Raw genomic sequence first — 47806 nt, 5'->3', positions numbered from 1 at the left:
CGGTCCCATACCGAACCCGGAAGCTAAGGCCCATTGCGCCGATGGTACTGCACTCGTGAGGGTGTGGGAGAGTAGGTCACCGCCGGACTTAACTTGAGAAGTGGAAGGCTCCAACAGTGTTGGGGCCTTCTGCTGTTTAACCGGTGGATCCACGGGACGGGTGGTCTGGCCGGGACGGCCTGGCTGGGTGGCTGGTGCGGTTGGCTTGGCCGGCTTGGTGGCCGGTGGGGTGGGGGAGCGGTGGCTCCCCCTTTTTGTTGTTTAACCTGGGTTTTCGGTGGCGGCGCGGTGCCTTCTGGGCGGTCGGGGTGCTGTCCTGCGGCCGGCACCGTGGGGATGGCGTGGGCAAGGGGAGCGCTGCCGGGGCCGCGGCGCGGTGCGGTTGGCTGCGGAGCGGGGAAGAGCCCGGACCACAACAAAACCCCTGATTTCGAATCGCTAGTCCTTTCACGGCCTTCGTGCTTGCCGCCATTGGGATGAATGGCTCGCAGCGGCAGTGGTGGTAGCAGACTTCACCCATCCTTGCTTCACTGCGTAGTTGTGCTGGCTTTGCCGTTCCTGGGTACATGGCAAACCATCTGCGCTGCCGCTGGCGCGCACCCACGCCGCTCTCAAGCTCCAATCCAGAGCCGGACCGGCATGGGATTGCCAGGCGCTGTATCGTGGCCGGAGACTGGCGTCTGAGGCCTTCTGGAAGCTTAGATCGCCAGAAAGCATCTATGGCGAAGGCCACGTTGCCGAAAGAGTTCCTCGATTGGCGCGGAGGGCGGAGATCCTGCTATAGTTATGGAGTTGTCGCAATCGCGAATGACACCGTAGTTTTCCCACGGCCAAGCTGTGCGGGTTAGAGTTACGGCGATCATAGCGTGGGGGAAACGCCCGGTCCCATACCGAACCCGGAAGCTAAGACCCACTGCGCCGATGGTACTGCACTCGGGAGGGTGTGGGAGAGTAGGTCATCGCCGGGCACAATGTGCCGAAGGCCCCGAGATATCTCGGGGCCTTCGATGTTTAACAAGTCGATAAGGGTAGTGAGGCTGGGTCAGCAGCCGCCGGAGATGCCGACGATGACCAAGGGCTCGGATCCTCATGGATCCGAGCCCTTGGTCATGCGTCAGAGTCTTTGCGGACTAGCCAAGTCGCAGACCGGTTTCCGTATCGAACAGGTGCACATGCTGCAGCTTCGGTGCGATGTTCAGCCGCTGGCCACGGGCCGGTGGGGTGCGGCCATCGACGCGGACAACGATGGTCTGCGGGCGGCCTGCCAGCTCGGCGGTTGCGTAGACATAGGCATCGGCGCCAAGCTCTTCGACGACGTCGATGGTGATCTCCACACCCTCGCCTTCGCCAACGAACTCGATGTCTTCAGGTCGGATGCCCAGCGTAGTGCCGCCTGCAGCGCCTGGCGCGCTCAGGACGGTATTGCCGAACTCTACTTGGCCATTGCTCGCTTCCAGCTGCACGAGGTTCATGGCTGGCGAACCGATGAAGCCTGCAACGAAGACGTTGCGCGGACGGTCGTACAGTTCGCGGGGAGTCCCGACCTGCTGCAATTCACCGTCCTTGAGCACCGCGACGCGGTCGCCCATGGTCAGCGCCTCGACCTGGTCGTGGGTCACGTACACGGTGGTGACACCCAGGCGGCGGGTGAGCGACGCGATCTGGGTACGGGTCTGGACCCGCAGCTTGGCATCGAGGTTCGACAGCGGTTCATCCATCAGGAAGACCTGGGGGGAGCGCACGATGGCACGGCCCATGGCCACACGCTGGCGCTGGCCACCGGAGAGGGCCTTCGGCTTGCGGTCTAGATACTGCTCCAGATCGAGAAGCTGCGCGGCTTCCTTCACACGGCGGGCTCGTTCGACCTTGTCGACGCCGGCGATTTTCAGGGCGAAGCCCATGTTCTCGGCGACGGTCATGTGCGGGTAGAGCGCGTAGTTCTGGAAGACCATGGCGATGTCGCGGTCCTTCGGCGGAACGTTGGTCACGTCCTTGTCGCCGATGAGGATGCGGCCGGAGTTGACTTCCTCCAGGCCGGCAAGCATGCGCAGGGTGGTTGACTTGCCGCAACCCGAGGGGCCGACCAGAACCAGGAATTCGCCGTCGGCGATCTCCAGGTCGATTCCGTCGACGGATGGCACAAGAGCGCCCGGGTAAATACGGGTGGCCTTATCAAAGGTCACAGTTGCCATAACGACAATCCTTTCACGGGCAGGTACGTGCCCGACGATCCTAAGTGAAAGTGAATTGGGACACCGTTAGTTTCGCATGGAAATCAAACTTTTCAAAAGGTCCGGGATATCGAACGGGGAATCAATACGCTGCGTCGCCGCCGTGTCCCCGCTGCCGACCTTGATTCCGAGGTCGTTTTCGGTCAGCACCTTGAAGCCGTTTTCATCGGTGACGTCGTCTCCGATGAAGAGCACCGACTGGACATCCAGGGTGCGGCGCAGCCAAGCCAGCGCCTCGCCCTTGTGGGCGTTGAGCACCGAGGCTTCAAGCACCGCCTTGCCCGACATCAGCTTGACGCCCTCCAGCTCCTGCAGCGATTCCAGCGCTTCGGCCATGGCCGCCTGCGCGGCCTGAGGGCTGGCCTGGCGGACATGCAGCACGGTGGCCGAGGGCTTGAATTCCAGGTTCACGTTCTCGTGCCTGTCCGCGATCGCCTGAAGCCGGCCGGTCAGGGTGCCCAGCAGCTGCGTCTGGTCGAGGCTGAGCGGCGCGTCGGACCAGCCGTTCGAGAACTGCTCGGGGACCAGCCGTTCGGCCCCGTGGGACCCGATGCGGATGGCCGGCAGCGGCTCCGGGTACACCTCGGCCAGGGACTGCAGATTGCGTCCGGAGATCACCGCGGTGTAAACGCCGGCCATTCGTCCCAGCTGCTCCACCAGCACAGCGGATTCGGGCAGCGGCCTGGCATCCTGCGGCCGGTCGACCAGCGGTGAGAGCGTTCCATCGAAATCGAGCGCGACCAGCACCCGGGGATGGCGGGCGAAATCCTGCAGCGCAGCGGAGAGCTGCGGCGAAAGAGGTGACACGTGCTTAAGCCATCCTTCGGGGGCGGTAGTTTCGGCGGTTTGCGGCAAGTTAGGTGCGGGCAACATTCTCCTTGGCCGGAACGGATTTCGAGTTGATGTCTGCCAGCTCCGACAGGAAACGATCAGACCAGCCGGCCACGTCGAATTCCTCCAGATGGTGGTTCATGCGCTTCATGCGCTTGGCCTGTTCGGCCTCGTCCATGTTGACTGCCTCCATGATCTTGACCTTCATGCCGTCAATGTCATGGGGGTTGACCAGCACCGACTGGGTCAGCTGGTCGGCGGCGCCGGTGAACTCGGAGAGCACCAGCACGCCCCGCCCGTCCTGGTGCGCTGCCACGTATTCCTTGGCGACCAGGTTCATACCGTCGCGCAAGGCAGTGACCAGCAGGACGTCTGCCGCAAGGTACAGGGAAATCATTTCGCGCAGGGGATAGGAATGGTGCAGGTAGCGCAGCGTAGTGTGGCTGAGCGTATCGTGCTGGCCGGTGATCTGGCCGACCATCAGTTCTACCTGATCGCGCAGTTCCATGTACGAACCGACGTTTTCGCGGCTGGGGCTTGCCACTTGGATCAGGCATACCTCGCCGGCGTGGAGCTGTTCGTCCGCCAGCAGCTCGCCGTAGGCCTTGAGCCGGTGGCGGATACCCTTGGTGTAGTCCAGCCTGTCCACGCCGAGCATGATGGTTTTCGGGTTTCCCAATTCATGCCGGATCTGCGCGGCTCGCGCAATGATCTGCGGATCCCGGGACAGCCGCTGGATCTGTTCATAGTCGATGGAGATCGGGTGGGCGTCGGCGCGGCAGATATTCTGCAGGTCGTTGTCCAAGGAAGGGGTCGCCTCACGTCCCTTGGTTTGGTAGTCCGTGAATCGGCGCAGGCTTCGCAGGAAGTTGGTCGCGTCGGTTTCGCGCTGGAAACCGACCAGGTCGGCACCGGCCAAACCCTGCAAAATCTGCTTGCGCCACGGCAGCTGCGCGAACAAGCTCGCGGCGGGGAAGGGAATATGCAGGAAGAAACCGATCTTGAGGTCAGGACGGGCCAAGCGCAGCAGACGCGGCACTAGTTGCAACTGGTAGTCGTGCACCCACACCGTGGCGTTGGGCGCCGCGATCCGCAGCACCGCGTCGGCAAAGCGCTGGTTGATTTTTTGGTATCTGTCCCACCAGGTGCGGTGGTACGACGGCGGAACGATGACGTCGTGGTAGAGCGGCCACAGAGTCGAGTTCGAGAAACCTTCGTAGTAGAGCTCGAGGTCGTCTTCGCTTAGCGGCACCGGCACCAGATGGATACCGTCCTTGTCGAAGCTGTCCAGCTCTTCATCAATTCCGCCGTGCCAGCCAACCCATGCTCCTTCCGAAGCGGACATGACGGGTTCCAGTGCGGTGACCAGTCCTCCGGGTGCGCGCTGGAATCCCTGGGTGCCGTCCGGGTTTGTGACCCGGTCAACCGGCAAGCGATTGGCAACAACGACGAAGTCGGATGTACTAGCCATGTGGCCATCTTGTATCGAGCTACTCACGACAAACTCCTGGCTTAACCTTCAACCTGCAAACCGGCCGTTTAGCGATCCCCGGATTGGTGCGAATCCCTGCCCTGCAAGTTCATTGACTTATGCCTTGAGCCTAGTGAAATATCAGGGTCAACGGAATTATGTTCAGGATTTACTCCGATAGTGACGTAAACAACCACATTGAACTGGTCAAGCACAGTCGTGTATCGAGGCCTGCCTGATGCAACAATTCCACCGGACGCGCTATGTGGCTTAAGACCGGGCTTTGGCGGCAATTTGAGGAGTATATGCGCCTCCTGTGAAGGTGCGGGATTATCAATGAACTAGGTAGACCGGGTCCCGGCATTGGCTAAACTTGATTGCAGATGACAGTATTCCGCTGAGCAAGGAACCATTAAATTTATGTCTACGAATAATCCGCGGCCGTCGAAGGCTGAGCGTACGGCAAGCGCCCGCGAGAAGGCTTCGCAGATGCGCGCCGCACAGGAAGCAGCCGCCAAGCGCAAGTCGCTGTTCGTCAAGCTTGGCGTGCTGGGTGCCGTGATCCTTGTGATCGCCCTGGTAGTTACCCTGATCGTGCAGAACAACAATGCCAAGGTTGCCGATTCCGGCGCCGTTCCTGCGGGCGGCAACGCCGCTGGCGGCATTCTGGTCACTTCCCCGACCACCCTGGGTGAGCGCACCGTGGAGAATGTCGACGTGAAGTCCCTCGAAGTCCCTGCCCAGCAACCGGCAACCCCGGAACCCCGCGACCTGACCGTGGGGAAAAAGGGCGAACCGGTCAATATCACCATGTACGCCGACGTGAATTGCGTCCACTGCGCGGACTTCGAGGCCACCTATGGCCCGCAGATCAACGAGTGGCTGGCGGCCGGCGACATCACCGTGGACTACCGCAACGTCGGATACCTCGACGGCGGCTCGCCGACCAACTTCTCCTCGCGCGGTGCCAACGCGCTGGCCTGCGTTGCCAACGACAACCCGGCAGCGTACATGCCATTCGTGACCGCGATCTGGGGCCACTACCAGCAGGGTGAAATGAAGAACGCCCAGCTGGCCGAGATGGCGATCGCCGCCGGTGCCAGCGACAAGGTCACCAGCTGCATCGAAGACGGCACCTTCCGTCCGTTCGTCCAGTACACGACCGACGTGGCCAAGTACGACGGCGTAAGCGGCACCCCGACCTTGGTGGTCCAGGGCAAGGTCCTGGATCTGGCCAAGGACGATTTCCCGACCGTGGTGAACGCAGCCATCGAGGCGAACAAGAAGTAAATCCGCTCGGGTCGGCGGAGAACGGATGCGGATCGGGTAGAATTCCATATTGATCTCGCGCCAAGACCGGAGGGGAGAAAGCCAGCGACGGCTTTCTCCCCTCCGGCATTTAAAACGGCGACGGGCTCAATTCGCACAGTGGCTGGGTTCTCCGATATTCTTATGCGGTACGCCCCCTTAGCTCAGCTGGCCAGAGCGTCTGTCTTGTAAACTGAAGGTCACCGGTTCGAATCCGGTAGGGGGCTCGAACAAATCCTCGGAGTTCTGCATGAGTGCAGGTCTTCCGGGGATTTTTTGCTGACTGCGGCTTTTCCCGGCTCGCCGGTGCCGGTCCGAACTCGGCAAACGTGCCTAACCACTCGCTGGAAGTTGGATGAAATCGGGCGTGGACCACGTCGTCCTCGGTAAAATTGGACCAAAGGTATTTTCCCGTGCGCGGATCCGCGCGACCGGGGACCACAATTACAAGGAGACCAATCATGGCCGGTGGCCTAGTAGCCCTGCTGGATGATGTAGCCGCGCTGGTCAAGGTCACGGCCGCGTCGCTGGACGACATCGCGCTCGGAGCGGCCAAGGCCAGCACCAAAGCCATGGGCGTGGTGATTGACGACGCTGCGGTCACCCCGCAGTACGTCGACGGAATTTCTCCCAAGCGCGAGCTGCCGATCATCTGGAAGATCGCGGTCGGTTCCATCCGCAACAAGCTGCTGTTCATCCTGCCGGCCATCTTGCTGCTGTCCACTTTCCTTCCCTGGGCGCTCACCCCGATCCTCATGATCGGCGGCGCCTACCTGGTGTTCGAAGGCGCGGAGAAGATCCTCGAGGCCATGGGGCTGATCGGCCATCACGGCGCCGCCGAGGACGGCAAGGTCCGCGACGAAAAGGTGATCATCGGCTCGGCGACGCGCACCGACTTCGTGCTCTCGGCCGAGATCATGGTGATCTCGCTCAACGAGGTGGCCCACGAACCGTTCCTGACCCGGGCGCTGATCCTGGTCGCGGTGGCTTTCCTGATGACCGTCCTGGTGTACGGGGCCGTGGGCCTGATCGTGAAGATGGACGACATTGGCCTGGTGCTGGCCCAGAAGCAGCGCCAGTTCTCGCAGAAGCTCGGCCGCGGCCTGGTCAAGGGCATGCCGATTGTGATGTCGGTGCTGAGCAAGGTCGGCGTGGTCGCGATGCTCTGGGTCGGCGGGCACCTGTTGCTGACCGGCATGGACGAGCTGGGCTGGCACGCGCCGTACGGCTTCGTGCACCACGTCGAGATGCTGGTCCACGACGCCTCCGGTGCCGCCGGGGGCGTGCTGGGGTGGTTGGTCAACACCGCTTTCTCCTGCTTGGCCGGACTGATCATCGGCTCGTTGCTGACAGTCGTCATCCTCGGGATCAAGAAGCTGCTGGGCAAGAACAAGCCGGCCGCGGCGCACTAGCTATTGCCGCCGCGCAGCGTGCGTAGAATTATTGGATCGCCTCCGAAGGCCAAGCTCCTCGGCCCGGCCATTCTGTCCGGATGCCATGGAAAGATCGATGTGTGTTGAGTAGAGAACAGACCAAGCAGGACCCCGCAGGGCGCCACGCCCGCGGTGCGTACTTCACTCCGGAACCCGTCGCACGCTTCATGGCCCAGTGGGCGCTGGGCGAGCACGGGCACCGGGTGCTTGAGCCTTCCTGCGGCGAGGCGCAGTTCCTCGCCGCCGCGCATGACATCGTGGACGACGGCCGCGGCTCGGTGGAGCTGTTCGGCATCGAGCTGCACGAGCCCTCGGTGCAGGCAGCCCGTGCGGTGCTGGACCGGCAGGGTGCCGCCGCGCAGATCACCCACGCGAATTTCTTCCATGTCGCCGGGAGCCATGACATGGACGCGGTGATCGGCAACCCGCCCTATGTGCGCTACCAGCTGCACCGCGGCGAGGATCGGAAGCTCTCACGTGCCGCGGCCCGCGAAGCCGGCGTCGAACTCAACGAGCTTGCCAGCATCTGGGCGGCCTTCGTGGTGCATGCCACCAGCTTCCTGGCTCCGGGCGCGCGCATGGCCCTGGTGCTGCCGGCCGAGCTGATGTTCGTGAACTATGCGGCCCCGGTGCGCCGGATGCTGCTCGAACGCTTCGAGCGGGTGCACCTGGCGGTCTTCGAAGAACGGCTGTTCGCCGACGCGCAGGAGGAAGTGGTGCTGCTGCTGGCCGAAGGCTACGGCCAGGGCTCCAGCACCGCGCTGCGCCTGCACCAGTTCCGCAACGCCGCGGACCTCGACCGGTTGGGCGAGGGCATCGAGCACACCCCGGCCAGCACCTTAGAGCGCTGGACCGGATCGCTGGTCGGCCTCGAAGCGCAGGGCGTGCTGGAGCAGTCCCTGGCCACGGGCCGTTTCGCGCCGCTGCAGAGCTGGGGCGAGACCTCGCTGGGCGCGGTGACCGGCAACAACAAGTGGTTCACGCTCTCCCCGGCCCAGGTGAGCGAGCTGGGCTTGGCCCCCGATGACCTGGTGCGCATCTCGCCTCCGGGTTCCCGGCACCTGCGCGGCCTGGAACTGGACAACGAGCAGTGGGAGCGCCTCGGTGCCCATGGCAGCGCCACCTACCTGTTCCGGCCCGCCGCGCAGCCTTCTGCGGCCGGGCACCGGATGGTTGACGCCGGGCAGGTACTGGCGGTGGACAGCGCCTACAAGTGCCGGGTGCGCAGCCCCTGGTGGCGGGTGCCGCTTTTGTCGGTGCCGGACCTGTTCATGACCTACATGAACGCCGACACCCCGCGGCTGACCGCCAACGAAGCCGCGGTGCACCACATCAACTCGATCCACGGCGTCTACCTGGGCGCCGACGTGCGCGGGCTCGGGCGCGAGCTGCTGCCGCTGGCCTCGCTGAATACGCTGAGCATGCTCGGCGCTGAAATGGTGGGACGCTCCTACGGCGGCGGAATCCTGAAGCTCGAGCCGCGCGAAGCGGACCGGCTTCCGGTGCCTTCAGCCCCGGCAGTGGCGGCCCATGCCCCGGCGTTGCGCGAGATCAAGAACCAGGTGCGCGAGCATTTGGCCCACGGCCGCAAGGCCGAAGCCACCGCGCTGGTCGACGGGATTGTCCTTGAACAGCTGCTGGGCCTGGATCCCGCGGCCATCGCCGCGGTGCACCAGGCCCGCGCCGACATGTTGGATCGCCGGAAGGCACGAAGTAAGACGGTGAAAAACTAGACGTGGCAAACCCTGCGATTGAAAAGACCCTCGCCTTTGCGGAGTTCGACACCACGCTGATGTCCGCCGCCAAGGATTCGCCCTGGATCCGCAGCGGCGCGGTGACCGAGGAATTCAATCCCTCCTACGAGGTGCTCGAACGCCTGCTGAGCATCCCGGTGCGCTCCAAGGCCGCCACCCGCTCCGGGCGCTTCGCCCAGGGCGTGGACACCTGGTTGGCCCACGAACTGCGCCGCGCGGGATTCGACGCCGACCTGGTCTGGCCGCGCACCGAGGCGCCCCGTGTGCTCTCCAAGGACATCCTGGAGCTGCTGCGCCGGCTGCCCGAGCGCCTCTCCGAGGAGGTGCACGAGGCCATCATGGCGGGCAAGGCGGGAAGCACGGACGCCCGGATCCTGGGCCGCGCCTACATGAAGCAGACCGACGTGGTGATGACCCACTGGTCCACCGGGCCGGAGCTGCTGCTGAGCACCAAGGCGATGACCTCCTCATTCGGCAAGAACCTGTCAAACCGCTACGAGGAGGCCTACGGGGACGCCGCGAACCTGCGCGCCCGCTATCCGCTGGCCGCCGTCGGATTCTTCTTCGTCCAGCGCGCCACGATCCTGGAATCCGAGCCGGCGGCCTACCGCCGCACGGTGGACATGATCCGCAAGCTGCGCGATTTCGGAGACGGCTTCGGCTACACCGCCACCGGGCTGCTGCTCGTGGACTGGGACGATGAAGCAGAGAACCCACAGGTCAAGTGCGTGCACTCGCCGGTGCCCGCGGATATCGCCGCGCCGCAGTTCCTCAACGCGATGGTGGACGAGGTTCTGAAGGTCACCCCGATCGACCTGCATGAGGCAGCCCGCGCTCGCCGGGCCGGAGAAGTCGCCCCGCTGCCCGGCCACGAAGCTGTGGACGAGCAGCAGGAAGCGCTCTTCTAGAACGCCGGATCGACGCTGGTGGTTCCCAGCCAGTCGTTGTCCGGGGCCTCCATGCCGAGCCTCGGGAAATGCTGGTCGGCCTCTTCGGCCTCCGGGCCGATGTGCAACGTAGGCACCAGCGAGGGAAGCTGTCCCAGCTCCGCGCCCAGCTCCGAGGCCAGCGACGGCGCCGGCTGGGCCTGCACCGCCTGTTCCAGCGCCGGCTGCAGCGATACCGGTGCGAGGGAATCCTCGGCCGGCAGGGCAACCAGGACGACGTCCTGCACAGCGGGTTCAGGCTGCGGCAGCCCGGCGGCCCAGTCGCGCGCGGCGTCGGTAGCCCGGTAGATGAACTTGGTCTGCCCGTCCTGCTCGAAGGTACGCTCGCGCTCCCACAGCTCGGAACGTTCGTAGTACGCCCACGAGGCGGGGTTCGCAGAATCGATGATGGTGATCGGCGTGCCTCCGGCGTGCAGCGCGAATTCGAGGCGCATCGACGCGACATGCTGGCGGATGCCCATGCGGCGGGAGTCCGGGCGCACCGCCATGGAGCCGAGCTCGAGCGCGTCCATGGCGCTGGTCGGGGCGATGATCGAATCGTGCACCACCCCGGCAGCGACCAAGAGCTCGCCGTCGCGGACGGTTACGACCGCGCGGGCGCGGTCCATTTTCTGGTGCCAGCGGGCATCGGTCACGGCGTACAGGCCAGCCAATTCAGCACGTTCGGCCTCATTTGGAGACAGGCATGACAAGGCAAAAGTCAGGTTTTCAAACACTGGGGTACGGTCCTAAAAAGCTAAGAACGAACGAAAAAGTGGCTTTGCTTCCCGGGGAAAAATCCGTTCGGCGGTTTCGTTGGCCTTGAGGGGACCGTTGCCGGCGGCTTCCGGCAGCTTCCTTGTAGGGCCCAGTTTGAGCTCGATGAGCTAGAAAAATTATGGGGTCTGAAAGTGCACTTTGACAAGTTGAAACGAGGGCTGCGAAGTGAACTCTAAATAAACGAATTGCCACCGTTTTTCAGTGCTTGTCATCGACCATTTTGGAGGTTTTTGATTCCCTCGGCGCGTGGTGTTCCTGGCGGTCGAAGCGGCCCGGGGATGGCGCCGATTCGGCACGATTTGGAACGTAGGTCGGAATACGGCTAGGATTATCTAGGTGCTGAACCGGAAACGGACAGCGCAGATGGATCTTTAGCTCAGTTGGTTAGAGCGTTCGCCTCACACGCGAAAGGTCGCTGGTTCGAGTCCAGTAAGATCCACCGGTAAAAAAGCCACCGCAGAAATGCGGTGGCTTTTTCGTATCCGGGCTGGCCGCTAGTTCTGCGAGCCTTCGGTGAGCAGCTCGTAGATCCTCGGCTTGACCTCGGTTCCCAGCATTTCAATGCTCTTCATGAGGTGCTCGTGGGGCAGCGAACCGGCGGAGTACTTGATATCGATGCGGGACAGTCCGAGCGTGCGGACCGCCTTGGCCATCTTTCGTGCCACCGTCTCGGGGCTGCCTGCCATCATGGCGCCCTGCGGACCCATAGCCGCTTGCAGCTGGATGCGGCTGGCAGGACCCCAGCCGCGTTCGGCGCCCAAACGGTTCATGGTGCGCTGGTAGTGCGGCCAGAGCAGCTCCAGCGCTTCTTCGTCGGTATCGGCTACGAGTCCGTGGAAGTGGGCCCCGACCGGCTGTTCCGGTTCGCTGAACTCCTTCAACGCCCGGTGGTACAGGTTGACCAGTGGTTCGAAGGCCGCGGGCTGCCCGCCGATGATGGCCAGGAAGAGCGGCAGGCCGTGGCGTGCGGCGCGGATGACTGACTGCGGGCTGCCGCCCACTCCGACCCATGTCGTCAACGGCTTGCCTTCGAGCAGCGGGTAGACCTGCTGGCCGCGCAGGGCCGCTCGGTGGCTGCCGGACCACGACACCGGATCGCCGTGGCGCAACTTGGCCATCAACGCGAGCTTCTCCTCGAAGAGCTCCTCGTAGTCTTCGAGGTCGAGACCGAACAGCGGGAAGGACTCGATGAACGAGCCGCGCCCTGCGATGATTTCAGCGCGGCCGTTGGACAGCGCATCCAGGGTGGCGAAGCGTTCGTACACGCGGACCGGATCGTCGCTGGACAGCACGGTGACTGCGGTGCCGAGCTTGATGTTCTGCGTGGTCGCCGCCAGCGCCGCGAGCACCGTCTCGGGTGAGGAGATCGAGAAGTCATCGCGATGGTGTTCCCCGATCCCGAAGAAGTCGAGTCCGACTTCTTCGGCCTTCTGGCCCTCGGCCAGCACGTTGCGGATCACCTGGGCGTGGGACAGCGGGGTTCCATTGGCGTCCTCGGTGATATCGCCGAAGGTCTCGGCTCCAACCTGCGGAAGTTTCACGGTGGTGTTCATGGGTTCGGCCTCTCGCTATATTGCATGCATATACATCTAATTTCCCACTGGGCGTAACTTCCCCCGCCCCGGAACTATTCCCCCGGGGGCGTGCCACGCCCGAATGTGTTCGGCGATACGCCGTGATTTGGAGGATTCCCCAGCAACTTCCAGAAGTCGGGTTGTATCGTGATTTACATGCAACATCGAACGTTTCGGGAAGGTGATCCGTGGCGCAGTTGAACAACGACCAGTTCTCCGGAAATCCACGTGGTGCGGGGGACGACCCGGATCCGGCCGTCGGCGCATTGCCGCGGATCAGCACCAGCGAAATCAAGATGGGGCAGCTTGCCGAACCCGAGCATCATGAGGAGCCCACGGCCTCGGAACTGCCGCTGAACACTGCGGTCAGCGCCAGCGTCGCTGCGGCCCCCGCCTCGGACCCCGAATCGCGCACCGGCCGCGTTCACACCACGGACGAAGGCATCACCCTGGTGCCCACGCGGGCGAACCCGGTGGCCCGCAGCCTGCTGGCCAAGATGTGGATTTCCACCTCGCCGCCCACCCAGGCGCTGGACATCGTGGATCGCCTGCAGGGCACCCCCTACGCGAACCCCACGGTCAACAAGGACCAGGACGCGTCGGCCCGCCGCACGCTGGAGTTCGCGCTGGACCTGGGCGAGACACTGATCCGCTACGGCGCCGGAGCGCTGGAAGTGGAAACCAGCATCATCGCGGTGACCGCGGCGCTGGGCCTGAGCTACCTGGACGTGGACATCACCAACCAGTCGCTGCACCTGAACTACAGCCCGCCGGACGCCGAAAGCTACTCGATCCTGCGTGTGGTGCGTTCCTCCACGGCGAACTACGCGGGCCTGGTGCTGGTGCACCAGCTGGTCTCCGACATCATCGCCGGCGGCGTCTCGCGCAGCGAGTCCGCCAAGCGGCTCAAGGCGATCATGCGCAAGCCCAAGCCGTTCCCGCGCTGGATCGTTGCCAGCGGCAACGCGGTGTTCGCGGCGGCCTTCGTGCTGTTCATCGGCGGGTCGTGGCTCGGCGCGCTGGTGGCCATGGGTTCGTCCTCGATCGTCTCGCAGATCGGGCGCTACGGCGCCCGGTGGCGCGTGCCGGCTTTCTTCACCATTGCGGCCTCCACGTTTGTGGTCACGGGCATCGCGCTGGTGAGCTACGAGCTGCGTGCGCCCATCGACCCGGCGCTGGTGGTGTCCGGCGGCATCCTGCTGCTGCTTCCCTCCGGGCGGTTCGTCTCCGCCCTGCAGGATGCGATCAACGGGTTCCCGGTGACCTCCGTGGGCCGCCTGTTCTCCGCGGGACTGACCTATACGGCCATCGTCTCCGGCATCTCCACCGCGCTGGTGATCTCCTCGGTGCTGGGCTGGGACAGCGTGGACGTGCACCAGATCGACAAGATCGCCTACCCGGCCTGGCTGCTGGTGATCCTGGTGGCGGTGGCGATCATCGCCGGCGCCGTCACGGAACAGAGCTCGGTGAAGCTGCTGCTGCCCACCGCCGGGATCGCCGTGGGCGGCTACCTGATCCAGCTGTTGTGCGAGTACATCGGGCTGGGCGTCCGGGCCACTCCGGCGGTGGTGGCCACGGTCATCGGCTTCGCGGCGCGCTTCGCGGCGGACAAGCTGCATTCCCCGCAGCTGGTCATCGCGGCTCCAGCGGTCATGTTCCTGCTGCCGGGCCTGATGATCTTCCGCGCCATGTACTCCATCGTGTTCGACTCCAGCGACATGTCCAGCGGCCTGGTGGAGATGTTCAACGCCTTCGCGATCATGCTCTCCATCGCCGGCGGCGTGGTCTTCGGCGACACCCTGTGCCGGCCGCTGACCTCCAGCGCGCGGCGCGAACGGCGGCTGATCCGCCGCCGCTGAGTGCGGCTACAGCGCAGGCAACGACCAGTCGATCGGCGGCTGTCCGGATTCGGACAGCCGCCGATTGATTTCGGAGAAGGGCCGCGAGCCGAAGAACCCGCGCGAGGCGGACAGCGGCGAGGGGTGGGCGCTGGCCAGCTGCGGCATCCGGTCCATCAGCCCCGCCAGCTTCTGCGCATGCCTGCCCCAGAGCAGCGCCACCGGAGGGTTCTCGCGCTGGTTCAGCGCGCTGATGGCCGCTTCGACGACCGCGGACCAGCCCAGGCGCTGGTGCGCCCCGGCATGACCCGCCTGGACCGACAGCGACTGGTTCAGCAGCAGAACTCCCTGCTCATGCCAGGCGCTGAGATCCGGGTGGGCTGCCGGGGCAATGCCCAGATCGTCGTTCAGCTCCTTGTAGATATTGGACAGCGACCGGGGCAGCGGACGCACCGAAGCCTGGGCAGCGAAGGCCAAGCCGTTGGCATGGCCCGGGGTCGGATACGGATCCTGTCCGATGAGCACGACGCGCACCTGCGAGCGCGGAATGCGAAGTGCGCGCAACATCACGTGCGGTTCCGGGAGGATCTGCTCTCCGGCGGCGCTGCGTCGTGCCAGTTCAGCGGCGATCCGCCGGAGCTTGCCATCGAGTGGCAGCAGCACCGGGACCCAGTCCTGGGCGATGAATCCGCGCTCCGCCATGGATCTGGCGCCGTGGTGGAAGGGGAAATCCTCCGGCTCGTAGCGGGGGACCGGTACCGGCTCCGGGTCGCCGAACAGGGAGGGCTGCAGGTTGTCCATGGCATCCATTCTGCCGGTATTATGGCGTGGCTGTGCCCGCGGGCGCGGCGCAGCACAGGCGAGTTGGTTAGAATATCGGTGGTATGTCCGCCACTGGCGGAGCAGAACGCAGGGCCGAGACCGGACTTTGCCGGGTGAAGGAAAGAGGTGTGGACGCATGGCTGAGGGTGAAGTGCTGGTGGATTTCGTAATGAATCCCGACTCGGAACTCGATGAGCGTTCCCAGCAGATCCTGAACATGGAAAAGTTGTGGTGGAAGTATGCCGGCGCCAAGGAACAGGCCATTACCAAACAGTTCTCCATGTCGCCGACGAATTACTACCAGCTGCTGAACCAGCTGATTGAGACGGACGCGGCGTTGGCTTACGACCCAATGCTGGTCAAACGCCTGCGTAGGCTTAGGTCTACCAGACGTCGTGTGAGCGGTACCGTCGGCTCCGGACGCTAGTTTCCGGAACCGGCCGCGACCAGTCAGACCTCGAGCAAGGACAAGAATGACCAACTACCCACGTGACGAATTCGATCGCGTTCCGGAGTTCAACACCCGTGTGGGTTCGCACCACGCCAACGGGTGGGCGCAGTCTGCCGCCTCCACGACGTCCGGTGGAAAACTTCGTTGGGTAGTTATTGCAGCCGTGCTTGTCGTCCTGGTGGGCGCATTCGCCTACTTCTTCGGCCCCGGCGGCCTGAAGCCGATTGTCGGCTCCGCCCCGAACCCCACCGAAACCACCTCGGCAGCCCCGAGCGAGGACGCCACCTCCAGCCCGAGCGAAACCGAAAGCGCCACCCCCTCCGCCTCCAGCACCATCGATGATGACGACGTGCTCTTCGGGCAGCTGATCGGCGTCTACAACGGCGCCAGCATCGCAGGCATCGCCTCGGCCGGCGAAGACGCCCTGTCCGAGGCCGGATTCACCAATATCACCGCCAGCAACTGGACCCGCCCGGCCGAGACCTCCACCGTGTACTACACCTCGGAGGCCTATCGCACCACGGCCGAAAAGGCCGCTGAGGTGCTGAATATCGACGAGGTTCTGCAGACCCAGAACATTCCGAACCGGGTGACCGTGGTGATGGGCTCGGACGACACCCTCGAAGTACGCTAACCCCGCAGTATCCAATTGCTTCGCTGTGAGCCGATCAGCTTGCACTCGCAGGGCGAGAGTGCCAATATTTGTATTAGCACTCATGCGTTGCGACTGCTAACGCCGATCGGCTTTTCGCGTTTTAACCGCAGCCGGTCCGGCCTCAGACGTCGCTTCGCAGGGAGCGTGAAGAATACCTCAGATAGCGAGAGCTGACGCGGCTGCAGGCCCGATGCCCAGCCGTTGCACTCGTCCGTCGCGGGCGCTGTCTGTCGGTTGCATTTTCGCAAAATCGTCCCGAAAGGACCGAAAGCCACTATGGCCAAGATGATTGCATTTGACGAGGAAGCACGCCGCGGACTTGAGCGCGGCCTGAACACCCTTGCAGACGCCGTAAAGGTGACCCTGGGCCCACGCGGCCGCAACGTTGTTCTGGAAAAGAAGTGGGGTGCCCCGACGATCACCAACGATGGCGTGTCCATCGCCAAGGAGATCGAGCTCGAGGATCCATACGAGAAGATCGGCGCAGAGCTGGTCAAGGAAGTTGCCAAGAAGACTGACGACGTCGCAGGCGACGGCACCACCACCGCAACCGTTCTCGCCCAGGCACTGGTCAAGGAAGGCCTGCGCAACGTTGCCGCCGGCGCCGACCCGATCGCGCTGCGCCGCGGCATCGACAAGGCCGTAGAGGCCGTCACCGCCGAGCTGTTCGCCGCCGCCAAGAAGATCGAGTCCAAGGAGCAGATCGCTGCTACCGCCTCGATCTCCGCAGGCGACCCTGAGATCGGCGGCCTGATCGCCGAGGCTCTCGACAAGGTCGGCGAGCAGGGCGTCATCACCGTTGAGGAGTCCAACACCTTCGGCCTCGAGCTGGAGCTGGCCGAGGGCATGCGCTTCGACAAGGGCTACATCTCCGCATACTTTGTCACCGACGCAGAGCGCCAGGAGACCGTGCTGGAGGACCCATACATCCTCATCGTGAACTCCAAGATCTCCTCGGTCAAGGACATGGTCACCCTGCTGGAGAAGGTCATGCAGTCGAACAAGTCGCTGCTGATCATCGCCGAAGACGTCGAGGGCGAAGCCCTGGCCACCCTGATCCTGAACAAGATCCGCGGCCTGTTCAAGTCCGTTGCCGTCAAGGCTCCGGGCTTCGGCGACCGCCGCAAGGCCATGCTGACCGACATCGCCATCCTGACCGGCGGCCAGGTTGTCTCCGAGGAGATCGGCCTGTCCCTGGACAACGTGGGCCTGGAAGTTCTGGGTACCGCCCGCAAGGTCGTTATCACCAAGGACGAGACCACCATCGTTGAAGGCGGCGGCGAAGCCGACGCCATCGAAGGCCGCAAGGCCCAGATCGCAGCCGAGATCAAGAACACCGACTCGGACTACGACCGCGAGAAGCTGCAGGAGCGCCACGCAAAGCTCTCCGGCGGCGTCGCCGTGCTGAAGGCCGGCGCAGCCACCGAGGTGGAGCTCAAGGAGCGCAAACACCGCATCGAAGATGCCGTGCGCAACGCCAAGGCAGCAGTGGAAGAGGGCATCGTCGCCGGCGGCGGCGTAGCCCTGATCCAGGCCGGCGCAGCAGCCTTCGAGAAGCTGTCGCTGGAAGGCGACGAGGCAACCGGTGCGAACATCGTGCGCGTCGGCATCGAAGCTCCGCTGAAGCAGATCGCCCTGAACGCCGGCATGGAGCCAGGCGTTGTCGCCGACAAGGTCAAGGGCCTGGCTGCCGGCCACGGCCTGAACGCCGCCACCGGCCAGTACGTCGACCTGCTGGAAGCCGGCGTGAACGATCCTGTGAAGGTGACCCGTTCGGCCCTGCAGAACGCCGCATCGATCGCAGGCCTGTTCCTGACCACCGAAGCCGTTGTCGCGGACAAGCCAGCTCCTGCCGGCACCGCACCAGCCGGTGACGACATGGGTGGCATGGGCGGCATGGGCGGCTTCTAAGCTTCCCCGCCCGGCTCGGCACCACGCCGAGACTACCTGGTGCCTGTGGCCTGTTTCCCCTGGGGAAACGGGCCACAGGCCGTTAAAAGCCGGAAGCTATTCGCCGAGCCAGCCGCGCAGCACTGAGATCTCCGCGCCGACGTTGCTGCGGGCCGCGTTTTCCCAGCGGTCGATGCCTCGCACGGTGCTGTAGATGTTGTCCTTCTCCAGCAGCGAGCCCAGCACCTTGATCCGTCCGGCAGCCAGGGCCGGGCGCGGGAAATGCGCGTACTCCTGGTAGATCGCCTGGGCATAGCGCTGGTAGGCCGGCTGCGGGCGGGCCAGCACCTCAAGATCCGCATCGCACAGGATCCGGCCCAGGCGGTCGTGGTCGCCGGGGGAGTGCCCTGCGGTGAGCAGGATCAGTTCGCTGACCCTGGACACCGCCCCGGGGCTCAGCAGCCCGTAGAGGCGCTCGCGGGCAAGGATCGCGGACTTGGCCTCGTCGTCCGAGGCTCCGTGGTACACCGCGTCGTGGAACCAGGCGGCCAGCTGCAGCAGCATGCGCTCCTCGCCGTCGGCCTGGTCCTTCGCCAGCCAATCCAAGGCCTCCAGCACGGACAGCAGGTGGACCCTGTCGTGGTATCTGCGATGCGACTGCGACCAGCGTTCCAGCAGCTCGCGGCCCAGCTGGGGTTCGGTGGGCAGAGTTCGGGCCCAACGGCGGGACAGCACCGGTCCCAGCTTTTCCGGGCGGTACTTGGCCGGGATGCGCAGCCCGGAGGCGATCAGCGCCCGAGCCAGGTCGCCGGCCGAAACCTCGTGCGCGCCGTCCCGCACCAGCTCGGCATAGCGGGACTGCGGCACGTCGTAGTGGTCCCTGTCGAACGCGCGCTCGGGCAGCTGGTGCGCACGGGCAAAGGCATGCAGTTCATCGAGCGTCGCATCGGAAACCAGATGCGAAAAGAGCGTTCCATGGGCAGGCCATGACGGTGGGTCGATCAGGATGCTCATAGGCTCTAGCCTACGTGTTGGTAGCGGTTTTGAAGTCCCGTTCGGGGGCCCTGGGCACGGGTGGGCAAAGTCCCGTTGTAAGAGACGTGGAATTACTTGGCGGCGGTGCATTCTTCGGATAGGTTGTACTTTAATCATTCAGCACTTTCACAGGCCATAAATCTGTCATCACTGAAGCGGAACGCCTCGGCGTCCCGCAACTGCCTGTGACTTCTTTGGGGAATCGAGACACCATGTCGCCTAAGATCAATACCACCCTGCTTTCGGCAGCGGTTATTTCTGGACTTCTCGTCTCTGCCGCTCCGGCACAGGCTACCGAAACCACGGACGATGCCCTCCAGAGCATCACCGTTGCACAGCAGGAAACCCAGACCGAGCCGGCAGCGCCGGCGGCCATTGAGGCCCCCGTGCAGCAGCCTGCCGTCGAAACCCCTGTCGTGCCTGCGCCGCCAGTCGCCGAAGTGCCCACCGACAACGTGGAAGACATTGCAGTGGAAGCCCCGGCAGAGCAGACCGTCGTCCAGGAGTCGCAGGCCCCAGTCGAGGACAGCGTCGAGGAAACGGCTCCGGCTGCACCGGTGGAGGAGAATGCTTCAGTTGAGGATTCGGCTCCCGCGCAGGACCTAGCTGCCGGCACCGAGACCGGCGCGACCCAGCCAGCGGACGAGACCAGCTCCGCAACCGATGAGACGGTCGACTCCGACTACATCGAAGGAGTCGAATCGGACAAGGACTCTTTGGCATCGTTCCTCGAATCCGAGGCTGTCCAGCAGCTGTCGGACGAGTTCGGCGATCTCGACTCTGACATCTCCGAGGAGGAGCAGGCCTTCTGGGAAAAGGTTGATGCATTGCTGCCTGAGGGCAGCGAAGGCTGGGATGATGCCCAATGGGATGCCTTCTACGAAACCGAAGAAGGACAGCAGCTGCTGCAGCTGATCGAGGAAGAATTCGGTACCGAAGATCCGGAGATCTCCGACGAGGACCTGCAGTTCCTCGAAGAGATGATGGACCGTCTCCCCGCAGGCGCTGAAGAGTGGACCGATGAGCAGTGGGGCGAATTCTTCGCGACCGAAGATGGCCAGGAGTACCTAGCGCTCGTGCTGACCTATCTTTTGGATAGCGTCAGCAGCGAAGCGGAGCTTGAAGAGCTCCTGGAATCGATCTGGGCGGAGTTCCCCGGCGATCAGCAGTGGCTCGAAGATTTCTTGGCTTTCTACTTCGGTGAAGAAGCGCCGGAGGGCGAGAAGCCCGAGGCGAAGCCCGAAGCCAAGCCTGAAGCAAAGCCATCCGAGAAGCCGGTAGAAATCAAGCCGGCAGGATCCATCGACAAGAAGCCGGAGAACACCGGCTCCGAATCGGCCAAGGGCGACGCGAAGCCGCAGGCCTCGGAGAACGAACTAGCTGATACCGGTTTCAACGGTGCGCTGCTGGCGGCTGCGGGCGCGGGTCTGCTGCTGATGCTGGCCGGAGCCGCCATGGTTCTGCGCCGCCGCAAGGCCTGAGCCTCGTAGCCAACGCATGGATGCTGGCCGCTGGATCATCTTCCCTGAAGCTGATCCAGCGGCCAGTTCTTTGTGGTTTTGGCGCTGTTTTCGCTGGGGATGCGCCGTTTAGTAGCGGAACAGCGAGGTATTGACCTGCTCGACTTCCTCGTACTGCGCCGAGGCATGATGCAACGCCGTGGCGATGTTGCCCAAGGCTTCTTCGATGCGCAGGTGGGTGCTTCGCCATTCGGCCACGATGGCCTGGAACGATGCGGCCGCCGAGCCATGCCATGTGCCCTGCAACTGGTCCAGATTCATCTGCATCGTGGCGACTTCTGAACGCAGGCGGTCGATGGTGCCCATAACCGCTTGGGACTTGGCCTGCATTTCGCCGGTGTTGGTGGAGAACGTGCTCATGATTCCTGCTCGCCTTTCATCGGATCGTGATGACCTAACGATAGGAGCTATGGCACCGAAGCAGAGTAAGCCGCAGGCCGGTTGTGGACAATGAGGCTACGACTCGTCGTGCTCCGGATGGAAGTCGAAGTCGTCGTCGCGCGGCTCGGGCATCGGAACGTAGGGCAGCGAGATGGCCATGGTGGCGCCGCCGCCTTCGGTTTCGCTCAGCGACACGGATCCGCCGTGCTGTTGGACAATGGCTGCGACAATTGCCAGCCCCAGGCCGGAACCGCCGGTTTCGCGTTGGCGCGAGGCATCCGAGCGGTAGAAGCGCTCGAAGATTCGCTTGGCGTCCTCTTCGGGAATGCCGTGGCCGTGGTCGCGGACCTCGAGTACTGCGTCGAGGGCACCGGCCACCAGCGAACGCACACCCACCGCGATCTCGATCGGGGACCCTTCGGGGGTGTAGCGCAGGGCATTGGTCAGCAGGTTGGCGATGACCTGGCGGATGCGGGCGTCGTCTCCGACAGTGCTGGCGGGGCTGGGCTGGTTGCTGGACAGGCCCACCAAGGTGACCTTGCGGTCGGGCGCCCGCACCCGGGTGTCCTCCACGATGTCCTGTCCGAGCACCAGCAGGTCGACAGCCTGCTTCTCCATCGGGCGCTGCTCGTCCAGGCGCGCCAGCATCAGCAGGTCCTCAACGAGCTGCGCCATGCGCTTGGATTCGCTCTCAATGCGCCCCATCGCCGAATCGAGGGCTTCGGGGCTCGCCAGTCCGCCGTGGCGGTAGAACTCCGAGTAGCCCTGGATGGTGACCAGCGGGGTGCGCAGCTCGTGGGAGGCATCCTGAATGAAGCGCCGCATCTTCTGTTCGGAAGCTTCGCGGTCCTTGAAAGCCTTCTCGATCTGCGCCAGCATCGAATTCAGCGAGCGTGAGAGCCTGCCGACTTCCGTCTCCGCAGGATAGTCCGTCACGCGCTGGGTGAGGTCGCCGGCGGCGATCATGGACGCGGTGCGCTCGACCTTCGTCAGCGGTTTCAGCGACCGGGTGGTGAGGGCATAGGCGATCATGGACATGACCAGCGCGGCGAGCAAGCCGGTGGAGAGCACCAGCACCGCCGCCTGCTGCGCGGTGTTGTTGACGGTGCTCAGCGGGATCGCCAGGAACAGGTTCAGGCTGCTGCTCTTCAGCGGAATCACCATGGTCCGCCACCCGGCGGAGTTCGCCTGGATGCCCGGGATGGTCACCGGCTTGTTCGGCGTTTCCAGCAGCTTATCGATATTGGCCGGATTCAACAGCGGCGAATCCAAGGCCGTGCTCGGCGAAACCCGCGAGCGCGGCATGATGTAGACGATTTTCCCGTCTTTATCACGGATGTCGGCGTAGGAGCTGTTCAGCCCGAGCAGCGTCGGGTCGAAGTCCTTGAAGCCGTCGGGGTCCCCGGGGTTGTCCACCGAATACAGGTAGGCCTTGTTCAGACCAAGCCCCATCGTCGGTCCGGCGGCGACCAGCTGGTCATCGATCTGGTTGGTCATCGAGATCCGCAGCGTGTGGGCCGAGCCCACGGCCGTGGCTACGATGGCCAGGATCATCAGCCCGAACATCACTGTCACCAGTTTGGTGCGCAGCGTGGTGCGCCGCCAGAGGGAACGAATCGACTTCATAGGATGACTTTACAAGTCCCTTGCTCGTGGACGGACGCGGCTAGCGGCGGTCCGGGGTGCGCATCAGGTAGCCGACGCCGCGTTTGGTCTGGATCAGCGCAGGCCATTCGGGGCGGTCGACCTTGCGGCGCAGGTACGAGATATAGGACTCGACGATCGACGCGTCGCCGTTGAAGTCGTACTCCCACACGTGGTCCAGGATCTGCGACTTGGACAGCACGCGGTTCGGGTTCATCATCAGGTAGCGCAGGAGCTTGAACTCGGTGGGGGAGAGGTCGATGATCTCGCCGGCGCGGCGGACCTCGTGCGCGTCGTCGTCCAGCTCGAGGTCGGCGACCACGATGGTGGCGTTCTCTTCCTCGCCCGAAGACGTGCGGCGCAGGACTGCGCGGATGCGTGCGACGACCTCGTCCAGGCTGAACGGCTTGGTGACATAGTCGTCGCCGCCCACGGTCAGGCCGGTGACCTTGTCCGAGGTGTCGTCACGTGCGGTGAGGAACAGGACCGGGAAATGGCGCCCCGCGGCGCGCAGCTTGCGGGTGATGGTGAATCCATCCATGTCCGGAAGCATCACGTCGAGCACTGCCAAGTCAGGTTCCTCGGCCTCAACCGCTGCCAGGGCGTCCCGGCCGTTGGCTGCGGAGACAACTTCGAAACCTGCGAAGCGCAGGGAAGTGGACAGCAACTCGCGGATATTCGGCTCGTCATCGACAACGAGAAGTTTTGCCTCTGGGGTTTTTGCACTCATGAAACCCAGTGTGCCTAAGAAGTCTGGGAGATTCCTGTATGAATGCTGGGGTAGAAAATTAGTTGTTGCGACGCCGGATGACGTTGCCGATAACGACTGCAACGCCCAGCAGGAAGGCGACCGGAAGGCCCCAGACGCCCAGAATCATCAGGAAGGGCGGGATGCTGATTTCCTGGAAATAGAGCACCAGCGTCGCAGCCAATGCCAGGGTGGAAACTACGGCAACGCCGATGGCTAGACGCGAAACAACGGACAGGGTGACGGATAAGGTGCTCACCGTTCCTACTTTACCGTTGCCGTCCCGGAGGAGGGAGTCCCGAGTCAAAGAGCGCCCAAGGTGATTTTGTGTCCGGATGAATGACATAATCAAAGGTAAACGACTTGGTTCGACTCCGTGCGTCGAGCACCCGGGAAAAGAATTCGAAAAGCCCGGTGAAAGCTCCGCGGAAGCGAACACCTGAATATGCATGGTGCTGAGCAGGCCTCGGCCATGCAGCTACGCACGAGAAACGAACGAGGTATTACAGCATGCCTACCGGCAAGGTTAAGTGGTACGAGAAGTCCAAGGGCTTTGGATTCATTACCGCAGAAGACGGCAAAGAGATCTACGTCAACGCAGCGGCCCTGCCCGACGGCATGCATGAGCTGCGACCGGGAACGCGCCTTGAGTTCGGTGTGGCCGAGGGCCGTCGCGGACCGCAGGCCTTGAGCCTCCGGGTGCTCGAAGCGGCCCCGTCGGTGGCTCGCGCCAAGCGCAAGAAGCCCGAAGCCGAGGCCGTCGTCATCGAGGACCTAATCAAATTGCTGGACAGCGTTTCGAATACCTTGCGCAATGGGCGCTATCCTGAACATGCATACGGCAAAAAGGTAGCTACCGTGCTGCGCGCGGTAGCCGACGATCTGGACGCATAAACAATGGCCCGTAAACCCAAGCTGGACACCCTCCTCGCTGAAGCGGTCGATACCGCGCGGCTATCCCTGGCTGAAATCGCCGGGGAATCCGAAATCGGCGAACACCTCGGCGTCACGGCCGAGGGTGAGCGACTTGTCACCCATAGATTTATCTCCCATAAAAAGGGATACCAAGGTTGGACATGGTTCGCGACACTTGCGCGGGTGCCACGGGCCAAGGCCAAAGATCTGACAGTGTGCGAGGTCGGGATCATTGCCGGCGAGGATTCACTGCTGGCTCCTGCCTGGGTGCCGTGGGCGGATCGTCTGGCCAAGGAGGAGATCGAAGCCGCAGAGGCCGAGCACAGCGCCGTTGAAGGCGAGCAGCCTACAGAGGCTGAGACCTCGGCGGCCGCGCAGGATGAGCAGGGTTCGGAGCAGCCGCAGGCAATTCCTGAGGGAGAAGCTGACGCCGTTCCTGCACAGGACGAGCTCGCGACCGACGAGGTTGCGGACGAGGAAGAGCTGCAGTCGGTCAAGTCACCGGCTCGACGCCAGGTCCGCCGTCGGCGCACTGCCCAGCGAACCGCCGCACGTCGCCGCGCCGCGCAACGCAACCGCGCACGCAAGGACGGCTAGCGCCGAAACAGGCATACAGCGAAGGGCTCGGACCATGTGGTCCGAGCCCTTCGCTGTTGTGGTGTCGTGCGTCGTGGGGACTAGAGCTGTTCGATCACGTAGTCGATGCAGTTCAGCAGTGCCTGGACGTCGCTCGGATCGATCGCGACGAAGGTTGCGATACGCAGCTGGTTGCGGCCGAGCTTGCGGTAAGGCTCCACATCGACCACGCCGTTGGCGCGAAGCGCCTTGGCGATGGCGGTGGCGTCGATCTTGTCGTCGAAGTCGACGGTGGAAATGACGTTGGAGCGGTGTTCCGGATTCGCCACGTACATCGCAGCGATGTCGGAGGCCTCGGCCCAGGCCTGGACCTTGGCCGCGGATTCGGCGGTGCGCTCAGCGGCCCAGGCGAGTCCGCCGTTGGCGTTGATCCATTTGATCTGGGAATCCAGCATGACCAGCGTGGTCAGTGCAGGGGTGTTGTAGGTCTGGTTCTTCAACGAGTTGTCCAGAGCGGTCTTCAGGTTCAGGAAGTCCGGGATCCACCGGTCGGTGGCGGCGATTTCCTCGATGCGCGCAATGGCCGCCGGGGAAACGAACGCGATCCACAGGCCGCCGTCGGCTGCGAAGTTCTTCTGCGGCGCGAAGTAGTAGACGTCGGTTTCGGCCAAGTCCACGGCCAATCCGCCGGCGCCGCTGGTGGCGTCGATGACCATCAGTGCGTCATCGTTGGCGCCAGCTACGCGCTTGACCGGGGCTGCAGCGCCGGTGGAGGTCTCGTTGTGAGGCCATGCATAGACATCGACGTCGGCTTCGGCGGCGGGAACAGGAACGCTGCCCGGCTCGCTGGTGATGATGGTCGAGGCAGCCAGGAACGGGGCCTTGTCCGTGGCTTTGGCGAATTTGGAGCCGAACTCGCCGAACGACAGGTGCTGCGCCTTGTTGCGCACCAGGGAGAAAGCGGCCGAATCCCAGAACGCGGTAGCGCCGCCGACACCCAGCAGAACTTCATAGCCCTCTGGCGCGTTGAACATTTCCTTCAGTCCGTTCTGGACCGATGCCACAAGGTTCTTGACCGGAGCCTGACGGTGCGAGGTGCCCAGGAGGGAATCCGCTGCCTCAACAATCGCCTGGACTTGCTCTGCGCGAACCTTGGACGGACCGGCGCCGAAACGACCGTCGGCTGGCAAAAGATTCTGTGGAATGGTGATGTCCGTGCTCATCGTGCTCCTCGATATAGCTATAGATTGAAGGGCTGAAAACCCGCTGTTCCGCGGCGCGGAATAAGGCGGGTGGGTTCAGGCGTTTCAGTACTATCTTCGCAAACCGTGAGCGTTTCAGAGAAAAACCGGACGGAGGGTTACGACATCCTCGGTGGCCGGCCCCGTAACGAATATGTCCAGCGCACCCAGTAGAGTGTGTAGTGACGTCTCATTATTTTTACGAACTTATTGTTGTGACTTCCAGGAGCGGCTGCCGTGTCTGACCTTATCGATACAACCGAGATGTACCTGCGTACCATTCTTGAACTGCAAGAAGAGGAAATCGTGGCCTTGCGCGCCCGAATCGCAGAGCGTCTGGGCCACTCAGGCCCGACTGTGTCGCAGACCGTAGCCCGGATGGAACGAGACGGCCTCGTCGTGGTTTCCACCGACCGCCATCTTGCCTTGACCCAGAAAGGTCACGAACTGGCAACGAGCGTCATGCGCAAGCACCGCCTTGCTGAACGACTGCTGGCAGACATGATCGGGCTCGACTGGGAGTACGTCCACGAAGAAGCCTGCCGCTGGGAGCACGTCATGAGCGAGCGCGTCGAGCGCCGGCTCTACGACTTGCTGGGGAAGCCGACGGTCTCCCCGTACGGCAACCCAATTCCGGGTTTAGAGGTCCTTGGCGGGCCAAAAGTGAGCGAAATCTCATCGGAAGTTCAGAACCTTGACCAGGCTCTTTTGGATGGAGTGGAAGGACCGCTGGCAATCGAGCGCCTCGCGGAACCTATCCAGACTGACCCGATCCTGCTGGGACAGCTGAATGAAGGCGGAATCCGCCCTGGGGCGATTGTCACCCTTGAGCGTGCTGAAGACTACATCGTCGTGCGCGTGCAGGGTGTAGAGGGCGCTTTGGAGCTTCCGGTAGAGGTCAGCAGCCATGTATTCGTCAAGTCCCACAAAAGATAACGAAATTGTAACTTTCCCTTTTGACGGGTAACGTTAGTACACGGTGCACGGGGTTAGACCCGCACCAGCCCATACATTGCGCGAACGCCTAGTATTGCCCTGCGCGCGGATGGGAAGTCAGTTTATGGGGCAATAGCGGGGGACCCACTTTCCGACGTTTACGTCTAGGGGTGAAGTCCTGCCAAAAGCAGGCCGGCTCATTCTCAGGAGCCGAATCCGACAGCTAACTTCGTAGGCGCTACATGAGAGGAATGTTTTGGTAGAAACCAAGACGACCGGCCGCCGCGCCGCCGTTGTTGAGCTGGATGTGATTGGCGAAATCGCAGCTGCCGCTACCGAGCGTGCGGGTGGACGTCGCGCATCGCGGGTGAGCGAATCGGCTGTTGCCATCGAGCCTGCAGCACCGGTGCATGCCAACTACGTAGGTCGCCGTTTCGAGGAACGCGCACGCTACGGCATCGCCCCTACCCGCCAGATGCTGGTGCTGGAAGATGCAGACAGCAATGTCATTGCTCTGCCGGGCGCAGTCGCTGCCCAGCCTGAATCCGCAGAGATCTCGAGCAATGTCGAGTTCATCTCGCAGCTGGACGCTGATACCAAAAAACCATCGCGACTTGGCTTTAGCCACAAAGTCGCTGCAGTTGCCGCAGTTTCGGGCCTGGCCCTTGCCGCTATCGCGCCACAGTTCTCGGGTTGGTCCAGCGACGACGTGGCCGTTGCCGCCGAACGCACCGCAACTTCCGCAGTCGTGGACGTCACCGCGCCAGGATCGGCTGGACTGGAAGTTGAACGCGCAGCGCTGACTTCCGAACTGAACCCTAATGTTGCGGGAGAAGAGAAGCTCTCCGAGGTTATGGCAGCCTCTGGCGGCAACGTCACTGCCATCAAGTCGACGTCCGGGTTGCTTGACCGCCCGGTGAAGTCGAACCGCATTACCTCGCCTTTTGGGCACCGCAATAACCCGACCGGCGCTGGCACCATGATCCATGGTGGTACAGATTACGGTGTGGCCTGCGGCACTGAGGTTTACGCCTCCGCTTCGGGTACCGTAACCGTCGCAGGCTGGGCCGGGCACTCCGGCAACCGGGTAATGGTGGACCATGGCGATGGACTGGAAACCGGTTACAGCCATAACACGAAGGTTCTGGTCAACGTGGGCGACAAGGTCAAGCGGGGAGATCTGATCGCGCTGAGCGGCACCACCGGCAACTCGACCGGTTGCCACGTGCACTTCGACGTCATAATCGACGGGCAGTTCAAAGACCCAGCCGGCTGGTTGTAACGTTCTTCGTCACCATTCCGTGACCTAAACGTGACATTTGGAAAATCATCCTATAGGCTTATATGCGTGCCAGGGGGATCTCCCTGAGCAACATTGCGTGAGAACCGAGCACTGCCAACACGCAATGTGCAGTTATAAACAACTCGTACGGCAGTGGCGGGGGAACCAATATCGGGTCGTTAGTTTGAACTAACAACCCTAGGGGTGAAGTGGAAGAGAAGGAAACTTCGAATCCACCGAGGTAACTCCACTTCGAACCCGACAGCTTACCTCGTAGGTATCAAGGAGAGGCTTTAAAAAGTGACCAAGCGTCAAACTCATGGACGTCGCCGCGCCGATGTGCCACGTACCAATTCTCTGGAAGCGATCTCGCAGGCTGTTGCATCGAACGCTGGCTCTGTAGGTCGTCAGGCAGCAGTCGTAGCTGCAGCTTCCGGTCTGATCATCACCTTGGGCGTGCCTGGCCAGGCAACTGCTCCACGCGACGTTTCCGCGGCTCCGGTTGACACCATCAACCCAGAGCGCGTGGCAGTCAAGGCTGTCAGCGTTGCCGCAGACAAGAAGTCTTCGGTTGATATCGAGCGCGCCAGCTTCACCGCCGACGAGAAGCCGGAGCCGGTTGTTATCGCAGTGGCCAACGAGGTCACCTCGACTTCGTCGAACGCCACGGCGCCGACCACCCGTTCCAACCAGTCGTCCTCCAGCAGCTCCTCGGACGACTTCGCTCCGGTGACCCGCCAGAACGTCAACAGCCAGTCGAACTCCACCCAGTCGACCAGCACCAAGAAGAAGGCCAAGAGCAGCTCTTCGGTCAACACTTCGAACCTCTCAGGTATCGCGGCTACCGCTGCCAAGTACGTCGGCGTTCCATACGTATGGGGCGGCAACGGCCCATCGGGTTGGGACTGCTCGGGCTTCGTGAAGTACGTTTACGCACAGCACGGCATCAACATCGCCCGCGGCACCTCGGCAATCCTGGGTTCCGGCCAGTTCAAGCGCACCAGCAACCCTAAGCCGGGCGACTTGGTATTCCAGAACGGTGGCGGCCACGTAGGCATCTACCTGGGCGGCGGTCAGATGATCGGGGCACAGAACCCAACCGTGGACACCATGATCCACTCGGTGAGCCGTAACCCGCTGTACGGTTACTACACCCTGGCTCGCTAAGCCTAAAAACTTTCCATAAGCCGCCGAACGTGAAAGACGTTCGGCGGCTTATGCCTTTAACCAGGATGAACATCTGGGTCTTCGCAGATGAACTTCGCAGAATATCTTTCTTGAACCCTCACATAGCAGAGGGCTGATCCTTTAGGCTTGCGATAGAGCCTCTCCGTAGGGAACGCGAGCCCCACCAATGCCAGATGGCGGCTATCGGTTCGAGAAGGAAGTACTGCAAGATGCGAACACTGGTTTTGAATGCCGGCTACGAGCCCCTGGCCGTGGTGACCTTCCGTCGAGCCCTTTTGCTGGTGATGGCGGAGAAAGCCACTATCGTCCTGCAAGATGACTCGTCGCCCGTGCGCAGCGCTCACGGCGAGTTACCGCGGCCAACGGTAATCGTCTTAAAGCGCTATGTACGACGCCCCTACAGGGACATGAATCATGTCACCCGTAGGGGCGTTCTCCGTAGGGACAGGTTTACCTGCGCCTACTGCGGCAAGTCCGCCAATACCATCGACCATGTCATTCCCCGTAGCAGGGGCGGTCAGAATACCTGGGAGAACCTGGTAGCGGCCTGTCTGGCCTGCAACAGCCGTAAGGCCGACAAGATGCTCGCACAGCTCGGCTGGCAGCTCCGCGTCACCCCGCACCGCCCGCGCTATGGCGGGCATCTGGTCTCGGGGCTCAACCAGATCGACGATTCGTGGGATGTCTACCTCCAGGCGGGCTGACACCGCGCAACTGCAGGCGGGAGACCTCGACTAGGCCTTGGCGCGTTCAATTGCCGACGGGAGCACGTGCTCGCGCAGCAGCGGCGCGAGATCGTCACGCAGCAGCGCCTGCTTTGGATCGATCCAGAGCAGCTCTTCAAGCTCGGCCAACGGTTCGAGCTCGCCGCTGAAACGCCCCGAAAAAAGATGCGCGTGAATCGAGGTCGAAGCCTCGTTGGCGGCAGGGCCATGCCACTCGCCGCGGTACTCGAGCTCGTCCGGTGCGAACTCGACACCGAGCTCCTCTTTAATTTCTCTAATGACAGTTTGTAAAGGTGACTCGCCTTTCTCGGGTTTGCCGCCAGGCTGCATGAATTTGCTCGTCCCGCGTTTGCGGACCAGCAATATTTCTCCTTGGTTGTTGATTAAACAAGCGGCTGATATAGTCAATTTTTTCTTCATGAATTCACAATATCGCGTGTGCGAAGCCGTCGCAGGTGGTAACGTGCATAAGTGGATCTCCAACGTTTTTAGTTGTTGTTCGCCGTGGTCTTATTACTCGCAATTTTTTGACCGAGTGGGTGGTGACAGGTGAAAGCCGAGGAACGGAAAGATCGATCCATCAAATTTATAGATCTATGGAGCATTAATGCGACGGGGTACCAACCTAGGGCGCTTGGGAGACTTCAACCAAGCCGTAATTCTTGAATCCATCCGCAGGGCACCGGATGGAATCAGCCGCGTCGAACTGGCAAGTTCGACGGGTCTGTCACCGCAGACCATTTCAAATGTTGTGCGTCGTCTTCTTGACGACGGCATCGTGCGTGAAGACCGCACCATCGTTTCCGGCCCGGGCAAGCCACGCACCGTGCTCGAGCTGGAAGGAAACCGTCTGGTTTCGATCGGTATCCATCTGGACCCCAGCATTCTGACCTTCGTGGCCATGAACCTGCGCGGCGAAGTCCTGCGCGAGCGCAGCATCGAAGTCCCGAACCTCGAAGTGGCTTCCGAAACCGTGCAGCTGATGGCGACCACCGTCAAGGAACTGATCGCAGAGATCCGTGTTCCGAAGAAGCATATTGTCGGAGTGGGCATTGCCGTGCCGGGTCCGGTGAACGTCGAGGAAGGCGTGGTTCTGAACCCGCCGCTGCTTGACGGCTGGGCCGACGTCGAACTCGTCAACCCGCTGCGCAAGCTCCTGCGCCTGCAGGTCATCATCGAAAAGGACACGATTGCCTCCGCAGTTGGGGAACTGTGGCAGTCGAAGGAAGAAAAGACCGACGACTTCGTCTTCGTGTACTGCGGCCACGGCTTCGGCGCCGGCATCGTCATCGATGGCGAAGTCCACCACGGTTCGAGCAACAACGCCGGCGAGATCGGGCATTACTCCACGGGCCACAAGTCCGTGTTCTGCGAAGCGTGCGGTGCAGATGACTGCCTGGCTTCCGGCACCTCCTACGAATTCATCGCGTCAAAGGCCAAAGAACGCGGCCTGGAACTACCGGCCTACGAAATCCTCGGCCCAGAACAGCGCGCAGAAGGCATGAACCGCCTCACCGAGCTGGCGCTGGAAGGCAATGCCGTGGCCAAGGAACTGGTCACCGAGACCATGGTCATGGCTGGCGAAGTCGCAGGCCAGCTGGCCAACGCGCTGGATGTCCGCGAGGTTGTCTTCGGCGGTCCGCAGTGGGACAAGGTCAGCGAGCTCGTCGGCGCAGACGTCGACGCAGCGGTCAAGCGCCGCTTCGGCTTGCGTACGGTGCACGACATCGACACCCGCACCTCCGCGCTGGGCGCCAACGTCGGCGCCGTCGGCGGCGCCTGCGTCGTCATGGACGCCTCGCTGTCGCCAAAGGCCACCGCTTTGCTGCTGCGCTAAGCGTTCATCGCAGCTAGGCCGCCAAAGGGCGCGTTCCCCGTGGAACGCGCCCTTTGGCGCGTCCGGGAGCTGACGCCCGGACGCGGCAGACGAGAAAGGCGCTTCCGCACGATGAATATCGCGGGGAAGCGCCTTTCTCGTATTGGTGCCCCTGGCCGGAATCGAACCGACGGCCTACCCTTTAGGAGAGGGTCGCTCTATCCTACTGAGCTACAGAGGCTGGGCGTGAAAACACCAACAAGACTATCCTACTAGGTACTTGCTGTCGTGAACCACGCTGCCACGCTAGGAGCTCTGGTCGCGGACCTCGGCCATCTTGCGCTTCAACGACCGGTTGGCCCGGGAAAGGCCGAGCCCGATGATCAACCCAGCGGTGATGATCAGCAACGCCCAACGAATCGTGGTGAGGATCGATGCGAACATGACCGCTCCGGCAGTCACCTCGTTGGCGGTGAACAGGGCATCGATAGCGAAGTTCTCCACGATATCCGCCACGGCGAACCCCAAGGGGGCGCACCACGCCAGCAACCGGGTCCGGCGGTTCGGAATCCAGCGGATGAACAGCAGCATGCTCATGGCGGCGGTGAACAGCGGGAAGAGTATGCCGGCGGTCTTGTGAACGTAGTTCAGCTGCCCCCGGGCGTCCTCGTCCATGGCGCTGCGCAGCGCTTCAATATCCTCCACCGTGTAGCCGAAGACCCGCTGGTCCGGCATGGACAGGTTGTTGCTGAGATCGGTCATCTGGCTCAACGCCATCCCATGGAGATAGATAAACAGAAAAAGACTGATGGCCAATCCAGCGGAGATCAGCAGCATGGGATTGGATTTGTTCTCGTGGGAAGTGCTTTGAACGTTGTATTTGTTCAGCTTCCGGTCCAGAGCCTCACCCTGCTGTTCGACGAACTGGGAGGGTTTGCGGTATTCCTTGGACTTCCTGACCTTCTTTGCCATACCTTCCATTATGCCCGGTAGGCTGTGTCCCGGTTCGCTCGGCCGGCATCACGATACTGTCCAACGCGGCACGTAGACTGGCTACACCATGGATTTCCTTTTTGATGACTTCGCTCCTGAACCCTCACCTCGGGCTTTGCCGACCGCGGACGAACTGCTGGTAGGCATGAACCCGCAGCAGGAAGAGGCCGTGCGCTATGCAGGGGGCCCGCTGCTGATCATCGCCGGCGCCGGCTCGGGCAAGACGCGTGTGCTGACCCATCGAATTGCGTACCTGCTGGCAACGGGGCGTTCGCGCCCGCATGAAATCCTGGCCATCACCTTTACCAACAAGGCCGCCTCCGAAATGCGCGAACGCGCCGCCGAGCTCATCGGCGAGGACCAGGCGAAGAAGATGTGGATCTCCACGTTCCACTCGTCGTGCGTGCGCATCCTGCGCCGCGAAGCTGCCACCATCGGCTTGAAGTCGAACTTCTCGATCTACGACTCGGCGGATTCGCTGCGACTGATCACCCTGGTTTCCAAGGGGTTGGAGATCGACCCGAAGCGCTTCACGCCCAAGGCGATCGCGCACAAGATCTCCTCGTTGAAGAACGAGCTGATCGACGACGAGGACTACGCGGCCACCATCAACACGAACGACCCCTTCTCCCGGGCCGTCTCCGAGGTCTACCGCGGCTACACCCAGCGCCTGCGGGCGGCGAACGCGTTGGACTTCGACGACTTGATCGGCCAGGTCGTCTACATGTTCCGCGCGTTCCCGGCCGTGGCGGACAACTACCGCCGCCGCTTCCGCCATGTTCTGATCGACGAATACCAGGATACGAACCACGCCCAGTATTCGCTGGTTCGCGAACTCACCGGGCCCGACGGGAAGACCCCTCCGGGCGAACTGACAGTGGTGGGCGATTCGGACCAGTCCATCTACGCCTTCCGCGGCGCCGACATCCGGAACATCATCGAGTTCGAGAAGGACTACCCGAACGCGGCGACGATCAAGCTGGAGCAGAACTACCGTTCCACGCAGAACATCCTGACCGCTGCCAACGAGGTCATCAAGCTCAACCCGGACCGCAACGACAAGCGCCTGTGGACCGCCAGCGGCGACGGCGAGCAAATCGTCGGCTACGTGGGGGAGTCCGAGTCGGACGAAGCCCGCTGGATCGCCGAGGAGATCCTGCGGCTGAACGACGACGAAGACGTACGCCCCGGCGACATCGCCATCTTCTATCGCACCAATGCCCAGTCGCGCGCGCTTGAAGAGCAGCTGATGCGCGTCGATCTGAAATACCGGGTGGTCGGCGGAACCCGCTTCTACGACCGCAAGGAGATCAAGGATGCGTTGGCGTACCTGCGCGCCCTGGTGAACCCGGAAGACGACATCAACGTCCGGCGCATCCTCAACGAGCCGAAACGCGGCATCGGCGACCGCGCCGAAGGCGCCGTCGCCGCGCTGGCGGAGCGCGAGCGCATCTCCTTCATGGAAGCGCTGCGCCGCTCGGACGAGGCTCCGGGCCTGGGCACCCGGGGCATCAAGATGACCGCGGCTTTCGTGGCGCTCATGGACGACCTGAAGATCGTGGCCGAAGGCTCGGGCCCGGCCGAAGCGCTGGAAGCAGTGCTTGAGCAGACCGGATACCTCGAAACCCTGCGTTCCTCCAGCGACCCGCAAGACGAGTCCCGGGTTGAGAACCTCGCGGAACTGGTCGCCGTCGTGCGCGACTACGTCAACGACGAACCGGAGGGCGGCCTGGCCGGATTCCTGGAACGGGTCGCGCTGGTGGCCGACGCAGACCAGATTCCGGAAGCCCCTAGCGATGACGAGGGCGCAGCCATGGCGGCACGCGAGGGCATGGTGACCTTGATGACCCTGCATACGGCCAAGGGCCTAGAATTCCCGGTCGTGTTCCTGACCGGCATGGAGCACGGCGTCTTCCCGCATCAGCGCTCCATGACCGATGAAAAGGAGCTGGCCGAAGAGCGCCGCCTGGCCTACGTGGGGCTGACCCGCGCCCGCGAGCGCCTCTACCTGACGCGTGCCGAGCAGCGAAGCCTCTGGGGACAGGCGCAGTACAACCCTGCCAGCCAGTTCCTGGAAGAGGTTCCCTCCCAGCTGATCGACTGGAAGCGCGAGGGATCGTCCTTCGGCCCCGGCCTGTCCTTCGGTTCCAGCTCGGTGAATTTCGCCACGAGCCGCTACGAGCGCGGAAGCCATTGGGGAGCAGGTTCGTCGGTGGCGAACAATACTGTCCGCGGGCACAACGCCGCTCCGGTGTCGAAGCAGCGTGTGGTGCAGAACAAGGAGATCGTGATCCCTAAGGTCGGGCAGTCGGTCAAGCATACGGCCTTTGGCTTGGGCACAGTCGTCGCCCTGGAAGGCGCTGGCGACAAAACCGTGGCCAAGGTCCAATTTCCGGATTCCGAGAAACGACTCCTGCTTCGGTACGCGCCCCTCGAAATTGTAGAGTAGTCAACCCAATTGCGATATTGGCTTGGTCACAGCGATAGCCAATCGGAGAAATGCGCGGAATCTCTACAACGTGTAAAAGTGGGAAGATCGCGAAAGTAAGGATAGTCTGAGAAATGCGCACGGGCTAAGACGCCGTTTCGGCGTCTGTTTGGTTGCGGTGCGCTCTCTTTGGGTACGGCGCGGACACTGGTCCGTGACTGTGCCGCGAGTCAGCATGAACTTCGAACGAAGGACACAAACCCGTGGACCTGTATGAGTACCAGGCGCGCGATCTATTCGAGGCACACGGCGTACCCGTGCTTGCCGGTATCGTCGCTTACACCCCTGAAGAAGCCAAGGCAGCAGCTGAGAAGATCGGCGGCGTCGTAGTCGTTAAGGCTCAGGTCAAGGTTGGCGGCCGCGGCAAGGCTGGCGGCGTTAAGGTTGCCAAGACCGCAGACGAGGCTTTCGAGCACGCATCGAACATTCTCGGTATGGACATCAAGGGCCACACCGTGAACAAGGTCATGATCGCACAGGGTGCGGACATCGCCGAGGAATTCTACTTCTCCGTGCTGCTGGACCGCGCAAACCGCAACTACCTGGCCATGTGCTCCGTCGAGGGCGGCATGGAGATCGAGCAGCTGGCAGAGGAGCGCCCGGAGGCGCTGGCTCGCGTTGCAGTGGATCCGCTGGTCGGCATCGACGCCGAAAAGGCCGCCGAGATCGTCGCAGCTGCCGGTTTCGCCGAGGAACTGCGCGCCAAGGTCGAAGAGACCCTGCAGAAGCTGTGGACCGTCTTCAAGGAAGAGGATGCAACCCTCGTTGAGGTCAACCCACTGGTGAAGACCGGTGCAGGCGACATCGTCGCACTGGACGGCAAGGTCTCCCTGGATGACAACGCTTCCGAGGTCCGCCACCCGGCTCACGAAGAGCTCGAGGACAAGGGCGCAGCCGATCCGCTGGAGGCCAAGGCCAAGGCTGCAGGCCTGAACTACGTCAAGCTGGACGGCGAAGTGGGCATCATCGGCAACGGTGCAGGCCTGGTCATGTCGACCCTGGACGTCGTCGCCTACGCTGGCGAGAACCACGGTGACGTGAAGCCGGCGAACTTCCTGGACATCGGCGGCGGCGCCTCGGCTGAGGTCATGGCCAACGGCTTGGACGTCATCCTGAACGACCCGCAGGTCAAGTCCGTGTTCGTCAACGTCTTCGGCGGCATCACCGCTTGCGACGCAGTGGCCAACGGCATCGTCGGCGCGCTGAACACCCTGGGTGACGCAGCGAACAAGCCGCTGGTTGTCCGCCTGGACGGCAACAACGTTGAAGAAGGCCGCGCCATCCTGGCCGAAGCCAACCACCCACTGGTGACCCTGGCAGCAACCATGGACGAGGGCGCCGACAAGGCCGCCGAGCTCGCCAACGCAGCGAAGTAAGAGGGATAAGCGAACAATGAGCATTTACCTGAACAAGGACTCCAAGGTCATCGTCCAGGGCATCACCGGCGGCGAAGGCACCAAGCACACCGCCCTGATGCTCAAGGCCGGCACCAACATCGTCGGCGGCGTGAACGCACGCAAGGCCGGCACCACCGTGACCCACGGCGAGCAGGAGATCAAGGTCTACGGCACCGTGGCAGAGGCCAAGGCCGAGACCGGCGCTGACGTGTCGATCGTCTTCGTTCCGCCGAAGTTCACCAAGGATGCAGTGGTCGAGGCCATCGAGGCCGAGGTCGGCCTCGTTGTGGTCATCACCGAAGGCGTGCCGGTGCAGGACTCGGCTGAGTTCTGGGCCCTGGCCCAGTCCAAGGTCGACGCCGACGGCAACCAGATCACCCGCATCATCGGCCCTAACTGCCCAGGCATCATCACCCCGGGCGAGGCGCTGGTCGGCATCACCCCGAACAACATCACCGGCAAGGGCCCGATCGGCTTGGTCTCCAAGTCCGGCACCCTGACCTACCAGATGATGTACGAACTGCGCGACCTGGGCTTCTCCACCGCCATCGGCATCGGCGGCGACCCGGTCATCGGCACCACCCACATCGACGCCCTGGCTGCGTTCGAGGCGGATCCGGAAACCAAGGCCATCGTGATGATCGGCGAAATCGGCGGCGACGCCGAGGAGCGGGCAGCCGAATACATCAAGGCCAACGTCACCAAGCCGGTTGTCGGCTACGTGGCAGGCTTCACCGCCCCTGAGGGCAAGACCATGGGCCACGCAGGCGCCATCGTTTCCGGCTCGGCTGGCACTGCCCAGGCCAAGAAGGAAGCACTGGAAGCTGCCGGCGTGAAGGTGGGCAAGACTCCTTCGGAGACCGCACGCCTGCTGCGCGAAGTTTTCGCAGCCCTCTAAGCGAGGCTTCGAAGCCCGGATAACCCGGGTGAGAGCGTAATGGCCGCCTGTGCCACGGGATTACCGTGGCGCAGGCGGCCATTTTCCGTCTCCACGGCGTTGTGGCGACGGATCAAAGATTTGGGAAACAGCCCCAAGCCGGGTCTGGGATGCCGGCCCGGGGGTAATGCGGTGCGCGGGGAGCTTAGCCCCGCAGGCCGGTCGCGGCCTCGGTGTCCACCCTCAGGAATGAGGATCCAATGACCGCAAAGGCGCCCGGAATCAACAGCATCCGGTGCTTCGGGTTGTAGAAAATCTCATCCAGCGGAGAAGCTAGGACCTTCCGGATTTTTTCCAGAAGCCGGTCGTTCTCCAGGAGCAGGCGCTCCTGCTCGGTTTCAATCACCACACGATCTGCTTCCGTCGTCACCGAAGCGTTCATCCAGTCGTCGCTCGGTGTACTCAGAGTCTCCGATTTGATCAGGGACACGGTTATAACCGCCTTCATCTTGCGCTGCCCCGTGAAGAAGACCTCCATGGGGGTGCCCTACTTGTGCGTCCGGTGTGGCGTAACGCACATGAGGTGGCATATTGAATATATCGCGTCTTGCTGGTAAGCGCCTGCTAAACCACGAAGAGTTAATCAACCTGTTACTCGAGCAGGCCCCGGATGTCCTGCGCGGTCAGTGCCTTGGAGAAGCCATCGGCCTCGTCCATGACGGTGTTGATCAGCTTCCGCTTGGCATCCTGCAGGGCCACGACCTTCTCCTCGATGGTCCCCTTGGAGATCATGCGGTAGACCATCACCTGGCGCGTCTGGCCGATGCGGTGGGTACGGTCGATCGCCTGGGCCTCCACGGCGGGGTTCCACCACGGGTCAAGCAGGAAGCAGTAGTCGGCCTCGGTCAGGTTCAGCCCGAAACCGCCGGCCTTCAGCGAAATCAGGAACAGCGGGGCTTCGCCCTCCTTGAACTGCTCGATCACCTCGGCGCGGTTGCGGGTGCTGCCGTCCAGGTAGACGAACTTGATCCCGCGTGCGGTCAGCTTCCCGGCCAGCACCTTCAGGTAGGAGGTGAACTGGCTGAACACCAGGGCGCGGTGGCCCTCGTTCAGCACGTCGTCGAGCTGGTCGAATAGCGCCTCGAGCTTGGATCCGGGCACCTCGGCCAGCTCCGGGTCCACCAGCGAGGGCTCCAGCGCGAGCATGCGCAGGTGCGTGAGCGACTGGAAGATGGTGAAGCGGTTCTTGTCCAGGTCCTCGACCAGGTGCAGGATCTTCTGGCGTTCGCGGTTCAGGTGGGTGTCGTAGATGTGCTGGTGCTCGTCGGACAGGCGCACCAGCACCTGCTGCTCCTGCTTGGCCGGCAGGTCCAGCACCACGGATTCCTTGGTGCGGCGCAGCATGAACGGCTTCACGCGGCGCTGCAGCAGGGCCAGGGTGTCCTTGTCGCCCAGCACCTCGATGGGGCGGGCGAACTGCCGGTTGAAGCGGCTGACGTTCATGAACAGCGACGGGGAGGTCAGCGACAGCAGCGCGCCGAGCTCGGAGAGGTTGTTCTCCATCGGGGTGCCGGTCACCGCCAGCTTGAAGCTGGTCTGCAGGTTCACCGCGGTGCGGTGGGCCTTGGTCGAGCGGTTCTTCACGAACTGGGCCTCGTCCAGGATCAGCCCGGCGAAGCGCTGGGACTCGTAGATCTCGTCGTTCAGGCGCAGCAGCGTGTAGGTCGTGAGCACCACGTCGTAGCCTTCGGCCAGGTCGCGCAGCTGACGGGCGTCGCCCAGCGTGGAATCGATGCTGATAACGCGCAGGCTCGGCGCGAAGCGGCGGACCTCCATCTCCCAGTTAGAGACCACGGAGCTCGGGGCGACCACCAAAAACGGTGCGCGCACCCGCTGGGCCGGCGGCAGCTCGGCGCAGGCCTCGGGGTCCTCCCACAGCTGGTGGGCGTGCAGGACCAGGGCAATGGTCTGCAGGGTCTTGCCCAGGCCCATGTCATCGGCCAGGATGCCGCCGAAGCCGCCCTGGTAGAGGCGAGCCAGCCAGCGGAAGCCGTCGACCTGGTAGGGGCGCAGGGTGGCCTGTAGGGTGTCCGGCACGGAGGCTTGGCCGCCTTCGGCGACGCGCAGCAGCGAACGCATGCGCCCGATGAACAGGTCGGCTCCGTCGATTCCCTCGGCCAGCTCGTCCAGTTCCTCGAACAATGAGATCTGGAAGACCGAGAGCTTCAGGTCGGCGTCCTTCGGCTTGTCGTTCAGCGCCTGGGCCTCGTCCACCAGCGCCTTGAGCTTGGCGAAGATCGGCTGGTCCAGGGAGAACCACGAGTTGTCCGGCAGCTTCAGCTTCATGGCGCCATTGGTCATCGCCTTCACGATGTCCGCGAAGGGCACCTCATGGGAGCCGACGGAGATCAGCAGGCCCAGATCCAGCCAGTCGTTGCGTTCGTGGTCCACGGCGTTGATCTTCAGCTTGGGCAGCTCGCGCAGCTGGCGGTAGACCGGGCGCGGCCCGGTTTCCTCCAGCTTGACGGTCTTCAGCGCGCCCAGGGCGGGAACCAGGTCGGAGACGAAGGCGATCATCTGCTCGCCGGAGTAGAACTTGGGGGACAAGTCGGGGTTGCCGACACCCATGACCTGCTCGAAGACCTCGTTGACCGCTGCGCGCAGGAAACTCTCCGCCTCCGCGTCGTGGGGCTTGTGCTCGTCGTCCAGCCCCGGGTAGCTGATGGAGAAGTCCAGGGTGGCCGATTCCTTGGAGCCTTCCTCGGTCTGCTCCACCTTGTAGTCGACCTTGGCGCGGACGAACGGGGGCTTCAGCTCAGGGAAAACCAGGGCCTCGGAGATGCTGCGCACGCCGAAGGTGCGGGCCATGCGCGGATACTCCGTATCGAAGAACAGCTGGTGGTCGGCCGCCGGAATCTGGAGCCGCTGGTGCGAGTCGTACCAGTTCAGCTGCTTGTCGGAGAGGCGGTCCAGGCTCGGGGCGATCAGGATCTGCTCAGGGTCCTCAAGCTGGACGTAGAAGCCGTGGTCGCCGATGGTGCCGGCGGGGCTGTAGTCCTCCAGCGTCAGGTCGTGGCCGGCGGCATGCAGGATGCCGTGCACCTGCAGGTTGTCCTCGTCATCGAGGTCCGCGACCATTTCGGTCCAGGATTGCCCGCCGACCAGGACCGACAGGTCGTTGCGGGTGCCGATCAGCTCGATGCCCAGTTCATGGGCTTCATCGAGCAGCGGCCAGAGCAGGTTCGAGGAGTACTCGTCCAGGAACAGCCAGTCCTCGTCGGTCTTGAAGTTGGTCTGGGTGTTGCTGCGGGCCATCGCCGCGAACCTGCAGAACCAGTGGTGCTGCGCGCGCAGCAGGTTCCAGCCGAAGGTCTTGAAGCCAATGGTGGTCCAGCGCAGCTGGCCGCGCACCCAACGGCCCTCGGAGTTGCGCACCATGGGGCGCACGCCCAGGCGGAAGCGGCGGTTGCGGTGGGTGGCGTGCGGCAGCTTGCCGGTCGGCATCCATTGCTGCTGCTGGGTGGTGTTCTTGGCGTCGAAAAGCAGGAACTGCAGCGCCATCGGCACCACCGGGTCGTTGGGGGAGCCGACCAGCCCGTCGCTGGGGCGCGGCTCGCGTTCGGCGTACCAGGTGTCTGCCTGCTTGGACCAGGTGGTGACGACCTTCTCCTCCATCTTGGTGGCCACCTTGGCCAGCCCGGAGAGCTTGTTGGAGGTCAGCACCAGGGCCGCGATGTGCGGGCAGATGCCGGGGGTGTCGCAGCTGCATTCGCCGGAGTCGATTTCCCAGCCGGCGGCGCCGCGGCGCAGCTGGACCATGGGCGAAAAGTCCTCGCCGCCGGCAAACACGGTGCCTTCGATCTGCCCCGATGACTCATCGAATTCAACATCGACCACGGCATTGGCTTCGTCGGCGAGTTTCTTGCCGTGGAAGAAGGGAACATTGCCCAAGAACGCCAGCAGGTGCCTTGCGTCGATGGTCGGTGGAACAGCATTAGTCATCCGCTAATCGTTTCACGTTCTGGCCCGTCGTGAAAGTTGAGAGCCCCCTACTGTGAATAATCCCTAACTGTCACGTAGCGTGGAGCCATGTCCCAAGTCTGGCCGTATCTTCCGGCGCGCGCCGTCAACATCACCTCACTGGCGGAATTCGACCGCTTGGCGGCCGAAGCGCTGGGTTTCCAGCGCTCCCGCGGCCGCAGCTGGCGGGTGCACCGGGTGGATCTGCGCGGGCGCGATACGGTGCTCGCCGCGCTGGACCTGGCCGAGGCGCTGTTCATCGACTGCCAGTTCAGTGAAGCCGGCCGCGCCCTGGTCCAGGGCACCGGCGGGTTGTGCATGGACTCGGGGGAGCAGCTGCCCTTCCGCACCAGCGACCGCGGGCTGTACACCCCCGAGGAACTGTACGAGGGAATCAGCACGCAGACCTATGAGCATGTGCCGGACGCGCGGATCTACACCTACTCGCAGCAGCACGGTCCGCGCCAGCTGCTGAGCGACGACCAGGCGATGGCAGCGACGCTGCACGACCACCACGTGGGGCAGGCGCTGATCTCCGAGGTCTACGACGGCGCCTTCAAGGACACCCCGATCATCGGAGTCATGGGCGGGCACGCCCTGAGCCGAGGCACCGAGCAGTACGCGCAGGCGCTGGACCTCGGGGCGCGGCTGACCCGCGCCGGATACGCCGTGGCCACCGGCGGGGGACCGGGAGCCATGGAAGCGGCGAACGCCGGTGCCTGGCTGGCCGACCGCGGGCGGGAGGAGATCTCCACGGCCCTGCAGATGCTGGCGGCGGAACCGGACGCGATCCACCGGCGCACCGGCTGGGCGCGCACCGCGCTCGCCGTGAAGGCCCGCTTTCCCTCGGAACGCACCTCGCTGGGGGTTCCGACCTGGTTCTTCGGGCACGAACCGCCGAACCTGTTCGCCACGCACATCGCCAAGTTCTTCGCCAACGCGACCCGCGAGGCGCTGCTGCTGGAGCAATCCAACGGCGGGATCGTGGTGCTGCCCGGTTCCGCCGGCACGGTGCAGGAAATCTTCCAGGACGCCTGCGAGAACTACTACGCCACCGGGGCCAGGGTGGTGCCGCTGGTGTTGGTCGGCCGCGAGCATTGGACCCGCACACTGCCGGCTTGGCAGCTGCTCAAGGCGCTGGCCGCCGAGCAGATCATGGAGGACAAGATCGCCCTGGTCGATTCGGTGGCCGAAGCGGTGGAATTCATCGGCGGCATGCAGTCGCTGCGCCGGCGCACCAGATTCTGAGAACGGCAACGGCCGCCGCCTGGTGAAGCAGGCGGCGGCCGTGGGAATGGCTCATCGAGCCGGCGGGGCTCAGGCCACGTTGGTGCCGAACAGCAAGCCGAGGCAGTAGGTGACTGCGGCGGCGCCCCAGCCGATGGCCAGCTGGCGCAGGCCGCGCTTCATCGGCGAGGCCCCGGACAGCAGCCCGACAATGCCGCCGGTGATCATCAGCGCGGCGCCGACCAGCAGCACCGAGGTGATGATCGCAGCCAGGCCTGACATGCCGAAGATGTAGGGAAGGATCGGGATGACCGCTCCGGAAGCGAACAGGCAGAAGGAGGTCGCCGCGGCGCCGGTAGCCGAGCCCAGTTCCTCGTGCTCGTTCGCCAGCTCTTCGGCCCGGGCTTCCGGGTTCAGCGAGAAGGACGGGTTGCAGTCGCAGGTGAACAAGCCCATGCGTTCTGCAGCGCGGTGCTCGGCATCCTCGTCGGTCATGCCGCGGGCCTTGTAGATGAGCACCAGTTCGTTGGCGTCCAAATCCAGGTCAGGGGCGGCGGTGAGCGTCACCTGAGTGGGACGCGAAGCCGTGAGCAGCTCGCGCTGCGAACGCACGGAGACGTATTCGCCGGCGGCCATGGACAGCGCGCCGGCCAGCAGGCCGGCGATGCCGGAGAACAGCACCAGTCCGGAGGAAACACCGGTCGCCCCGATGCCCATGACCAGGGCCAGGTTGGAGACCAGGCCGTCGTTGGCGCCGAAGACCGCGGCGCGGAAGTTGCCCGACAGCTGCGCGCGGCCCGCGGTGGCCAGGGCGCGGACGACTTCCTCGTGGACCTGCTCGTCGGCGGCCATCTGCGGCGACGCGTCGGCATCGGTCGCGTAGGGGGTGCTGCTTTCGGCCCGCTGCGCCAGCGCGAGCACGAACACCGAGCCGAAGCTCAGGGCGAGGAAACGCAGGAAGCTGCGACGCAGCGAGGGACGCACCGGGCGGGCATGCGCCCCGAGCTTGGTGCGCCAGTATTCCTCATGGCGTTCTTCCGCCGCGGCCAGTCCCAGCAGGATCTGCTTTTCCTGTCCGGTCTTCTTCTGGGCCAGCGCGCGGTAGATGGCGCCTTCGGCGACCTCGTCCGCAACGTACTTGCGCCAGCGGCGGATCTGGGCGGGGGTGGGCTCAGTCGTGGGGCTGTGTGACATCACGAGGATGACTCTCCTACGGCTTGGGATTTCTCAACGAAACCCGGGATTCTGTTCAGCCTCTCAGTTTAGCCAGCGAGATGGTGCCGGGGAATTTGGCAAGCCTAAAAGCAAGGCTGCGCCCATCGGGCTGCCCGGCGGACGCCACGAACACCACCAGCTCGCCGGCCGCGGGATCGAAGACCGGGCGCCGGGAGGAACGGGTGATCAGCCGCTCAAGGTGCGCCGGGTCTGAAATGTAGCGGGTGTACCAGCGGTCCTGCACGGTGAACTGCACCTGTCCGGTCTGCAGATCGATGATGGGGAGGACGGAAAATGCCATGACACGACAACTCTCGCTGAGCTCTTGCCCGCGCATCGGTCGATGCCCGGACCGCTTCTTCATCCGAACCACCCATGAACCTGGGGTTGGTGCGCGGCCAGTCGGAGCTTGGCGCCGCGTCTCGTGAAGCAACAGTGTCGATGCTACCGCCGCAATATTAAGTCGTGAAGTTTCATTCCGTAATATGAACTCCGCGCGAAGCCCTAGTCGGAGCCTCGCTTGGACTGCGCGGTCTGCTGCAGCCGGTCGCGCTGCTCCTGCCATTGCCGGGGCGTGTAGTCCGGCAGGTTCGGCGCTTCCGCGCGCAGCCCGACCTGCCCGTCCAGCAGCTCGCGGACGATGTCCAGATGGCCTGCATGGCGCGAGGTCTCTGCGATCATGTGCACCATGAGATGTTCCAGGGTGGTGTGCCGGTGGCGGACCCACCAGGGGACTTCGGCCGGGGAGGCGAGCTCCAGCTGGTCGAACCCGGCCTCGGCGAAGGCGATGGCCCGCTGGTAGAGCTCGATGACCTGCTGCGCGCTGGCATCGGCTGGCGGCATGAAATCCGCCTGCGGGTCGTCGATGTCCAGCAGCTGCTGGACGTAGGAGTCGTTGACCGGCCGATTGAGGCACGCACCGAAGTAGCCGTACTCGGTGATCGCCAGGTGGTGCACGACGCCCAGCACGTGCGTGCCGGTGGGGGTCATGGGCTGGCGGGCCAGCTCCTCGCCGAGCTGCCGGCTTTTGAAGATGACTGCCTGCCGCGCGTCGTTCAGGTATTCGCGCAGCCTGGCCGCGGTGCTGTTCGGGGTGTCGTCCATGGACCGAGTGTAGGTGCAGGCCACGGTTCGGGGAACCCGCTTCAGGAAATGGGAAGCCACCGAAGCCAAGGTGTCATATTCTTCCGCTCCGGTTGGCCGGAAGTTGCGTATTGGTAAACTGGGGACGCAGAGCGGCCGGCAGAAGTACACTCCAGCGGTCGCTGCCTATCCTTCGAGTGAACAGGTCCAGGTGCCCCACGGATGAAAGCTCTGCCCGTCGAACCCTCAGGCTCGTCAATCAACATCGGAGCACGGCTGCGCGGCGTCCGCCAGCAGCAGCACATGACGATCGACCAGGTCGCCGAGCTTTCCGGGTTGACCAAGGGGTTTCTTTCCCGCGTCGAACGCGACTTGACCAGTCCGTCGGTCTCCACGCTGCTCAAGCTCTGCGAGGTGCTGGGGATCGAGGTCGGGACCCTGTTCGAAGTACCGGACACGACTTTGGTGCGACTGGGGGATGCGCCGCGCATCTCGCTGGGAGGCTCGGGCATCACCGAGAAGCTGGTCACCCCGCGCGGCGAAAAGCGCGTCCAGGTCATTCGCGCCGAAGTGGAACCCCGGGGCAAGGGGGAGAACGAACTGTATTCGGTGGATTGCGAGCTCGAAGTGCTGCACGTGGCCTCCGGGGTGTTCACGCTGGTGCTGCCCGAACGGGTGGTCGAGCTCGCTGCGGGGGACACCATGACCTTTCCGGGGCGGGAACCGCACAGCTGGGAAAACCCCGGCGATGAACCTGCCGTGGTGCTCTGGACCCTGATTCTCTGAGTCTGTGCAGTGGCTCCCGGTGTGGTGTGACTCCCCGGACAGAGCCTGCCGCGAAGAGGCGCCGCGTTCACGGCTGGCCACTGCACCGCGTATTCTTGGAATAGTGCCCGCCGACGCAGGCAGGCTAGTGAAGACAGGAAGGAGTGCAATGGCGACTGGTAAATCCACCGGAAGCGCGGAGTCCAAACCGCACGAATTGCGCTCCATCGGCTGGTGGGCTTCGGCCCTGGTCGGCATCCTGGTCGGATCGACCCTTGCGTGGCTGCGGACCCAGCGCAACTTCTTTTTCCTTGGCGCCGCCATTCTCGCGGTCGTCATCATCATGCTGGGTGTGCGCACGATCCGCCGCCGGGCGCGGCATCCGGAAATGATGGAGGCCCGGACGTCCTGGGCCTACAACATTTGGGCTCTGGTCCTGATCGTCCTAGCCGGACCGGTGCAGCTGGTCTATGTTCCCGACGACATTAGCGAGCTCACCATCAAGTCGATCATCCTTTCGGTTGGATTCTGCCTGGGAATCCATGAAGTCGACCGCGCGATGGTCAAGGGTGCCACCTCGGCGAAAAAAGCCTGATCATCGGCCGGAAGGACGCCATCCCGCGCCGCGTTCTTTGGAACTTTTGACTTTCCCTTTGGTTTATTCGTCCAAGGATTTCTCCCCGCCTCTTTCGTAATGTGATCCACATCATTATTTTGAAAGGGGTTGCCATGACGCAAGCAGCGGCGAACCAGCAGGGCGCTGAGCCAGGACTCAAAAAGGTTCTCGGCAAGTGGGACGCACTGGCCATCGGCGTCGGAGCCATGATCGGCTTCGGCTGGGTGGTACTCACCGGTGACTGGATCACCACCGCCGGCCCGATCGGCGCTTCGCTGGCCATGCTGGTCGGCGGCGGCATCATGGCGGTCGTCGGCCTGACCTACGCCGAGCTCGTGGCGGCCATGCCCAAGGCCGGCGGAGAGCACAACTACCTGCTGCGCGCCATGGGTGCCCGCTGGTCCTTCGCCGGGTCCTGGGCCATCGTCGGCGGCTACATCACCATCGTCGCCTTCGAAGCGGTCGCGCTGCCCAAGTCGGTGCAGTACATCTTCCCCAACCTCTCGCAGATCAAGCTCTGGGACATCGCCGGCTCCGAGGTCTACCTGACCTGGGCCCTCGTGGGTGTGCTGGGCGCCGTGGTGATCACCTGGATCAATATCCGCGGCATCAAGACCGCCGGCCTGGTGCAGACCTTCGTGGTGCTCTTCCTGTTCATCATCGGCGCGATGCTGCTCACCGGCTCCTTCGCCAGCGGCGAATCGTCCAATATGGAACCGTTCTTCGACAACGGGCTGGCCGGGTTCTTCGGGGTCATGATCGTAGTTCCGTTCATGTTCGTCGGCTTCGACGTCATCCCGCAGTCCGCCGAGGAATGCGACATCCCGCCGCGCAAGATCGGCAAGTACGTGGTGATCTCCGTGCTGATCGCCACCGCCTGGTACGTGATGGTGGTGCTGGCCACCTCCTCGGGCCTGGGCCCGGCGGCGATCGCCGGTTCCGAGATGGCCACCGCGGACGCCATGGGCGCGCTGTTCAACTCCGAGATCATGGCCAAGATCCTGATTGCCGGCGGCATCGCGGGCATCCTGACCTCGTGGAACTCGCTGCTCATGGGCGCCTCGCGCCTGATGTACGCCATGGCCACCTCCGGCATGCTGCCGCGCTGGTTCGCCGTGCTGCACCCGAAGTACCGCACCCCGCACCACGCGCTG

At 63.4% G+C, this 47806-nt stretch carries 42 protein-coding genes, 3 tRNA genes, 2 rRNA genes and 3 riboswitches (1 of these 50 only partly in view); of the genes, 27 read left to right on the top strand and 20 right to left on the bottom strand.

From position 1 onward, the window contains the following. A 5S ribosomal RNA gene (gene rrf / locus DFO58_RS08510) occupies positions 1-88 on the top strand; the annotation flags it as partial. 763 nt (positions 89-851) lie between these two features. Next, positions 852-968 (top strand): 5S ribosomal RNA (gene rrf, locus DFO58_RS08505). Between the two features lie 162 nt (positions 969-1130). Here the strand turns inward: rrf (DFO58_RS08505) and ugpC are convergent. From ugpC to DFO58_RS08490, 3 genes are all read right to left on the bottom strand, one after another. Then, the gene (ugpC, locus tag DFO58_RS08500; RefSeq protein WP_120990185.1) at positions 1131-2192 is read right to left on the bottom strand and encodes a sn-glycerol-3-phosphate ABC transporter ATP-binding protein UgpC; all 1062 of its coding nucleotides are present in this window, start codon (positions 2190-2192) and stop codon (positions 1131-1133) included. 66 nt (positions 2193-2258) lie between these two features. After that, the gene (gene otsB, locus DFO58_RS08495) at positions 2259-3038 is read right to left on the bottom strand and encodes a trehalose-phosphatase (RefSeq protein ID WP_047118576.1); all 780 of its coding nucleotides are present in this window, start codon (positions 3036-3038) and stop codon (positions 2259-2261) included. Positions 3039-3087: 49 nt separating this feature from the next. Further along, complete coding sequence (locus DFO58_RS08490) at positions 3088-4533, bottom strand: trehalose-6-phosphate synthase (RefSeq protein ID WP_047118268.1); 1446 nt, start codon at positions 4531-4533, stop codon at positions 3088-3090. Positions 4534-4953: 420 nt separating this feature from the next. On the opposite strand from DFO58_RS08490, the gene DFO58_RS08485 reads away from it, so the two are divergent. The 5 genes from DFO58_RS08485 (at position 4954) to DFO58_RS08465 (ending at position 9936) form a co-directional block, all read left to right on the top strand. Continuing rightward, entirely contained in the window at positions 4954-5823 is an 870-nt protein-coding gene (locus tag DFO58_RS08485; protein ID WP_047118269.1) for a thioredoxin domain-containing protein, read from the top strand. Positions 5824-5994: 171 nt separating this feature from the next. Then, a tRNA-Thr gene (locus DFO58_RS08480) sits at positions 5995-6068 on the top strand. Between the two features lie 234 nt (positions 6069-6302). After that, positions 6303-7253, top strand: coding sequence for a DUF808 domain-containing protein (locus tag DFO58_RS08475; RefSeq protein ID WP_047118270.1), 951 nt, complete (start codon positions 6303-6305; stop codon positions 7251-7253). Between the two features lie 104 nt (positions 7254-7357). Next, a complete protein-coding gene (locus DFO58_RS08470) occupies positions 7358-9007 on the top strand; it encodes an N-6 DNA methylase (protein ID WP_286163529.1) in 1650 nt (549 codons plus the stop codon). Positions 9008-9009: 2 nt separating this feature from the next. Then, entirely contained in the window at positions 9010-9936 is a 927-nt protein-coding gene (locus tag DFO58_RS08465; protein ID WP_052772240.1) for a hypothetical protein, read from the top strand. Here the strand turns inward: DFO58_RS08465 and DFO58_RS08460 are convergent. Further along, entirely contained in the window at positions 9933-10691 is a 759-nt protein-coding gene (locus DFO58_RS08460) for a GNAT family N-acetyltransferase (protein ID WP_147407231.1), read from the bottom strand. The genes DFO58_RS08465 and DFO58_RS08460 overlap by 4 nt on opposite strands. Before the next feature lie 408 nt (positions 10692-11099). Here DFO58_RS08460 and DFO58_RS08455 point away from each other — a divergent pair. Next, positions 11100-11173 (top strand) — tRNA-Val (locus DFO58_RS08455). A 55-nt stretch (positions 11174-11228) separates the two neighbouring features. Here DFO58_RS08455 and DFO58_RS08450 read toward each other — a convergent pair. After that, positions 11229-12287: an LLM class flavin-dependent oxidoreductase gene (locus DFO58_RS08450; protein ID WP_120990179.1), complete on the bottom strand. Its 1059-nt coding sequence runs from the start codon at positions 12285-12287 to the stop codon at positions 11229-11231. Positions 12288-12496: 209 nt separating this feature from the next. Here DFO58_RS08450 and DFO58_RS08445 point away from each other — a divergent pair, with 209 nt between their 5' ends. After that, on the top strand, positions 12497-14167 hold the full coding sequence (locus tag DFO58_RS08445; protein ID WP_120990176.1) for a threonine/serine exporter family protein: 1671 nt from the start codon (positions 12497-12499) through the stop codon (positions 14165-14167). A gap of 6 nt (positions 14168-14173) precedes the next feature. Here the strand turns inward: DFO58_RS08445 and DFO58_RS08440 are convergent, their stop codons facing one another. Beyond that, positions 14174-14947, bottom strand: coding sequence for a uracil-DNA glycosylase (locus tag DFO58_RS08440; RefSeq protein ID WP_286163528.1), 774 nt, complete (start codon positions 14945-14947; stop codon positions 14174-14176). Between the two features lie 157 nt (positions 14948-15104). Here DFO58_RS08440 and DFO58_RS08435 point away from each other — a divergent pair, with 157 nt between their 5' ends. From DFO58_RS08435 to groL, 3 genes are all read left to right on the top strand, one after another. Continuing rightward, positions 15105-15395 carry a DUF3263 domain-containing protein gene (locus tag DFO58_RS08435; RefSeq protein ID WP_047118275.1) on the top strand — a complete coding sequence of 97 codons (291 nt, stop codon included), beginning with the start codon at positions 15105-15107 and terminating at the stop codon, positions 15393-15395. A gap of 46 nt (positions 15396-15441) precedes the next feature. Then, a complete protein-coding gene (locus DFO58_RS08430; protein ID WP_047118276.1) occupies positions 15442-16053 on the top strand; it encodes a LytR C-terminal domain-containing protein in 612 nt (203 codons plus the stop codon). 297 nt (positions 16054-16350) lie between these two features. After that, complete coding sequence (groL, locus tag DFO58_RS08425; RefSeq protein WP_120990174.1) at positions 16351-17985, top strand: chaperonin GroEL; 1635 nt, start codon at positions 16351-16353, stop codon at positions 17983-17985. 96 nt (positions 17986-18081) lie between these two features. On the opposite strand, the gene DFO58_RS08420 is transcribed toward groL, so the two are convergent. Further along, positions 18082-18978 carry a DUF4031 domain-containing protein gene (locus DFO58_RS08420; protein ID WP_053797379.1) on the bottom strand — a complete coding sequence of 299 codons (897 nt, stop codon included), beginning with the start codon at positions 18976-18978 and terminating at the stop codon, positions 18082-18084. A gap of 233 nt (positions 18979-19211) precedes the next feature. Between DFO58_RS08420 and DFO58_RS08415 the strand changes: the two genes are divergently transcribed. Next, positions 19212-20480: an LPXTG cell wall anchor domain-containing protein gene (locus DFO58_RS08415; RefSeq protein ID WP_047118279.1), complete on the top strand. Its 1269-nt coding sequence runs from the start codon at positions 19212-19214 to the stop codon at positions 20478-20480. Positions 20481-20588: 108 nt separating this feature from the next. Here the strand turns inward: DFO58_RS08415 and DFO58_RS08410 are convergent, their stop codons facing one another. The 4 genes from DFO58_RS08410 to DFO58_RS08395 form a co-directional block, all read right to left on the bottom strand. Further along, positions 20589-20879: a WXG100 family type VII secretion target gene (locus tag DFO58_RS08410; RefSeq protein ID WP_053797380.1), complete on the bottom strand. Its 291-nt coding sequence runs from the start codon at positions 20877-20879 to the stop codon at positions 20589-20591. A 96-nt stretch (positions 20880-20975) separates the two neighbouring features. Next, on the bottom strand, positions 20976-22526 hold the full coding sequence (locus DFO58_RS08405) for a HAMP domain-containing sensor histidine kinase (protein ID WP_047118281.1): 1551 nt from the start codon (positions 22524-22526) through the stop codon (positions 20976-20978). Positions 22527-22566: 40 nt separating this feature from the next. Next, positions 22567-23274 carry a response regulator transcription factor gene (locus DFO58_RS08400; RefSeq protein ID WP_047118282.1) on the bottom strand — a complete coding sequence of 236 codons (708 nt, stop codon included), beginning with the start codon at positions 23272-23274 and terminating at the stop codon, positions 22567-22569. Between the two features lie 58 nt (positions 23275-23332). Next, positions 23333-23551: a hypothetical protein gene (locus DFO58_RS08395; protein ID WP_047118283.1), complete on the bottom strand. Its 219-nt coding sequence runs from the start codon at positions 23549-23551 to the stop codon at positions 23333-23335. A gap of 251 nt (positions 23552-23802) precedes the next feature. Between DFO58_RS08395 and DFO58_RS08390 the strand changes: the two genes are divergently transcribed. Continuing rightward, a complete protein-coding gene (locus DFO58_RS08390; protein ID WP_047118284.1) occupies positions 23803-24186 on the top strand; it encodes a cold-shock protein in 384 nt (127 codons plus the stop codon). Between the two features lie 3 nt (positions 24187-24189). Next, entirely contained in the window at positions 24190-24804 is a 615-nt protein-coding gene (locus DFO58_RS08385; protein ID WP_047118285.1) for a DUF3027 domain-containing protein, read from the top strand. Between the two features lie 80 nt (positions 24805-24884). Here the strand turns inward: DFO58_RS08385 and serC are convergent, their stop codons facing one another. After that, positions 24885-26006 carry a phosphoserine transaminase gene (serC, locus tag DFO58_RS08380; RefSeq protein ID WP_047118286.1) on the bottom strand — a complete coding sequence of 374 codons (1122 nt, stop codon included), beginning with the start codon at positions 26004-26006 and terminating at the stop codon, positions 24885-24887. Positions 26007-26261: 255 nt separating this feature from the next. Here serC and DFO58_RS08375 point away from each other — a divergent pair, with 255 nt between their 5' ends. The 4 genes from DFO58_RS08375 (at position 26262) to DFO58_RS08360 (ending at position 30134) form a co-directional block, all read left to right on the top strand. Then, entirely contained in the window at positions 26262-26960 is a 699-nt protein-coding gene (locus DFO58_RS08375; RefSeq protein WP_047118287.1) for a metal-dependent transcriptional regulator, read from the top strand. 75 nt (positions 26961-27035) lie between these two features. Beyond that, positions 27036-27214: riboswitch (cyclic di-AMP (ydaO/yuaA leader) on the top strand. 2 nt (positions 27215-27216) lie between these two features. Beyond that, positions 27217-28242, top strand: coding sequence for a M23 family metallopeptidase (locus tag DFO58_RS08370; RefSeq protein ID WP_120990172.1), 1026 nt, complete (start codon positions 27217-27219; stop codon positions 28240-28242). A 130-nt stretch (positions 28243-28372) separates the two neighbouring features. Then, a riboswitch (cyclic di-AMP (ydaO/yuaA leader) is annotated at positions 28373-28537 on the top strand. A 5-nt stretch (positions 28538-28542) separates the two neighbouring features. Continuing rightward, entirely contained in the window at positions 28543-29409 is an 867-nt protein-coding gene (locus DFO58_RS08365; RefSeq protein WP_120990170.1) for a C40 family peptidase, read from the top strand. A gap of 230 nt (positions 29410-29639) precedes the next feature. Continuing rightward, the gene (locus tag DFO58_RS08360) at positions 29640-30134 is read left to right on the top strand and encodes an HNH endonuclease (protein WP_120990168.1); all 495 of its coding nucleotides are present in this window, start codon (positions 29640-29642) and stop codon (positions 30132-30134) included. Positions 30135-30164: 30 nt separating this feature from the next. Here DFO58_RS08360 and DFO58_RS08355 read toward each other — a convergent pair whose 3' ends face one another. Continuing rightward, complete coding sequence (locus DFO58_RS08355) at positions 30165-30575, bottom strand: NUDIX domain-containing protein (protein ID WP_047118290.1); 411 nt, start codon at positions 30573-30575, stop codon at positions 30165-30167. A 187-nt stretch (positions 30576-30762) separates the two neighbouring features. Here DFO58_RS08355 and DFO58_RS08350 point away from each other — a divergent pair, with 187 nt between their 5' ends. After that, the gene (locus DFO58_RS08350) at positions 30763-31992 is read left to right on the top strand and encodes an ROK family transcriptional regulator (protein WP_120990165.1); all 1230 of its coding nucleotides are present in this window, start codon (positions 30763-30765) and stop codon (positions 31990-31992) included. 143 nt (positions 31993-32135) lie between these two features. On the opposite strand, the gene DFO58_RS08345 is transcribed toward DFO58_RS08350, so the two are convergent. Both DFO58_RS08345 and DFO58_RS08340 read right to left on the bottom strand, forming a co-directional pair. Beyond that, a tRNA-Arg gene (locus tag DFO58_RS08345) sits at positions 32136-32212 on the bottom strand. Between the two features lie 65 nt (positions 32213-32277). Further along, complete coding sequence (locus DFO58_RS08340) at positions 32278-32943, bottom strand: hypothetical protein (RefSeq protein ID WP_120990163.1); 666 nt, start codon at positions 32941-32943, stop codon at positions 32278-32280. A gap of 88 nt (positions 32944-33031) precedes the next feature. Between DFO58_RS08340 and pcrA the strand changes: the two genes are divergently transcribed. The 3 genes from pcrA (at position 33032) to sucD (ending at position 37747) form a co-directional block, all read left to right on the top strand. Continuing rightward, positions 33032-35413, top strand: a complete 2382-nt coding sequence (pcrA, locus tag DFO58_RS08335) for a DNA helicase PcrA (RefSeq protein ID WP_120990161.1) — start codon at positions 33032-33034, stop codon at positions 35411-35413. Between the two features lie 242 nt (positions 35414-35655). After that, positions 35656-36828: an ADP-forming succinate--CoA ligase subunit beta gene (sucC, locus tag DFO58_RS08330; protein WP_047118294.1), complete on the top strand. Its 1173-nt coding sequence runs from the start codon at positions 35656-35658 to the stop codon at positions 36826-36828. 16 nt (positions 36829-36844) lie between these two features. Further along, positions 36845-37747, top strand: coding sequence for a succinate--CoA ligase subunit alpha (sucD, locus tag DFO58_RS08325; RefSeq protein WP_047118295.1), 903 nt, complete (start codon positions 36845-36847; stop codon positions 37745-37747). A 184-nt stretch (positions 37748-37931) separates the two neighbouring features. Here the strand turns inward: sucD and DFO58_RS08320 are convergent, their stop codons facing one another. Both DFO58_RS08320 and DFO58_RS08315 read right to left on the bottom strand, forming a co-directional pair. Then, positions 37932-38264, bottom strand: coding sequence for a hypothetical protein (locus DFO58_RS08320; RefSeq protein ID WP_120990159.1), 333 nt, complete (start codon positions 38262-38264; stop codon positions 37932-37934). Positions 38265-38377: 113 nt separating this feature from the next. Continuing rightward, entirely contained in the window at positions 38378-41728 is a 3351-nt protein-coding gene (locus DFO58_RS08315; protein ID WP_120990157.1) for a DEAD/DEAH box helicase, read from the bottom strand. An 87-nt stretch (positions 41729-41815) separates the two neighbouring features. Between DFO58_RS08315 and DFO58_RS08310 the strand changes: the two genes are divergently transcribed. Continuing rightward, positions 41816-42994 carry an LOG family protein gene (locus DFO58_RS08310; protein WP_120990155.1) on the top strand — a complete coding sequence of 393 codons (1179 nt, stop codon included), beginning with the start codon at positions 41816-41818 and terminating at the stop codon, positions 42992-42994. Between the two features lie 69 nt (positions 42995-43063). On the opposite strand, the gene DFO58_RS08305 is transcribed toward DFO58_RS08310, so the two are convergent. From DFO58_RS08305 to DFO58_RS08295, 3 genes are all read right to left on the bottom strand, one after another. Next, positions 43064-44167, bottom strand: a complete 1104-nt coding sequence (locus DFO58_RS08305) for a VIT1/CCC1 transporter family protein (protein WP_047118298.1) — start codon at positions 44165-44167, stop codon at positions 43064-43066. 55 nt (positions 44168-44222) lie between these two features. After that, positions 44223-44489: a hypothetical protein gene (locus DFO58_RS08300; protein ID WP_053797389.1), complete on the bottom strand. Its 267-nt coding sequence runs from the start codon at positions 44487-44489 to the stop codon at positions 44223-44225. Positions 44490-44504: 15 nt separating this feature from the next. After that, positions 44505-44618: riboswitch (SAM riboswitch) on the bottom strand. Positions 44619-44692: 74 nt separating this feature from the next. After that, positions 44693-45292: a DinB family protein gene (locus DFO58_RS08295; protein WP_147407230.1), complete on the bottom strand. Its 600-nt coding sequence runs from the start codon at positions 45290-45292 to the stop codon at positions 44693-44695. A gap of 201 nt (positions 45293-45493) precedes the next feature. Here DFO58_RS08295 and DFO58_RS08290 point away from each other — a divergent pair, with 201 nt between their 5' ends. From DFO58_RS08290 to DFO58_RS08280, 3 genes are all read left to right on the top strand, one after another. Beyond that, the gene (locus tag DFO58_RS08290) at positions 45494-46057 is read left to right on the top strand and encodes a helix-turn-helix domain-containing protein (RefSeq protein ID WP_053797390.1); all 564 of its coding nucleotides are present in this window, start codon (positions 45494-45496) and stop codon (positions 46055-46057) included. A gap of 148 nt (positions 46058-46205) precedes the next feature. Continuing rightward, positions 46206-46631 carry a hypothetical protein gene (locus DFO58_RS08285; protein ID WP_053797391.1) on the top strand — a complete coding sequence of 142 codons (426 nt, stop codon included), beginning with the start codon at positions 46206-46208 and terminating at the stop codon, positions 46629-46631. 134 nt (positions 46632-46765) lie between these two features. Then, positions 46766-47806, top strand: partial view of an amino acid permease gene (locus DFO58_RS08280; RefSeq protein ID WP_113606881.1) — the 5' portion only. It continues 489 nt past the right edge of the window; the window shows 1041 of its 1530 coding nt (coding positions 1-1041); the start codon lies at positions 46766-46768; its stop codon lies beyond the right edge, outside the window.

This window comes from Arthrobacter sp. AG1021 (assembly GCF_003633665.1).
GTDB lineage: Bacteria > Actinomycetota > Actinomycetes > Actinomycetales > Micrococcaceae > Glutamicibacter > Glutamicibacter soli.
This window is presented reverse-complemented; position numbering and strand designations above follow the sequence as displayed.

What these genes read in the sequence shown, in the direction of transcription:
- DFO58_RS08290 (WP_053797390.1), top strand. Translation starts at nt 45,494, where the DNA reads ATGAAAGCTCTGCCCGTCGAACCCTCAGGCTCGTCAATCAACATCGGA.
- DFO58_RS08430 (WP_047118276.1), top strand. Translation starts at nt 15,442, where the DNA reads ATGACCAACTACCCACGTGACGAATTCGATCGCGTTCCGGAGTTCAAC.
- DFO58_RS08485 (WP_047118269.1), top strand. Translation starts at nt 4,954, where the DNA reads ATGTCTACGAATAATCCGCGGCCGTCGAAGGCTGAGCGTACGGCAAGC.
- DFO58_RS08440 (WP_286163528.1), bottom strand. Translation starts at nt 14,947, where the DNA reads ATGGACAACCTGCAGCCCTCCCTGTTCGGCGACCCGGAGCCGGTACCG.
- DFO58_RS08420 (WP_053797379.1), bottom strand. Translation starts at nt 18,978, where the DNA reads ATGAGCATCCTGATCGACCCACCGTCATGGCCTGCCCATGGAACGCTC.
- DFO58_RS08360 (WP_120990168.1), top strand. Translation starts at nt 29,640, where the DNA reads ATGCGAACACTGGTTTTGAATGCCGGCTACGAGCCCCTGGCCGTGGTG.
- DFO58_RS08410 (WP_053797380.1), bottom strand. Translation starts at nt 20,879, where the DNA reads ATGAGCACGTTCTCCACCAACACCGGCGAAATGCAGGCCAAGTCCCAA.
- DFO58_RS08400 (WP_047118282.1), bottom strand. Translation starts at nt 23,274, where the DNA reads ATGAGTGCAAAAACCCCAGAGGCAAAACTTCTCGTTGTCGATGACGAG.
- DFO58_RS08320 (WP_120990159.1), bottom strand. Translation starts at nt 38,264, where the DNA reads ATGGAGGTCTTCTTCACGGGGCAGCGCAAGATGAAGGCGGTTATAACC.
- DFO58_RS08295 (WP_147407230.1), bottom strand. Translation starts at nt 45,292, where the DNA reads ATGGACGACACCCCGAACAGCACCGCGGCCAGGCTGCGCGAATACCTG.
- DFO58_RS08285 (WP_053797391.1), top strand. Translation starts at nt 46,206, where the DNA reads ATGGCGACTGGTAAATCCACCGGAAGCGCGGAGTCCAAACCGCACGAA.
- DFO58_RS08450 (WP_120990179.1), bottom strand. Translation starts at nt 12,287, where the DNA reads ATGAACACCACCGTGAAACTTCCGCAGGTTGGAGCCGAGACCTTCGGC.
- DFO58_RS08415 (WP_047118279.1), top strand. Translation starts at nt 19,212, where the DNA reads ATGTCGCCTAAGATCAATACCACCCTGCTTTCGGCAGCGGTTATTTCT.
- DFO58_RS08355 (WP_047118290.1), bottom strand. Translation starts at nt 30,575, where the DNA reads ATGAAGAAAAAATTGACTATATCAGCCGCTTGTTTAATCAACAACCAA.
- DFO58_RS08405 (WP_047118281.1), bottom strand. Translation starts at nt 22,526, where the DNA reads ATGAAGTCGATTCGTTCCCTCTGGCGGCGCACCACGCTGCGCACCAAA.
- groL (WP_120990174.1), top strand. Translation starts at nt 16,351, where the DNA reads ATGGCCAAGATGATTGCATTTGACGAGGAAGCACGCCGCGGACTTGAG.
- DFO58_RS08310 (WP_120990155.1), top strand. Translation starts at nt 41,816, where the DNA reads ATGTCCCAAGTCTGGCCGTATCTTCCGGCGCGCGCCGTCAACATCACC.
- DFO58_RS08490 (WP_047118268.1), bottom strand. Translation starts at nt 4,533, where the DNA reads ATGGCTAGTACATCCGACTTCGTCGTTGTTGCCAATCGCTTGCCGGTT.
- DFO58_RS08300 (WP_053797389.1), bottom strand. Translation starts at nt 44,489, where the DNA reads ATGGCATTTTCCGTCCTCCCCATCATCGATCTGCAGACCGGACAGGTG.
- DFO58_RS08475 (WP_047118270.1), top strand. Translation starts at nt 6,303, where the DNA reads ATGGCCGGTGGCCTAGTAGCCCTGCTGGATGATGTAGCCGCGCTGGTC.
- ugpC (WP_120990185.1), bottom strand. Translation starts at nt 2,192, where the DNA reads ATGGCAACTGTGACCTTTGATAAGGCCACCCGTATTTACCCGGGCGCT.
- DFO58_RS08340 (WP_120990163.1), bottom strand. Translation starts at nt 32,943, where the DNA reads ATGGCAAAGAAGGTCAGGAAGTCCAAGGAATACCGCAAACCCTCCCAG.
- DFO58_RS08390 (WP_047118284.1), top strand. Translation starts at nt 23,803, where the DNA reads ATGCCTACCGGCAAGGTTAAGTGGTACGAGAAGTCCAAGGGCTTTGGA.
- serC (WP_047118286.1), bottom strand. Translation starts at nt 26,006, where the DNA reads ATGAGCACGGACATCACCATTCCACAGAATCTTTTGCCAGCCGACGGT.
- DFO58_RS08350 (WP_120990165.1), top strand. Translation starts at nt 30,763, where the DNA reads ATGCGACGGGGTACCAACCTAGGGCGCTTGGGAGACTTCAACCAAGCC.
- DFO58_RS08435 (WP_047118275.1), top strand. Translation starts at nt 15,105, where the DNA reads ATGGCTGAGGGTGAAGTGCTGGTGGATTTCGTAATGAATCCCGACTCG.
- DFO58_RS08315 (WP_120990157.1), bottom strand. Translation starts at nt 41,728, where the DNA reads ATGACTAATGCTGTTCCACCGACCATCGACGCAAGGCACCTGCTGGCG.
- DFO58_RS08305 (WP_047118298.1), bottom strand. Translation starts at nt 44,167, where the DNA reads ATGTCACACAGCCCCACGACTGAGCCCACCCCCGCCCAGATCCGCCGC.
- sucD (WP_047118295.1), top strand. Translation starts at nt 36,845, where the DNA reads ATGAGCATTTACCTGAACAAGGACTCCAAGGTCATCGTCCAGGGCATC.
- pcrA (WP_120990161.1), top strand. Translation starts at nt 33,032, where the DNA reads ATGGATTTCCTTTTTGATGACTTCGCTCCTGAACCCTCACCTCGGGCT.
- DFO58_RS08385 (WP_047118285.1), top strand. Translation starts at nt 24,190, where the DNA reads ATGGCCCGTAAACCCAAGCTGGACACCCTCCTCGCTGAAGCGGTCGAT.